We start from the raw sequence: 48,716 nt of genomic DNA on the forward strand, positions 1-48,716 counted from the left end.
GGCTGGAGGCAGCGATCAATTGGCGAAGGTGCCAACGACGGGAAAGACTAGAGGGCATGCACAGGTCCAGGGATTACAAATCAGGCACAGACCTTATCATGCCAGAGGGGCGCTTGCCTTCAGGCAGCCAGAAAGTAAGAAGCCTCCCAGCTATTAGACTGGAAGGCTTCGCGGCGGTAGCTGCCTTTGCCCTTGCCGGCGCGTTCCTGACGGCTTCGGAACAGTGGCTGGGCGATGATGGATTTGGCCTTGTTGGGGCCATGCTTGGATGGCTTTTTGCTCATGATCGGTACTCTCGGTAGGTTGGGATGGAGCGATGCAAATCATCTGCCGAAGTTGTGCGGCTGTAAAGCCCTGCGAAATGTAGGAAAGGTAGACACGGTCAAAACTGTGGGAGCGGACTGTGGTGTTTTTGAGGGAGGGATTATTCGGCAGGCAGTGACAGGCGCTGTCCGGCCATCAACAACGACAAACGGCTCAGGCTCATCCACGGCGAACCAGCGGCCTGGCCCTTGATCTGTGCGTCGATGCGTTGTGCTTCCAACAGAAGCTGCGCCCAGCGTTGCGCTGAGTGCCGTTGCAGGGCTTTGCTCATCAGGGGTTTGCGCTTGTCCCACACAGGCGGCTTGGCTTGGCTGAAGGCTCGGTCCAACGGTGTTCCCTGGCTGTATTGCAGGGCAATATTGGCCAGCACCCGTAATTCCCGGGCCAGGGCCCAGAGAATCACCGGGGGTTCCACCCCTTCGCCGCGTAACCCTTCGAGCATGCGAAGGGCATGAGCGGGTTCGCCATTGAGGATTGCATCCACCAGCCCGAATACGTCGAAGCGCGCGCTGTCAGCCACCGCACCTTGTACGGTTTCGACAGTGATCTGCCCGTCTTCGGCCATCAGCTTGAGCTTTTCGATTTCCTGGGCGGCGGCAAGCAGGTTGCCTTCGACCCTGGCAGCGATCAGCTCAACAGCGTCTTGGGTCGCTGACAGTCCCGATTGGGACAGTCGCTGACGAATCCACTGCGGCAACTGGTTGCTGTCCACTGGCCAGATCTGGATGAACTGGGTCTGCGGACCCTCCACCAACGCCTTGCCCCACTTGGTCTTCTGCGCACTGCCGTCGAGCTTGGGCAGGCTGATCAGCAAGACCGTGTCTTCGGCAGGGCGCGAACAGTATTCCATCAAGGCTGCCGCACCTTTGTCGCCGGGCTTGCCTGAAGGCAGGCGCAGTTCCAACAGGCGCTTTTCGGCAAACAGCGACATGCTCGCACCGGCTTGCAGCAACGTTCCCCAGTCGAAACTGGCGTCGGCGCTGAACACCTGGCGTTCATCGAAACCCTGCTGGCGCGCCGCTGCACGGATAGCATCGGCGGCTTCCTGGCACAGCAGCGGGTCATCCCCACTGACGATATAGACGGGTGCGAGACCACTTTGCAGGTGTTTGGCGAGTTGAGCGGGGGCGAGTTTCATAGGCAGGTCAAACGGGGCGCCAGTGGCGCCCCGTATGCTTTACTCGACAGGGACTTCAACAGGCGATTGTTTCGGCGTGTTGTCTTCATACTCTTGTGCCGCTTTCAGGGCGTCAGCGTCAGCCTTGGCCTTGTTGTCGGCGATTTGCTGCAGACCTTCCAGTTTCTCCGGGGTCAGCAACTGCAGGCGAACCATCATGCGCTGCACCAGCTCACGACGCATTTCTTTGCGGGCCTGGATGATTTCCGAGTCTGAACCTACCAGGTTGTTACCGTCGTGGCTCACGACCTTTTGTACTTGAACTTTATCACCCATCAGTGGCAGGTGATCGCGACCTTGCACTTCAAAGTTCAACTGAGTGTTCAGCTCAATATCCGATGCACGGCCCGCGCTGGCATAGCTGACATTACGCTGGGTTTCTTTCTCGTCCACCAACACCAGTTTGTAGGTCGCACCGGTGTAGACGTGCACGCCGCTGTTTTCCAGGGTCTGACGCAGCTGTGTCACGGTTTCGCCGTAGGCGTTGCGGGCGCTGACATCGAGTTCCTTGAGAACCAGTTCGTTGGTGCCGGTGCCGCGCAGCTGGAAGCCGCAGGCGCTCAGCAGAACGGCAAGGCCCATTACCAGCAGGTTGCGTTTGATCATTTTGTTGCTCCCCTTGAAACCATGTGGGCCTTATCGAGGCCCTGAAGGCTTTGTTCGACGCAGGGCTCAAGCCCCGCGCCCGATCCGATTAGCTAGCGACGATATTGACCAGTTTGCCAGGCACCACGATCACTTTGCGGATCGTCAGGCCTTCGGTGAAACGCAGCACGTTTTCGTTGACCCGTGCAGCCGCTTCGATCTCTTCGCGGCTGGCGCTGGCCGGCATGTCGATCTGGCCGCGCAATTTGCCGTTGACCTGGATCACCAGTTGCAGGGTGTCTTGTACCAGAGCGCTGTCATCCTGTTTCGGCCAGCTGGCGTCAATGACAGCGCCGCTGTGGCCCAGACGGCTCCACAGTTCGTGGCTGATGTGCGGCGTGATTGGCGCCAGCAGCAGGGTGACGATTTCCAGGCCTTCCTGGATCAACGCACGGTCCTGCTCGGTGGCTTGCGGGGCTTTTTCCAGCACGTTCATCAGGGTCATCACCTGGGCGATGGCAGTGTTGAACTTGTGGTTCTGGCCCACATCCTGGCTGGCTTGGCGGATAGCCAGGTGAGTGCTGCGGCGAATGGCTTTCTGCTCATCGCTCAAGGTTGCCACGTCCAGCTTGCCCGGCAGGCCTTGGCTGACATGGGCGTGCGCCAGGCGCCAGACACGCTTGAGGAAGCGGTGCGAGCCTTCGACGCCGGAGTCGGACCATTCGGCGCTCATGTCGGGCGGCGAGGCGAACATCATGAACAGGCGGCAGGTGTCGGCACCGAACTGGTCGATCATCGACTGTGGGTCGACGCCGTTGTTCTTCGACTTGGCCATCTTCTCGGTGCCGCCGATTTCTACCGGTAGGCCGTCGGATTTCAACTTGGCGCTGATCACCTTGGCTTTGCTGTCGCGCTCGAGCTCGACGTCCGCCGGGTTGAACCAGGTGTAGGCGCCATTGGCTTCGCGGCGATAGTAAGTCTCGGCGATCACCATGCCTTGGGTCAGCAGGTTCTTGAACGGTTCATCCGAACTCACCAGGCCTTCGTCGCGCATCAGCTTGTGGAAGAAGCGCGCATACAGCAGGTGAAGAATGGCGTGTTCGATACCGCCGATGTACTGATCCACCGGCAACCAGTGGTCGGCCGCGGCTTTTTCCACCAGGCCACCCTCATAGTGCGGCGAGGCGTAGCGGGCGTAGTACCACGAGGACTCGACGAACGTGTCCATGGTGTCGGTTTCACGTTTGGCAGGCTGGCCGCATTTCGGGCAAGCGCACTCGTAGAACTCGGGCATGCGCGCCAGCGGCGAGCCAGCACCGTCCGGCACGACGTCTTCTGGCAGTACTACTGGCAACTGGTCTTCCGGCACCGGCACGTCACCGCAGCTTTCACAGTGGATGATCGGAATCGGGCAGCCCCAGTAGCGCTGGCGGCTGATGCCCCAGTCGCGCAGACGGAACTGGGTGCGCGATGCACCGAGATTTTTCTTGATCAGGGCGACTTCAATGGCGTCGAACGCGCCTTGGAAATCCAGGCCGTCGAACTCACCGGAGTTGATCAGCGTGCCGTGCTCGCCGTAGGCGTCTTGCCACGGGGCCGGGTTGGTGTCGCCCGAGCTGGTACGCACCACGGACTTGATCGGCAGGTTGTACTTGGTGGCGAACTCGAAATCACGTTCGTCGTGGGCCGGTACAGCCATTACTGCGCCATCACCGTAGTGCATCAATACGTAGTTGGCGACCCATACCGGCAGCTTATCGCCAGTCAGCGGGTGTTCGACGAACAGGCCGGTCGGCAGGCCTTTTTTCTCCTGGGTGGCGACGTCGGCTTCAGCCACGCTGCCGCCTTTGCATTCGGCGATGAAGGCCTGCAGCTCTGGGTTGTTCTGCGCCGCCTGGGTGGCCAGCGGGTGTTCGGCGGCCACGGCAACGTAGGTCGCGCCCATCAGGGTGTCCGGACGGGTAGTGAAGACTTTGAGTGCACCCGCTTCGCCGATCGAATCGACGTTGTACGGGAACTGCACTTCCATGCCCTTGGATTTGCCGATCCAGTTGCGCTGCATGGTCTTGACCTGTTCAGGCCAGCCCGGCAGGTCGTCGAGGCTCGACAACAGTTCATCCGCGTAAGCGGTGATCTTGAAGTAGTACATCGGGATTTCGCGCTTTTCGATCAGCGCGCCGGAACGCCAGCCACGGCCGTCGATGACCTGCTCGTTGGCCAGTACGGTCTGGTCGATCGGGTCCCAGTTCACGGTGCCGTTCTTGCGGTAGATCACACCTTTTTCGAACAGGCGCGTGAACAGCCATTGTTCCCAGCGGTAGTAGTCCGGCTTGCAGGTGGTCACTTCGCGAGACCAGTCCACCGCCAGGCCGAGGCTGCGCAGCTGGGTTTTCATGTAGGCGATGTTTTCGTAGGTCCACTTGGCGGGAGCCACGTTGTTTTTCATCGCGGCGTTCTCTGCCGGCATGCCGAAGGCGTCCCAACCCATGGGTTGCAGGACATTCTTGCCGAGCATGCGCTGGTAGCGGGAGATTACGTCGCCGATGGTGTAGTTACGCACGTGCCCCATGTGTAGCTTGCCGCTGGGGTAAGGGAACATCGATAGGCAGTAGTAAGTCTCCTTGCCTGGCTGTTCACTGACTTCAAAGGACTTTTGCTCGTCCCAGAAGGTTTGGGCGGCATTTTCTATTTCACGGGGCTGATATTGTTCGTGCATGGCTACTTTTGAACTGAATAGGGGTGGCCTAATCCTCTTCGGTGCAACATTCAGGTTGATCGACACCAAACAGCGGCGCGTCCGTGCCCAAACCCTGCGGGAAGTGGAGTTACAGGAAGCGCCGTAGCATACATGACCCCACTCTATCGAGGGAAACCCTGATTGCGCGGTCGAGGCCGTCTGTCGCGGCGCCGGGCAGGCACAGCCATGGGGACTAGGCTGTTTATTGGGGAGCAAGTATTTCTTCAATGAGGTGAGGGGATGGTTGAATCGCAGCGAACTTTAACGAAACCGCAATTGTATGAAGGACTGATCGACCGTTTGGGTCGGGCATTGGATGCTGCAAAAACCGCAGGCCGATTGCGTGATGAACGGCCTCTGGAGCTGGAGTTGCGAGGCTTGAGCCAGGCAGAGCTTGAACTGATCAAGCGCTACCTGGAATTGAATCACCACCGCGCCTCTCCTGGGCAGGCTTCCCCGCCGTCCCAAGAGCCGTCACGTTCGGCCAAGATCATCTGGTTGAAGGACGTGTCCGCCAGTCGAAGTACTGAAAAACTTCAGGCCGTGCGGTGCAAGTGAAGCACAGCGTCATTTGCTGGTCTTCTCGAAATATGCTGGTAAGGATTGTCGCTAAACCCCGTTGCATCTAGGCTTCGGGCATCTTTGGAGATGCCCGATGCCTTTTCGTTATTTCATCAAACAATTATTGCTGCCGCCCGGCATTTTTTTGCTGCTGCTGGCGTTTGCCTGGTGGATTCGTCGCAGTCGCCCACGCCTGGCCGGGTTCTGCTTTGCCCTGGGGTTGGGGGGCATGTGGCTGATGAGCCTGCCAGTGATGGTGCAGTGGGGCGCACATGTATTAGAAACCGAGCCACCCTTGGCTCGCGAAGAGTGGGCAAACCTGGCTCAACGGGCCGATGCGATTGTGGTACTGGGCTCTGGACGTGAACGTGGTGACCCCGCGTGGGGCACTGATCAGCCCACAGGTATTGGCCTTGAGCGCCAGCGTTACGCCGCACGGTTGGCCAAGGCGTCGGGGTTGCCGGTGTTGACCAGCGGCGGCTTGCACTACGGCACGCCGCCCAGTGAGGCAGAGTTGATGGCCGTGTCGATGCAAGATGACTTTGGCGTTACCGTGCGCTGGAAGGAAGAACACAGCCGCACTACATGGGAAAACGCGCAGATGAGTGCGCAGATGTTATTGCCTGAGGGCATCAAGCGCGTCGTGGTGGTGACCCAGGCCTGGCACATGCCGCGTTCGGTCTGGAGCTTTGAAAAGGCGGGCTTCACCGTGGTGCCGGCGCCCGTGGGTTTCCTGGGCGTGGACAACGCCCGACCGCTGGGCGGTTGGATGCCGGAGTTCGTGTCGGTATGGCGCAGCGGGCAGTTGATCAATGAAGCGGTGGGGCAGATAGGCTACCGGTTGTTCTACCGATAACACCGCAAATCCAAATGTGGGAGCTGGCTTGCCTGCGATAGCGGACTGCCAGCCGGCACCTTTGCTAGCTGACCCACCGCTATCGCAGGCAAGCCAGCTCCCACATTGCTAGGTGTATGTCGGTCAGACGGTTTTGGCCATCCGACCCGCCAGCAGCGCCCAGCCAAGCAACAGCACACACACAATGATCAACGGCCATGAGCGCCATTGCAGGTAAGGCGTCAGGTTGTGCATCGGCACCACGTCACCGTAGAGAATGCCGCGCTCGAACTGCGGGATCTGCGCGGTGATCTGCCCGAATGGGTTGATCAGGCCGGTCACGCCGTTATTGGTGGCACGGATCATCCAGCGACCGGCCTCCAGGGCACGCATCTGCGCCATTTGCAGGTGTTGCAGTGGGCCAATGGAGCGGCCGAACCAGGTGTCGTTGCTGATGGTCAGCAGCAGGTCGCTCTGGGCCGAGAGGCCGGCGGCGAATTCCGGGTACACCACTTCATAGCAGATGAACGGCGCAATCTGGTAGCCCTTGGCCTGAAGCATGGCCTGGTCAGAGGGGCCGCGGGCGAAGTCCGACATGGGCAGGTCGAAGAAGGCAATCAGTCCGCGCAGCATGTCTTGCAGTGGCACGTACTCGCCGAACGGCACCAGCTTTTGCTTGAGGTAAGTGCCGTCGCCTTCACCCACGACGGTGATGCCGTTGAAGTAGCGCTTCTCGTGGTGCACTTCCTGGCGAATCGGCACGCCGGTGATCAGCGCGGAATTACGGTCTGCGGCGAACTTGCCCATCATCCCCAGGTAGCCCTCGACAGACTCCTTGAGCACCGGTACAGCGGTTTCCGGCCATACCAGCAGGTCGGCTCGCTTGGAGCTGAAGCTCATATCGCGGTACAGCGCCAACTGCGCATTGAGCTGTTCAGGGTCCCACTTCATGCTTTGTTCGACGTTGCCCTGGATCGCGGCCACGCTCAGTGGCGCTCCGGATGGGCTGGTCCAGGCATGGTGCTTGAGGGCCAGGCCGATGGCCCACGGTGCAACCAGCAGTATGAGACCTGCGCCGATAAAGGCATTGCGCTTGCTCGCCAGCAGGCGCGGCAGGTTGCACAGCAGGGCCGCCGTCAGCGCCAGGGCAAAGGAAATCAGCCACATGCCGCCTAGTGGCGCGAGGCCGGTGAGCGGCCCGTCAAGCTGGCTGTAGCCGGAGTACAGCCACGGGAAGCCGGTGAGGAACCAGCCGCGGAAGGCTTCCTGGCCGACCCATAACGCAGCAAAGGTCAGGGCATCCGCCAGCGGTGCCTCATTGCGGCGCAGCCAGCGTGCCCATAGCCAGGCGGGCAGGGCGAAGAACCAGGCAATGGCGGCGGTAAACAGCAGCATCAGGAAACCGGCCAGCAGCACCGAAGCGCCGCCGAAATGATGGATGCTGTAGTAGATCCAGCTAGTGCCGGCGCCAAACAGGCCGAAACCGAAACACCAGCCACGGCCCAGGGCCTGGCGTGGCGTCAGCTCCCTCAACCCGACATAGAACAGTCCGACCGCCACCAATGCGAACGGCCACAGATCGAACGGCGCCAGCGCCAGGGTAGTGATGGCGCCGGCCACCACGGCCAGCAAGTTACCGGGCCAGCCGGGTGCGATCAGACGGCGCATTTCAGTCCTTAACGGGCAATAGGAGTCAGGCGAATCAGGTGAATCCGGCGGCTATCGGCATTCAGGATGCGGAAGCGATAAGCGCCGATTTCGGTGGTTTCGTTACGCTTTGGCAGATGCCCAAACGCATTCATCACCAGGCCACCCACTGTGTCGAACTCATCGTCGGAGAATTCGCTGTCGAAGAACTCGTTGAAGTTCTCGATCGGCGTCAGCGCCTTGATCAGGAAGTCGCCGCTGGGCAGGGGCTTGATGTAGCTGTCTTCTTCGACATCGTGCTCGTCTTCGATATCGCCGACGATCTGTTCCAGCACGTCTTCGATAGTCACCAGACCAGCCACGCCGCCGTATTCGTCGATCACAATGGCCATGTGATTGTGGTTGGCGCGGAACTCGCGCAGCAGCACGTTCAGGCGCTTGGATTCAGGCACGAAGGTGGCTGGACGCAGTAGGTCCTTGATGTTGAAGTTGTCGCCGTTCTCCTTGAGGATCAACGGCAGCAGGTCCTTGGCCAGCAGGACACCCATGACGTCGTCATGGCTTTCACCGATCACCGGGTAGCGCGAGTGCGCCGAGTCGATCACGGCCGGGAGGAATTCCCGCGGGGTCTGGGTCGCCTTGATGCTGATCATCTGCGAGCGCGGGACCATGATGTCCCGTACTTGCAGGTCAGCCACCTGGATGGCGCCTTCGACGATGGCCAGCGCTTCGCTGTCCAGCAACTTGTTCTGATGGGCCTCGCGCAGCAGCTCCAGCAGCTCCTGGCGGTTTTTCGGCTCGTGGGCAAAAGCCTGGGTCAGTTTACCCAGCCATGACTTCTGCCCGTTGCTCGATCGGTCTTCGCTCATAGCGATTACTCTGAATCCTTTGTCGTATGGGTTAAGTGTTGATCAGTTTTCGTCATCTGCATAAGGGTCAGGGTGACCCAATTCTGCAAGCAACGTTTGTTCCAGTGTTTCCATTTCCTCGGCTTCGTCATCGTCTATATGGTCGTAACCCAAGAGATGCAAGCAGCCGTGGATGACTAGATGAGCCCAATGGGCCTCAAGTTCCTTGCCTTGTTCCCGTGCTTCGCGTTCCACCACCGGCACGCAGATGACCAGATCACCCAGCAGGGGAATATCCAGTAACTCATCGGGTACGTCGGCAGGGAAGGACAGCACGTTGGTGGCGTAATCCTTTTGCCGCCAGGTGTGATTCAGTTCACGACCTTCGGGCTCATCCACCAGACGAATGGTCAGCTCCGAGTCGGCGGTACGCTGGCGCAGGGCCAGGGCACACCATTGGCGGAACTGGGCTTCGCTGGGGGCGGGCGCTTCGGTGGCCAGTTGCAGATCAAGTTCAAGCATCGCGGCGGGCGTCCTTGGACAAACCATCGTCGCGGTGTTCGAAACGCTCGTAGGCCTCGACAATGCGCTGCACCAGCGGGTGACGCACCACGTCCTTGGGCGAGAAGTGCGTGAAACTGATGCCCGGCACGTCCTTGAGCACTTCAATCACATGGCTCAAGCCCGACTTGGTGCCCTTGGGCAGGTCAACCTGGGTAATGTCGCCGGTGATAATGGCCGTGGAGCCAAATCCGATGCGGGTCAGGAACATCTTCATCTGCTCGACCGTAGTGTTCTGGCTTTCGTCGAGGATGATGAAACTGTTACTCAAGGTGCGGCCGCGCATGTAGGCCAGCGGGGCGATCTCGATCACCTGGCGCTCGATCAACTTGGCGACGTATTCGAAACCGAGCATCTCGTACAGCGCGTCGTAGAGCGGGCGCAGGTACGGGTCGATTTTCTGTGCGAGGTCGCCGGGCAGGAAACCGAGCTTTTCGCCCGCCTCGACCGCCGGGCGCACCAGCAGGATGCGGCGCACTTGCTCGCGCTCAAGGGCATCCACTGCACAGGCCACGGCCAGGTAGGTCTTGCCGGTACCGGCGGGGCCGATGCCGAAATTGATATCGTTACCCAGGATTGCCTTGACGTACTTCTGCTGATTCAAGCCCTTTGGGCGAATCATGCCTTTTTTGGTACGCAGGGCCACGCTGGCTTCAGCGACTGGGTTGTTGGCCAAGTCTTCCACAGCCGATTCCTGCAAATACAGGTGCACGGTTTCTGGCGACAGCTCACTACCCTTGGTTTCGCGGTAGAGACGGCGCAGCAGGTTTTCTGCAGATTTGGTGTGCGGGGCTTCACCAATGAGCTCGAACTGATTGCCGCGGTTGCGGATCTCGATGCTCAGGCGTTGTTCGATCAGGCGCAGGTGCTCGTCGAACTGTCCGCACAGGTTGGCGAAACGGCGAGCCTCAAAGGGCTCGAGGAGAAAACGATGGGGTTCTGCTATGGGTGCGTTCAAGGTTGCTTTTAGCCGCCCTTTGGCTGTTTAGGTGAAATAGAGGATAACGCCAGTGGCGCGGGTACGAAAGCACTTACGTCATTGGAATGTTGCACGATTCTCATGTGGGAGCGGGCTTGCTCGCGAAGGCGGTGTGTCAGCAGCAGGTATGTTGACTGATCCACCGCATTCGCGAGCAAGCCCGCTCCCACATTTTGATCTTCATCAGGTCAACAAGATCAGTTGATCAATGACCCGCGCAACGAGTGCGGTTGCGCCGCATCGATGTGCACGTCGGCGAACTGGCCGATCAGGGTTGGATTGTCGCAGCGGAAGTTGACGATTCGGTTGTTCTCGGTACGGCCCTGCAGCTCGCCCGGGTCTTTTTTCGAGTAGTCGGTGACCAGGATGCGCTGGATCGAACCGACCATTTGTCGGCTGATCTCGAAGCCTTGCTGGTTCAGTCGGTGCTGCAGCATGTTCAAACGTTCTTTTTTCAGCGCTTCCGGGGTGTCATCCGCCAAGTCGGCGGCCGGAGTGCCAGGGCGCTGGCTGTAGACGAACGAGTAGGAGAAGTCGAAACCGACGTCTTCGATCAGCTTCATGGTCTGCTCGAAGTCTTTTTCGGTCTCGCCGGGGAAACCGACGATAAAGTCCGAACTGATGCAGATGCCCGGCACCGCCGCACGTAGTTTGCGCAGTTTGGATTTGTATTCCAGGGCGGTGTGGTTGCGCTTCATCGCCGACAGAATACGGTCCGAACCCGATTGCACTGGCAAGTGCAGATGCTTGACCAGTTCCGGCACTTCGGCGTGAGCCTGGATCAGGCTGTCGGAGAACTCCAGCGGATGGGACGTGGTGTAGCGGATGCGCTCAATGCCGTCCACCGCAGCCACCACGCGGATCAGCTCCGCCAGGTCGGCCAGGCGCCCGTCGTGGGTCTGGCCGCGATAGCCGTTGACGTTCTGGCCGAGCAGGGTCACTTCGCGCACGCCGTTTTCGGCCAAGTGGATGATTTCCGACAGTACGTCGTCAAACGGCCGGCTGACTTCTTCGCCACGGGTGTAGGGCACCACGCAGAAGGTGCAGTATTTGCTGCAGCCTTCCATCACCGACACATAGGCACTTGGCCCGTCGATACGTGGCTCTGGCAAGTGGTCGAATTTTTCGATTTCGGGGAACGAGACGTCTACCTGCGGCAGCTTGGTAACGCGGGCAGCGTCGATCATTTCCGGCAGGCGGTGCAGGGTCTGCGGGCCGAACACCACGTCGACATACGGTGCGCGGTCGCGGATCGCGGCACCTTCCTGGCTGGCCACGCAACCGCCGACGGCGATCACCATCTCCGGGTTGGCCAGTTTCAATTCGCGCCAGCGGCCTAGCTGGGAGTACACACGGTCCTGGGCCCGCTCGCGGATCGAGCAGGTATTGAGCAGGATCACGTCGGCATCTTCGGCGCGGGCAGTGACTTCCAGGGCCTGGTGTTCGCCCAGCAGATCGACCATGCGCGAGCTGTCGTACTCGTTCATCTGGCAACCGTGGGTTTCGATGTAAAGCTTCTTGGCCATGGGAATCGTCAACTGGTGGTAAAGAACCGCGCATTATAGGGGGCATGCCCATTGGTTCCTAGCGTTGTGCATCGGGTGCCATGCTATAGTTCGCGCCCTCTTTTATATCCCCGATGTGTTGTTCGCCCACCATGACCAAACGTGAAGCTCCAATCTACAAGGTGATTTTCCTCAACCAGGGCCAGGTGTTCGAGATGTACGCCAAGCAGATCTATCAAAGTGATCTGTGGGGCTTCCTGGAAGTGGAAGAGTTCGTCTTTGGCGAGCGCACCCAGTTGGTCGTCGACCCGGGCGAAGAAAAGCTCAAGGCGCAGTTTGAGGGCGTAGTGCGCAGCTTTGTGCCGATGCATTCGATCGTGCGCATCGACGAAGTGGAACGCCTGGGCACGCCGAAGATCAGCGAGGCGCGGGGCGTGAGCAATGTCATGCCGTTTCCGATGCCGATGCCTGAGAAGTAAGGCTTCAGACCGCGTCGACCCTATCGCAGGCAAGCCAGCTCCCACATTCGACGGCATTCCAAAGTTGGAGTTCGTTCAAGTGTGGGAGCTGGCTTGCCTGCGATAGCGGTAGAAGGGTTTAGCTGAAGTCAGGGCAGGGGTGAGAACGGCGAGCGCCCATCGGCACTCTGCAGTTCCTGCAAGTAATTGCGGAAGATCTGGCCCAGCACTTGGGTGGCCACTTCCAGTTCATCGCGCTGCATGTGCTCGGCGACTTCGTCGGCGGTGTCCAGCGCGTCTTCGGCGCCGTTGACCGCGGCCATTTTCAGCACGATATACGCCTGCACGTTATTGGCCGGTACGCCTTCGCCTTTGAAGAACATATTGCCCAGCTGGAATTGCGCCTGGGCGTGACCCTGCAGCGAGGCTTTTTCGAAATAGCTCAAGGCCAGGTTGAGATCGCGAGCGGGGTTCTTGCTGTCGTGGTAGTACTCGCCCAACTCGTATTGCGCCTGCGCATCACCGCCATCGGCCTGTTTCTGGCACGCGCTCAGGGCTTCGGCCTGGCTGTCTGGCTGTGTATTGAGGGTGCAACGACCCATCGCTGGGATTAACAACGAGTTGCCGCCTGCTTGGGCATGTGCCAGCAGCGGCTGAAGGAGCAACAGGCAGCCCAGTACCAGGGTGCGGCCGGTGCGTTTCATGGGAATCGACTTACCTCTGACGGGGCGCGCGGACCCTCGGGGAGTCCAATGAGCGCGCATTATGAAATAAGCAGGCCTCTGCTTACAAAGTCTTTACTCGATTTTCTGCTGCGTGGGCAAGTTATCTGCCGGATTGCAGGTAGATTCTCGAAAAAACGAGGAAAAGTCTGTAGGTAAAGTAGTAAATCAGACGTCGCCCAGGGCGACGCCTGATCGTGGCCGCTGTTATTTCAGTGCGGCGAAGGCCCGCTCGGCAGCATCCAGCGTCAGTTTCAACTCGGCCTCACCATGGGCGATCGACGTAAAGCCGGCTTCGAACGCGCTCGGCGCCAGGTACACACCGCCTTCCAGCATCAGGTGGAAGAAGCGCTTGAACAGGTCGGCATCGCTGCCCATCACGTCATCAAAGGTGACGATATCGTCGGCACCACTGAAGTACAGGCCGAACATGCCGCCCGCTTGAGTGGTGACAAACGGGATGCCCGCCGCATCGGCGCGCTGTTGCAAGCCGTCCAGCAGGCGGGTGGTGTAGTCGGTCAGCTCGGCATGGAAGCCCGGACGGCTGATCAGGCGCAGGGTGGTCAGGCCGGCAGCCATCGCCAACGGGTTACCCGACAAGGTGCCTGCCTGGTACACCGGGCCCAGCGGTGCGATGTGTTGCATGATTTCGCGTTTGCCACCGAAGCAACCCACCGGCATGCCGCCGCCGATGATCTTGCCGAAAGTGCTCAGGTCCGGCGTAACACCATAGTAAGCCTGGGCGCCGCCGAGGGCGACACGGAAGCCGGTCATCACTTCGTCGAAAATCAGCACCACGCCGTGTTTGTCGCACTGCTCGCGCAAGCCTTCAAGGAAGCCAGGCGCCGGTGGCACGCAGTTCATGTTGCCGGCCACGGGTTCTACGATGATGCACGCCACGTCCTGGCCCACTTCATTGAGCATTTGCTCGACGGCGGCGATGTCGTTGAACGGCAGGGTCAGGGTGTGCTTGGCGAACGCTGCCGGCACACCGGCAGAGCTTGGCACGCCTTGGGTCAACAGGCCGGAGCCGGCTTTCACCAGCAGGCTGTCGGAGTGGCCGTGGTAGCAGCCTTCGAACTTGATGATGCTGTCGCGGCCGGTGAAGCCACGGGCCAGGCGGATCGCACTCATGGTGGCTTCGGTGCCGGAGCTGACCATGCGCACCATTTCCATCGACGGCACAATGCTGCACACCAGATCGGCCATCTCGGTTTCCATGGCGGTCGGCGCGCCATAAGACAGGCCGTGTTCCAGTTGCTTGCGCACCGCGTCGAGCACGTCCGGGTGGCTATGGCCGAGGATCATCGGGCCCCAGGAGCCGACGTAGTCCACATAGCGCTTGTCATCTTCGTCGGTGACGTAGGCGCCTTCGGCGTGCTTGAAGAACAGCGGCGTGCCGCCCACGCTCTTGAACGCACGCACGGGGGAGTTCACACCGCCGGGGATGTGTTTCTGGGCATTGGCAAACAGCGTTTCGGAACGGGACATGATTGGGCTCTCTGAAATCAAATCTTGAAAAGGGCGTTGAAGGCACGGGCGCGGCGTGTGACTTCCTGGGTACTGTCGGCACCAAACAGGCCGTGCACCACGGCGAGCAGGTCGGCGCCGTGGGCCACCAGCGGCTCGGCGTTTTCCAGGGTGACGCCGCCGATCACGCAGATCGGCAACTGCAATCGCGTGCGGGCCTGGGCCAGCATGTCGACGGTAGCCGCGGGTGCGCCGGGCTTGGTGTTGGAATTGAAGAAACGACCAAAAGCGACATAGCTGGCGCCTTCCTTGGCGGCCTGCTCCGCCAGCTCAATCTGGCTGTGGCAGGTGGCGCCGATGATGGCCTTGGAACCGAGCAGCGCACGGGCTGGCGTCAGCGGGCCATCGGTCTGGCCCAGGTGCACGCCGACGCCGAGGCGCGCGGCCAGTTCGGCGTCATCATTGATAATCAGCTGGGTCTTGTAGCGTGAGCACAGCTCTCGCAACTTTTCGGCCTCACGCAGGCGCCGTGCTTCGTCGCTGCTTTTGTCGCGGTATTGCAACAGGGTCACGCCGCCGTCCAACGCCGCTTCGACGTAGGCGAGGAATTTGCCGGCCAACAGTTGGCTGTCGGTAATGGCATACAGGCCACGTAGTTTCATCGGGCAGGCCTCTTGCTTTTAAGAACAGAAAGTTACGAGCAGAAATCCAGCGGCAGCCGGCGCGGCACGAACTGGCCCTGGCCGAGTTGTTCGGCGTCACGCAAGGTGCGCCAAGTGTAGTTGAGTGCCGATTGCACGGCGCTGGCCAAGCCTTCGCCCTGGGCGATCCGACCGGCCAGCGCACTGGCCAACGTGCAACCCGAACCATGATAACTGCCGGGCAAGCGCTGGCAGGTAAAGGTCTGGCGTGTACCGTCGCGGCTGTACAGGCGATTGTGTACCTCGTGCTCGTCGCCATGGCCGCCCGTGATCAGCAGGTGCTTGATATAGGGCAAAAGCTTCTCTGCGCATTCGTCCGCCGTACCATCAGGCAGCTCGGCGAGGATGCGTGCTTCAGGCAGGTTCGGCGTGGCGATCAGCGACAGCGGCAACAACCGCTCGCGCATCGCGTAGCCGACTTCGTCCTTGCCCAGGCTGCCGCCGCCGCCCGCGCGTAGCACCGGATCGCACACCACCGGTAGGTGCGGGTGCGCCTGCAGCAGTTCGACCACCGTGTCGACCATCGCGGTGGAACCGAGCATGCCCAGCTTGACCGCCGCCACCTCGGAGTCGCTGAGCACGGCATTGGCCTGGGCCAATACCCACTCACGATCGAGCACGCGGAAATCGCTGACGTTGACGGTGTTCTGCACGGTCAGGGCGGTGACGGCCGGGGCCGCATGACAGCCTTGGGCGAGCAGGGCTTCGATATCTGCCTGCAAGCCGGCGCCACCACTGGGGTCGTGGCCGGAGAGACAGAGGACAACGGGGCGAGAGCTGTAGATATTCATGGTGCGCGAGCTTACCACCAAACGCTTTTTGCGTGGCTGTTGGGCGAGGGGGGAATTTCATGCGCGAAAAGCCCTCGGAGGCGACCCAGTTGATGGCTAAAAAATCGCCGAAAGCCGCGTTCTAGAGCCTTTCAAAAAATTATTTCAATAGTGTCTAATGGCCTTTACCGGCTATGCTAGAGTGGATCGAAACAACTTACGGTATCGCCGGTATACGTCTACTCAAAAGGAATGGGGGGCTTTTGACATAACCGGACAGGCCACGCTGGGGCTCTATGCGCTATTTGCTGATCTTATTGTTGTGCGGGCTGCCGATGCTCGCCAACGCCGTCGACTTCGATCAGGAGACTCGAAGCCTGCCGCTGGGCCGGGTCATGCAAGTGCTCGAAGACCCCACTAATGCCCTCACCATTGCTGAAGTCAGCTCCCCCGCTTACGCCGCCCAATTCAAGACCCATGACAAAGCCACCCTCAATGCCGGCTATTCGCGCTCGGTGTTCTGGCTCAAAGTCGACCTGCATTACGTCGCCAAAGAACCCCGTACCTGGTTCCTGGAACTGGCCTACCCGCCGCTGAATCATCTGGATCTGTACCAGAACGACGGCACTGGCAACTACCGGCTGACCACCCGCACCGGCAGTGCATTGCCGTTTTCCAGCCGTGAGGTGCGCCAGAGCAACTACCTGTTCAAGCTCAACTTCGTGCCCGGCCAAAAGGAAACCGTGTACCTGAGGCTACAAAGCGAGGGCTCGATCCAGGCGCCGCTGACGCTCTGGTCCGGCACCGCTTATTTGGAACAGCAGCCACTGCGCCTGTATGTGCTCGGGGCCATCTATGGTGTATTGCTGGGCATGCTGGTCTACAACCTGTTCATCTACCTGAGCGTGCGTGACACCAGCTACCTCTATTACATCCTCTACATAGCTTCGTTCGGCCTGTACCAATTGTCGGTCAATGGCGTGGCCGTGGAGTATTTCTGGCCGAACGACCCGTGGTGGGCGAATGCGGTGGTGCCGTTTCTGATCGGCTCGGCGGCGCTGTTCGGCAGCCTGTTTGCGCGCAGTTTCCTGCACACCGCACAGCACAGCCGTTGGATCAACCGGATGTTGCTGGCGCTGGCTGCCTGCGGTGGGGTGGTGATGGTGCTGGCGCTGCTGACCAGCTATGCGGTGGCCTTGCGCCTGGCGACCGCTCTGGCGCTGGTGTTTACCGTGACCATCTTTGTTGCGGCCATCAAGGCCTGGTTCTGCGGCCAGCGCATGGCGCGTTATTTCATCATTGCCTGGTCGGCGTTCCTGCTGGGCGGGGTGGTCAACACCATGATGGTGCTGGGCTATCTGCCCAATATGTTCCTGACGATGTACGCCAGCCAGTTGGGCTCGGCTATCGAGGTGGCGTTGCTGTCCCTGGCGCTGGCGGACCGTATCAATGGCATGCGCGAGCAGCAGGCGAAAATCCTCTTTGACGCCAGTCAGAAGCTTGAGGTGCTCAACCAGCAACTGGCCCGCAGCAACCGTCTCAAGGATGAATTCCTCGCTACCTTGACCCACGAATTGCGCACACCGATGAATGGTGTGATCGGCTCCCTGGAACTGATGCAAACCGTGCCGCTGGACCACGACTTGGCGCAGTACCAGCAAACGGCGGCCGGTTCGGCGCGAGACATGATGCGCATGGTCAACGGCATTCTCACCCTGACCGAATTGCAAGCCGGGCGTCTTACCGCCCAACCCCAGACATTCAGCCTGCGTGGCACCCTTGATACCTTGCGCCAGCAATTCAGCGCCAGCGCCCAGAGCAAGCGCCTGGAATTCTCCATTGATGTGGCGGATGAGCTGCCGGACCGCGTGATCGGCGACGCCGGCAAACTCACTCAGTGCCTGGATTGCCTGCTGGACAATGCCTTCAAGTTCACCCACGAAGGCAGCGTGCGCCTGCGCGTGGTAGGTGTGCCTCACACGGATGGCAGCCTACGCTTGAGCTTTATCGTGACTGACACGGGAATCGGCTTTGCCTTCCTTGATGAGGCCACGCTGTACCAACGCTTCTTCCAGCTCGATGGCTCGACGACCCGAGAATATGGCGGCCTGGGTATCGGTTTGGCGATTTGCCGACAACTGATTGAACTGCTGGGTGGGCGCCTCACCCATCATTCCGAACCGCGTAAAGGCAGCCGATTCCAGTTGGAGATGGAAGTCGACGGCGTGCCACCCGAGGTAAAAACCGCACCTGAACGTCAGCGTGCCCCCCAGGATTGCGCGGTGTTATTGGTGGACGACAACAGTGTGGGCCAATTGGCGGTGCGCGGTATGTTGCTCAAGCTCGGTTACCGGGTGAAAAGCGTGGACTCCGGCCCGTCAGCCCTGGCGATCCTGCAAGACGAAACCTTCGATGCCGTGCTGCTGGATGTGCCTGAAGGTGGTTTCTCGTTGTGCTGTCAGATTCGTGCATTGCCGGGATGCGGTGAGCTGCCGGTGATCGCTCTGAGTACCTCGTTGCAGGCACCGGAGCGTGAGCGTTGTCACGGTGTTGGTGTCAGCGACCGTCTAACAAAACCGGTGCGTTTTGACGCGTTGCAGGCGGTGTTGGAGCGTCGCGTGTTGTGCGTGGTAGAGGGCGAAAGCGCCGGACATTCGGCGCGTATGCCACTTTTTTAAGCAGGTTGACGGTGCTTAACTGAAATTCAGGGCCCAACTTCACGTGGCCTTTATTCCAGGAGGCCCGTCATGAACCTGCATCAGTTCGCCGAAACCCACGACGTCACCAACCAGCCGCCTTCCCTGGACGGCACCAACCTGTACCGCATCGACTTGCCCCTGCAAGACTGGTCGCGCCGCTTTGGTGCGGGTTGGGCGCAGGCGCGGATCGATGCCTACGGTGCGCTGGCGGGTGGGCCGTTGATGGATGCCGGGTTCTTGGCGAACCAGAACAAGCCGGTGTTCAGCAGTCATGACCGTTACGGCCATCGCATCGACCTCGTGGAGTTTCACCCGGCTTATCATGAACTGATGCGCACCGCCGTCGAGCATGGCCTGCCGTCGTTGCCGTGGGCTCATCCGCAGCCCGGCGCCCATGTGGCCCGCGCCGCGATGACCTACTTGCACAGCCAGGCCGAAGCCGGCACCGGTTGCCCGCTGACCATGACCTTCGCCTGTGTGCCGGCGCTGCGCCTGCAACCGGACCTGGCGCAGACCTGGTTGCCGAAAATCCTCAGTACCCAATACGACCCGCGCAACATCGGCATCGCTCACAAGGCCGGTGCCACTATCGGCATGGCCATGACCGAGAAACAAGGCGGCACCGATGTTCGCGCCAACACCACCCGTGCCTATCCGGTGGGCGCGGGCGGCCCCGGGCAAGCCTATGAGCTGGTTGGGCACAAGTGGTTCTGCTCGGCGCCGATGTGCGATGCATTCCTGACCCTGGCCCAGACCGACAAGGGTCTCACGTGTTTCCTGCTGCCAAGGCATCGCCCGGATGACACGCGCAACGAGTTCTATATCCAACGCCTGAAAAACAAGCTCGGTAACTGCTCCAATGCCTCCAGCGAAGTGGAGTTTCGTGGCGCCCTGGCCTGGATGATCGGTGAGGAAGGTCGGGGCGTGCCGACGATCATTGAGATGGTTGCCATGACCCGATTCGATTGCATGGTCGGCTCCAGTGCCTTGATGCGCCAGGCATTGACCCAGGCCAGCCATCATTGCGCCCATCGCACGGTCGGCGGCCGCGTGCTCAGTGAACAGCCGCTGATGCAAAACGTACTGGCCGACCTGGCCCTGGAGAGCGAGGCCTCCCTGGCGCTGAGCCTACGCATGGGGCGGGCATTGGACCATCTCGATGATGAGCAGGAGGCCAAGTTCGCCCGGCTGGTGACGGCGGTGGGCAAGTATTGGATCTGCAAGCGCGCGCCGGCGATGATCAACGAAGCCGCCGAGTGCATGGGCGGTGCCGGGTATGTCGAGGACAGTATCCTGCCGCGCCTTTACCGTGAGGCACCGGTGAATTCGACGTGGGAAGGTTCCGGCAATGTGCAATGCCTGGACGTGCTGCGGGCGCTGTCCAAAGAGCCGGGCGTGCTGGAGGCGTTGTTTGTCGAACTGGGCGATGGTCATGGCGATAAGCAACTGGCGCGGCATATCGAACAGTTGAAGTCCGCGTTCATGGACACCCAGGATATCCAATACCGCGCGCGGCAACTGACCGAAGATATTGCCGTGGGCTTGCAGGCAAAGCTGCTGTTGGAGGCGGGGAGTGCGGCGGTCAGTGATGGGTTTATTGCCAGCCGCTTGGGTGAGTCATCCGGTCGAGTGTATGGCACCTTGCCGCGCGGGTTGGATGTGGAGGCGATAGTCGCAAGGTCTACACCCAATACCTCTGAATAAGTACAGTCAAATGTGGGAGGGGGCTTGCCCCCGATGGCGGCGGGTCAGCGAATAGATATGTTGACTGACCCCCTGCTATCGGGGGCAAGCCCCCTCCCACATTATTGATCTGATTCCAATCAGGTTGTTTCAGTGAGGCTGGGATACAGGCAAGATGAAGGTCTGCAAGTCAGAACACAGGATGCTTACCGTGACCGAAGCTTTTGTTGTCGTTCAAACCGCTGAAGAAGCCGTGGATCGGCTGGCGGCTCTTCATGAGCGTGCTACCGGCGCGCTCAATCAGGCCCTCAAGCAATACCTCAAGGACCGCGTCGAACCCGACGCCGAACAACGCGCGCTGTTTCGTTACCCTGAATTGCGCCTGACCTACCATTGCCACGGTGAAGTGCCACAGACCACCCGGGCTTATGCCAAGGTCCAGTTGCCGGGAACCTACAGCGTTACCGTCACCCATCCTGCGGCGTTCCGTAAGTATCTGCTGGAGCAACTGGTGCCGCTGATGCACGACTTCACCGTGACGGTGGAAGTGGGCGTCAGCCAGCAGAACATTCCATACCCCTATGTGGTGGAGCAGGGCGACGAACTGGCCGGCTCCGGCGTTACCGCTGCGACCCTTGCCCGTGTGTTCCCCAGCACCGACCTGTCCGCGGCCACCGACGGTATCGCCGATGGCCTCTACGATTGGGAAAACACTGATCCGCTCCCCCTGGCGCTGTTCGATGCGGCCCGCGTGGACTTTTCCCTGCGCCGCCTGGTGCATTACACCGGCAGCGACTGGCGCCATGTGCAGCCGTGGATCCTGCTGACCAACTACCATCGCTATGTCGACCAGTTCATCCTGCATGGCCTGGAACAACTGCGCAGCGACCCACGCTTTATCCGCATGGTGCTGCCGGGCAACGTGGTGATCGACAAAAGCATGGACCACGGCGAAGCCTCGGCCATTGCGGCGGGCGTGGTCTGGCACCGCTACCAGATGCCGGCCTATCACCTGCAGGCCGCTGACGGCCACGGCGTGACCCTGGTGAACATCGGCGTCGGCCCGTCCAACGCCAAGAACATCACCGATCACTTGGCCGTGCTGCGCCCGCATTGCTGGTTGATGATCGGCCACTGCGGCGGCCTGCGCCAATCCCAGACTATCGGCGACTACGTACTGGCCCACGCCTATATGCGTCGCGACGGGATTCTCGACCGCGTGGTACCGCCGAACATTCCGATCCCGGCCTTGGCCGAAGTGCAGTTGGCGCTTCAGCAGGCGGCGGCGAATGTCACCGGCGAGAAGGGCGAAGAGCTGAAAAAACGCCTGCGTACTGGCACCGTGCTGACCTACGACGACCGCAACTGGGAACTGCGCTGGGCCCAGGAACGGCCGCTGATCAATCTGTCCCGCGCCGTGGCCGTGGACATGGAAAGCGGCACCATCGCTGCCCAAGGCTACCGCTTGCGCGTGCCTTACGGCACCTTGCTGTGTGTATCGGATAAGCCACTGCACAGTGAGATCAAGCTGCCCGGTTCGGCCAACGCATTTTATGAGCGTGCGGTCAGCCAGCACTTGAAGATCGGCATCGAGGCCGTGGATTTGCTACGCACCGAACTCAACTCGCTGCACTCGCGCAAACTGCGCAGTTTCGACGAGCCGCCGTTCCGCTAAGCGGTTGGGATGGTCATTTAGCGGTCAGGCCACTAGCATTGTCGGTCCTGACCGTTAGATGTTCCTTTGCCATGTCCCGTCCCACCCGTCCTGATTCGCGCCGCCCTGGCGTGAAACCTCCGTATTCCGCAGCGCGGCGTGTCGCCAAGGCGCCACCGGCCGAACCGAAGTTGGTCCTGTTCAATAAACCGTTCGACGTGTTGACCCAGTTCAGCGACGAAGGCGGGCGCGCGACCCTCAAGGATTTTATCGACATCCCCGGCATCTACCCGGCGGGCCGCCTGGACCGTGACAGCGAAGGCTTATTGCTGCTGACCAACGATGGTCAGCTACAGGCGCGGATTGCCGACCCCAAGCACAAGCTGGCAAAAACCTACTGGGTGCAAGTCGAAGGCGAACCCACCGAACAACTGCTGCAACGCCTGCGCGACGGCGTGGAGCTTAACGACGGCATGACCTTGCCCGCCGAAGCGCGGTTGCTGGATGAGCCCGAATTGTGGCCACGTAACCCACCGGTGCGCTTTCGTAAAAGCGTACCGACGTACTGGTTGGAGTTGGTGATTCGTGAAGGGCGCAACCGCCAAGTGCGACGGATGACGGCGGCGGTTGGGTTACCGACCTTGCGTCTGGTGCGGGTACGCATTGGCGACTGGTCGATCGACGGCCTGGATCAAGGTCAGTGGAAGGAAGTACCGGCGCGCTTATAAGGCGCCGGATTCGATCAGGCCGATCACCACGCTCTTGATGATGAACGCTGCCACGCCCAACCCGAGTACGAAAAACAGGATGAACGAGCCAAAGCGGCCGGCTTTGGACTTTTTCGCCAGGTCCCAGACGATAAAGCCCATGAAAATAATCAGGATGGTGACCAGGCCAGTCATCATCCATTCTTCAAACAGGGCGGGGTCGATATTGTTCATGGGGGGCTTCCGACAGGGCAGGCGGGCAGTATAAGGCAGCGTTACTGGCACAACATTGATCTGTATCGCGACGCGGTCAATGTGGGAGCTGGCTTGCCTGCGATGCAGGCAACTCGGTCTTTCAGTTGCCCCGAGGTGAGGCTATCGCAGGCAAGCCAGCTCCCACATTCGATCTTCAGTGATTTCAGGTACGCAGGTGAGTCAGGGGCAGTTCGGTGCTGTTGAGCACCTGGTTGAGCACGAAGCTCGAACGCACACTGGTCACGCCTTCAATGCGGGTAAGGTGGCCCAGCAGCAGCTTCTGATAGTGATCCATATCCGGCACTACCACTTTCAACTGATAGTCAGCGTCCATCCCGGTGACCAAACTGCATTCCAGCACCTGGGGCAGGGTGCGGATGGCTGCTTCGAAGTTCTCGAAACGCTCTGGTGTGTGGCGGTCCATGCCGATCAGCACGTAGGCCGTGAGGCTCAGGCCCAGCATCTTGCGGTCGAGCAGGGCGACTTGGCGGGCGATGTAGCCGTCATCCTCCAGTTGCTTGACCCGGCGTGAGCAGGGCGACGGCGACAGGCCGATACGTTCGGCCAACTCCTGGTTGGAGATCCGCGCGTCGCGCTGCAATTCCGCCAAAATACTCAGGTCGTATCGGTCAAGCTTGCTCATTGGGTTGGCCTTTGTCGTAACTATTGCGGTGAATTATCTATGAAGGGTTAAAAATTGCGCAAGCACTGTTTATTGACGCAATCTTCGCAATCATCTGCCGGGCACTCGCGGGTATCGTTATCAACAGAATCACCGCCTGGACAACAGTCCACTGCAGTTGGCCCAATCAGGCCCGCTGCGGCCGCCGCCCCAGCAGGGTTGAGCCGGCCTCCAGGCTGCACACTGTCCACAAGACGGCGTGAGGTGAGCCAACGTCAAAAGCGTTGAGCCAGGACGAAATTCTCAAGGGGTGGCCGACGGGTCACCCCTTTTTCTTTGCCTGCGCGTTTTACCTGCAAAAATAGATCTTGTGACTGATAACCTGTCTCAGAACCGGGTGAGGCTTTTCCAGTCTCATGTTATGAGGCCGGGTACTCCAGGCCCTAATCCGTAGTGAGGAATAGCATGAAGCGCATCTGGCGTTTGGCAGGTGTAGGTTTGCTGATGGTCACCGTCAGCGCACAAGTGATGGCAGATGATCCGCGCTCTGAAGGCGGTGGTCAGCGTGAAAGAGGATCGGAGGGCGGACGACAAGGCAACGAACAGTCGCGACCGCAGAATAACCAACCGCGTCCGGAAAACAATCAGCCCCGACCACAGAATCAACATTTCGAGAACAACCCCTCTCGTCCGCAAAACGAGCATTTCGAGCGGCCCGAGCAACAGGGGCGTGGGCAATGGCAAGGCCGGCCGCAAGGCGTCGAAGCGCCTCGGCCCGTGCCGCAGCCGGCGAACAACCTGCCGATCCAGGGCCGCCCGGACACGGTCCGGCAAACCCAGGAGCCGCGCCAGGGCTACTATCAGGACATCCCGCGCCGTAACGATGGCAATCAGCATTGGCAATCGGGCAATGGCCCACGTCCCGGTGGCGGTTTCAATAATGGTCGTCCTGATGACCACCGCTGGCCGGGTCGCCCCGATGGGCATGGCAACGGCTGGGGCCCAGGCCCGCAATACCGCCCGGGCTATGTCGTCGACCGTTTTCCCGACCGTAATTACCGTGTGCCCTACCGTGGCCAGGACTACTTCTTTTCCGGTGGCTACTGGTATCGCCCGCAAGGCCCGCGTTATGTGGTGGTGACGCCGCCGTACGGCATCCGCGTGCAATACCTGCCGGACTATGCACGGGAAGTGTGGGTGGGCAGTGCGTTGTTCTTCCTCGCGGCGGGCGCCTACTACACCTACGAAAGTACCACTCAGCAGTACGTGGTGGTGCAACCGCCGACGCAAGTGCCGACACCGCAGCCAGCGCCGCAAGGCAATGGTTATGACGTGGTTGCCTACCCAGCCAACGGCCAATCACCGGCCCAGGTGCAACAAGACGGCTACGACTGTTATCGCTGGGCAGTGCAACAAAGCGGGTTCGACCCGAGGACCGTCACCTACGCCCCCGACCCGGCAGTGGTGCAAACCTACCGTCAGGCCCAGGGCAACTGCCTCACCAGTCGCGGCTACCAGGTGCAGTATTAGGTTTTATTGCCCGTGACCACTTCCCGCGGGTCGGCGTGCACCAGCACTTCGGCACGCGGGTAGGCTTGGTGAATGGCATCGGCAGCCTGGTCGCTGATGCCGTGAGCCACAGACAGCGTCAACTCCCCCGGCAACTCCAGGTGCAGTTGCACAAACCAGTGGCTGCCGGAGATCCGCGTGCGCAAGTCATGGGCACCCAGCACGCCGGGTACACCACGGGCCAGCTCCAGCATGTGTTGGCTCACGTTCGGTGGCAGTTCCTCGTCCATCAATACCGCAAAACTTTCCCGGGCGATCTGGATGGCGCTCCACAAGATGTAGGCGGCAATCCCCAGGCCGAACCAGGCGTCGACTTGATGGTAGCCAAAACCCGCCAGCACCAGCGCCACCAGGATGCTGCCGTTGAGCATCAAGTCCGAGCGGTAGTGCAGTGAATCGGCGCGCACGGCGTTGGAGCCGGTTTCGCGGATCACCCGGTGTTGCAGCATCAGCAGCGCTACGGTCATCACCAATGAAAAGATGATCACGCCAATGCTCAACCACGGCGCGCCGACGGGCTCCGGGTGCTGCAAACGCTGATACGCCTGGAATGCGATCAACACCGCACTGCCGGCGATAAACAGCGCCTGGGCCATGCCCGACAGGGATTCCGCCTTGCCGTGCCCATAACGGTGGTCGTCATCGGCCGGGCGCAGTGCGTAATGCACGGCGAGCAAATTCAGCAGCGAGGTCACGCCATCCAGCAGCGAATCGGTCAACCCGGCGAGCATGCTCACCGAGCCACTGAGCCACCAGGCGATGGCCTTGGTGATAATCAGCGCACAGGCCACGCCCACCGAGGCACGGGTGGCCAGGCGCAAGAGCCTGGCGTGTTCGGGACTGCTGGTCATAGACGGGTCGAATCCTTAGGCGGCGGGTTGCAGGCCGAGGGACGCGAGTTGCTGCACGCTGCCCTTGAACTGGATCATGCGCGGGTCATCCAGCGGCAGGCTGCGGCCGGTTTCTTTCTGGATGATGGTTTGCAGCTTGGCGTTGTCGACCTTGCCGTCGGCGCCGATAGCTTCGTGGAGTTTCGCCGGATCAACCTGGGCAGTCTTGCCCGGCTCGAAATAGATGGCGCCGGTGGCGAAGTCCACGCCGAATGCGATCAGGCCCGGGATCACATAAAACAGCAGGCCGACGGCGTCGAGCACGGCAATCGCCGGGTCGATCTTGCCGTCGATCTGGCCACGGCGGTCCGGGTAGAAGATCGAACCGCAGGCCGTCAGTTGACTCAACAAGGTGACGGCGAGGACACCGCCAATGACACGGGAAGCGATACGCATGAAACTCTCCTGAACACAGTTGAAAAGTGACTATATGCCAAACCTGCTGAACGAAGCCGATCCAATGTGGGAGCTGGCTTGCCTGCGATGGCGGCGTGCCAGCCAATACACTACTAACTGAACCACCGCTTTCGCAGGCAAGCCAGCTCCCACCTTTGATTGCATTCACAATTGAAGTGGGTGGCGTTTCTGAGACCACCACCGACCTCCGGCAGTTCGCCGTTATACTCGCCGCTCTGCTTTGGAGCCAGTATGAATTCGTTGCCGATTGATGAAGTTTTACCCGCCCTGCGTGACGCCTTGGCGATTCGCCATGAAGCCGTGCTGGAAGCGCCGCCCGGCGCCGGTAAAACCACCCGCGTGCCCTTGGCGCTGTTGAACGAGCCGTGGCTGGTCGGGCAAACCATCCTGATGCTCGAACCCCGTCGTCTCGCCGCCCGCGCGGCGGCCGAACGCCTGGCCAGTGAATTGGGGGAAAAGGTCGGTGACACCGTCGGTTATCGCATTCGCCTGGACAGCAAGGTCGGCCCCAATACGCGCATCGAAGTGGTCACCGAAGGCATCCTCACCCGGCGCTTGCAGGACGACCCGGCGCTGGATGGGGTGGGCTTGCTGATTTTCGACGAGTTCCACGAGCGCAGCCTCGACGCCGACCTGGCGCTGGCCCTGAGCCTCAACGGTCGCGAGCTGTTTCGCGATGAGCAACCGCTGAAAATCCTGCTGATGTCCGCCACCCTCGAGGGTGAACGTCTTGCCGACCTGCTGGATGACGCGCCAATCCTGCGCAGTGAAGGTCGTATGTTTCCAGTGCAGACGCGTTGGGGGCGGCCCTACCAGCCCGGTGAGTTTATCGAGCCGCGTGTGGTTCAAACGATCCTCGAAGCCCTGCATGACGAAGCCGGCAGCGTGCTGGTGTTCCTGCCGGGGCAGGCGGAGATTCGTCGGGTCCACCAGCAACTGGCGGACGCCCTGGGTGATCGCGGTGACGTCCTGTTGTGCCCGCTGCACGGCGAACTTGACCTCAACGCCCAACGCGCCGCCATCGACCCGGCCCCCGTCGGCAAACGCAAAGTGGTGCTGGCCACCAACATCGCCGAGACCAGCCTGACCATTGACGGCGTGCGCGTGGTGATCGACGCCGGATTGGCGCGTGTGCCGCGTTTTGATCCCGGCAGCGGCATGACCCGCCTCGACACCCAGCGTATTTCCCGCGCCAGTGCCACCCAGCGTGCCGGTCGGGCAGGGCGTTTGGAGCCGGGCGTGTGTTATCGGTTGTGGTCCGAGGATCAGCATGAAGGCTTGGCCGCGTACGGTAGCGCCGAAATCCTCGCTGCGGACCTGGCAGGTTTGGCCTTGCAACTGGCTCGCTGGGGCGTCACGCCTGCGCAACTGGTGTGGCTGGATGTGCCGCCGACCGCCGCGTATGCCCAGGCTCAGGATTTGTTGGTGCGTCTGGGCGCCTTGGACGAGGACAAGTTGACCGCCCACGGCCAGAAGATGGCCGAGCTGCCAGCGCATCCGCGCATCGCCCATTTATTGCTGCGGGGGCAGGACCTGGGGTTGGCGACCACGGCCTGCGATGTGGCAGCCCTGCTGGGCGAGCGCGATATCTTGCGCGGTGGTGGAGCTGATTTGCACAGTCGCTTGGCCTTGTTGTCCGGTGAGGAGCGCGCGCGTGGCTCTCAAGGTGGCGTGCAGCGGGCCAAGCAACTGGCGCGGCAATATCGCAGCTATTTAAAAGGCAAGGCGACTCAGCCGGTGGCTGATCCCGACCACCCACGCTGGCTTGGCGCCTTGCTGGCCCTGGCTTACCCGGACCGCGTCGCCCAGCAACGGCGTCCGGGGGGCGCTGAATACCGTCTGGCTAACGGCCGCGCCGCGCTGTTCGCCGAGGCCGACAGCTTGATGAAACAGCCTTGGCTGGTGATCGCCGACCTGGGCAGCCGTCAGGGCCAGCGGGAGGAGCGTATCTATCTCTCGACGGACTTCGATGCAGCCTTGTTCGATAACGTACTCGCCGAACAAGTGCGCAACGTCGACCAACTGGATTGGGATGAACGCGAAGGCGTGCTGCGCGCCGAACGCCAGCGCAAAGTCGGCGAACTGGTGCTCAGCCGCGAACCCCTGACCGGCCTGGATGAATCCGCCCGTAGCCAGGCGCTGGTCAACCTCGTGCGCCGCAAGGGGTTGGAGCTGTTGCCCTGGACCCCGGAACTGCGCCAATGGCAGGCCCGCGTCATGCTGCTGCGTCAACTGGACGCCGGAAAAACCAGCGAGTGGCCCGACCTCAGCGACAGCGCCTTGCTCGCCAGCCTGGAACATTGGCTGATGCCGTACTTGGGCAAGGTCTCGCGGCTCAGTCATTTTTCCAATCTGGATATCTCCAGTTTCCTGCACAACCTGCTGCCCTGGCCGTTGCCCCAGCGCCTGGATGAACTGGCACCGCAGCATGTGAAGGTACCGTCGGGTTCTTCGGTGCGTTTGGACTACAGCGAACAGCCGCCGATTCTGGCGGTGCGCCTGCAGGAGTTGTTCGGGCTGGCGGATACGCCGCGCATTGCCGGTGGGCGCCAAGTGGTGAAGTTGCACCTGCTGTCCCCGGCGCGGCGGCCGGTGCAGGTGACACAAGACTTGGCGAACTTCTGGCGCAGTACCTATGCCGAGGTGAAGAAGGATCTGAAGGGGCGTTATCCGAAGCATTATTGGCCGGATGATCCGTTGGTGGCCGAGGCGACGGCGCGGATCAAACCGCGCAAATAACCACGACAGAGAGATCCACTGTGGGAGCTGGCTTGCCTGCGATACAGACGAGTCGGTCTATCTCGTTCACTGAGGCGATGCTATCGCAGGCAAGCCAGCTCCCACACAAGCCAGTTCCCACAGGGAGTGGTAGTGCAGGTTATTGCGCGGCGGGCAGCAGGAATCGTGCGATCACGGGCAAGTGATTGGAGATGCGCAGTGTGTCGTCCTGCCGCACTTTGGCCTCCACCCGCTTGATCCGTGGGCTGTAGAACAAATAATCCAGGGTGCGATCCGGACCCTCCACACTCGGGTCATTAGGGAAGTGCGTCAGCCATTTCTCACGGTCGATGCCGCTGGATTCACTGTTGCTCGGGATCATCGGGTACTTGTCCCACAGCAGATGCAGTTCGCTGTCCGGTGAGTATTGCCCGCGCTTGTTCGCATCCAGGCGCAGGAACTGCCCCAGCGGCAGCAGGTTGAAATCCCCACCGATCAGCCACGGTGTGCCACGGCCTTCGAACTTATCCAGCAGCTTGACCGTTGCCTTTACCTGTTCATTGACCGCCGAACGCCCGGGCGCATCGCCATCCAGGCGGGTATTGAGCACCGCCAACTGGCCGCCATCGCTCAGTGGCAGGTAGGTCAGCAGCAGCGCCGGCTTGGGTTGGAATTGGCGGCTGATGAAGTTGCCCGGGGACACCGGCAGTTGCAGGCGCTCGGCGTGTTCAATCTGATAGCGGCTCAGGGTTGCCAGCTTGCGGCCGACACTGCCGAAGATATGCAGGTTGGGAATGAAGTCGGCTTTCCAGTCGAAAGCCTGGGTGCTGCAGGGGTAGAGGTCGACCAGGCGTTCCTGCAACAGGGCAAGTTGGTCTTGGTAGTGGGACGGTTTGGCATTTTCGTCGAGTTCCTGCAACAGCAGGATGTCGGGTTGTTCGTCGCGGATGACACGCGCCACTTCATCGAGGCTGTAAGCCATGTCTTCCACGGTGGGACGGTCGTCCGGGCCGCTGCCGTCGGGAGTGTCGTACCAGAACACGTAGTTCTTGCCGGCCAGGTATTGCACGTTCCAGGTCATGACCTTGAGCGCCTGACCCGGCAGCAGGGTCGGCGCGCGGGGCGCACCACAGCTGACGGGCAGGATTTCCTTGTCGGCAGGGCGCCAGGTCAGGCTATAGATCAGGGCGGTGAGCAGGCCCGCGATGGTCAGCAGGCCCAACAGGGTGATGCGCAATAAACGGGTCATCGGCTCGGCTTATCAGCGTGTCAGGACAGGCACGGAGCATATCACCGCGCGTCGGCGTCGCCACCGATCAACATGAACAAACGGAACAGCACCACACTGGTAAACAGTTGCAGGAAGCTGTGGGCGCTGTCCATCAACAATCCCAGCAGTGGCGCCGGGTGTGGATAAGCGGCGACGCTGGCGCCCTTGAGCAACCACAGCGGCGTCATCACGCACAGCAGGCACACCAGGATGCGCCAGAAATGCCCACGGCTCAGGCGGAAACTTTCCTTCATCGCCTCCAGCGCCGGCATGCCGCGTAGCACCAGCAGGTACTCGGCGAATGCCAGCACCACCATCAGCCATAGGCCTGGCAGGAAGTACAGTGATAAGCCGAGCAGGATCAACAGCGTGCTCATGGCCGTCAGCAGGGCGAAGCGTGGCCACAAAGTCAGGGCCATGGCCCATACATCTCTAGTGCGCGGTGACTCGCCACGAGTGCGAGCATCCAGGAACAGGATCAAGGCGCCGGTGTACAGCGGATACACCAGCAGCCCGACGACCACGCTGTAACCGGGGAATGCATCCGGGCCCAGCGTGTGGTCCAGCACCTGTTGCAGCAGGGCTTCGAGGATCACCAACGGCAAGCACAGCTGGACGATGGCGCCCAGGTTGCGTTGGGTGAAACGGAAGGAGTCGCGCAATACGTCTAACGGATTCATCAGGTTCATCGCAGGCCAAAAAGCAAGGCCCACACTTTAACCGATCATGACTGGACGTAAGCAAACGTAAACCTTGCGTAAAGACTATTGAAACGTCTGGTAACAGCCCCATAACTAGCACGTAGCCCGCTTGATGACAGGCGGGCCCATGATTTCTACCGGCAATCTAACGAGGTCGCCATGAACAGCGAAGAGCAAACCCTGATCGATGGACTGTTTTCACGGTTGCAACAAGCCGAAACGGACTCAGCCCCCCGCGACGCCCTGGCCGAAGCGCGGATCAAGGAGCACATGACTCGCCAACCGGCCGCTGGGTACTACATGACCCAGTCGATCCTGGTGCAAGAACACGCGATCAAGAGCCTCGACGCGCAGAACAAGCAGCAGGCGCAGCAGATCCAGCAATTGCAGGACGAGTTGCAACAAGCCCGTTCCCAGACGGCGCAACCTGCCCCGAGCAGCGGCGGCTTCCTGTCGAGCATCTTTGGCGGCGGTTCCCGTGACCCGCAACCGGCCCAGAGCGCCCCTGCGTCATCGGGCGGTGGCTGGCGTGAACCGGCGCGGCCATCTTTCGGGCAGCCCGCACCGCAACAAAATTACGCTGCGCCACAGCAGAATTATCAACAACCGCCACCCGCACCCGCCGCGCCGATTGGCAGTGGTTTCCTCGGCGGTGCTCTGAAAACCGCCGCCGGTGTGGCCGGTGGTGTGATGTTGGCCGAAGGCATCAGCAGCCTGTTCAACCACAACTCGCAACAGCCGCAGGTGGTGGAAGAAATCATCCGCGAAGAGCCAGCGCCGGCCAGTGACAACGGCAACTGGGGCAACGATGAGCGGCGCTTCGCCGGGAATGACAGCTGGGGCAGCAACAACTCCGACAGTTTCGCGGATAGCGATTATTCCGACGATTCTTCCTCTTTCGGCGACGACGATTCCTTCGTCTGACCCGCATTCAACCGGGGCGCGTCGTCGCCCCGGGCTGATTTTTCTCGGAAACTTTCCTGTGGCTGGCATACTGGCGGCTTTGCGGACCATCGTGTCCGGCATCCAAGCGGCAACCATGGGGAAGTGCGGTGAAGAAAATTGCAGTGTTCGCCGATGTACAAAACCTCTATTACACCGTGCGCCAGGCGTATGGTTGCCACTTCAACTACGCCGCCCTGTGGGCTGACATCAGCGCTCGCGGGCAAATCGTCGAGGCGTATGCCTATGCCATCGACCGCGGCGACAGCAAGCAGCAGCAGTTCCAGCAGATCCTGCGCAACCTGGGCTTCACGGTAAAACTCAAGCCCTACATCCAGCGCAGCGACGGTTCGGCCAAGGGCGACTGGGACGTGGGCATCACCCTCGACATCATGGATGCCGCCGACCACGTCGACGAAATCGTGCTGGCCTCCGGTGACGGTGATTTCGACATGCTGCTCGAGCGCGTTATCCACAAGCATGGCGTCGAAGCCGTAGCCTATGGCGTGCCCGGGCTGACGGCCAACTCATTGATACGCGCCGCCAGCCGTTATGTGCCGATCGAAGGCGCGTTGTTGCTTAAATAGATCTTTAGACGGAGTTGGAACAGGTTTGGAACGTATAGCGGTCATCGACTTTGAAACCACCGGCATCACCCCGAGCAGCCACTGCCGGGCCACGGAAATCGCGGTGGTCATCCTCGAACGAGGCCAGATCGTGGACCGCTACCAGAGCCTGATGAATGCCGGCGTGCGTGTGCCGGGTTTTATCGAACAACTCACCGGCATCAGCAATGCCATGCTGCGCAGCGCGCCACCGGCCGAGCGGGTGATGAATGAAGTCAACGAATTCGTCGGCACCACGCCGCTGCTGGCGCACAACGCGGCGTTTGACCAGAAGTTCTGGGACTTCGAACTGGGCCTGATCCGTCGCACCCGCTTGCAGAAGTTCGCCTGCTCACTGCTGCTGGCACGCCGCCTGATGCCTTCGGCGCCCAACCACAAGCTCGGCACGTTGAATGCCTTCGCTCAACTGCCCCACACCGGCAAGGCTCACCGGGCGATGGCGGATGCGGAAATGGCGGCCAACCTCACGGCGCATCTGGCCCAGGAGCTGCGCGGTACTCATGGTTTGCGTGAGCTGTCACATGATTTGTTGTGCAGCTTGCAGAAAGTGCCGGCAGCCAAGATCGCCGAACACCTCAAGAAACACCGCGGCGTCTAAGCCGCCGCAACCTCAAGAACACCAAAGCTCAAAATGTGGGAGGGGGCTTGCCCCCGATGGCGATGGGTCAGATACAAATTATCCGACTGACACACTGCAATCGGGGGCAAGCCCCCTCCCACATTTGAATGTGTTCACACATCAAGGATTGGCGAGGGCTCAGCCACCACTTTTCCCATTGGCCTCCAACTGCCCCAACGGCACCCGCCGCGCTATCGCACTCGACAAGATAATCGAGGTCTTGCTGAACCCGAACTTCGCCACCCGGTTGATCAAGTTCTCCAGCTCCGGCATCGAGCCCACCGCTGCTTGCATGATCACGCACGGGTCACCGGTCACCCGGTGGCATTCGGTCAGTTCGGGGATTTCCGCCAAGGCGTCGTACACCTTCTGGCTACCGTGATTGGTCAGCCGCAGTTCAATCACGCACTGAATCGGCAACCCCACCTTGGACAGATCCACCTTGGCCTGATACCCGGTGATCACACCGCTGGCCTCCAGCTTGGCCACGCGCTCGGCCACGGCGGGGGCAGAGAGGTTCACCGTGCGGGCCAGTTGCGCAAAGGAGGCGCGGCCGTCTTCGAGCAGGGCGCTGAGGAGCATTCTGTCGTATTTGTCCATGATAAGGCTCTGTGAATCCGTGGCTTTCGAATGCACGGTTTATAGCCTTCATAACCATGCTTTGAAAAGTGTATTGGCGTTTTAAACAGGTTTTGTAACTTATGTTTATCGACCTGCCTTTTTAGAATAAGCCTCCCATCTCCTGCCATAGAGCCGCCCAATGCCTGGCCCACGTCGCTTTCCCTTACCGTTGATCGCCGCCTTTTTTGCGTTGTATGTGATTTGGGGTTCCACCTACCTGGTGATTCGAATTGGCGTGGAGTACTGGCCGCCGTTGATGTTGGGCGGGATTCGCTTTTTGGTGGCCGGGTTGGCGATGTATGGTTTCTTGCGCTGGCGCGGGGCGCCTGCGCCGACCTGGGTGCAGTGGAAGGCGGCGGCCAAGATCGGCATTTTGCTGCTGACCTTTGGCAATGGCGCGGTGACGGTGGCCGAGCACACGGGGGTAGCGTCCGGCGTGGCGGCATTGGCGGTGGCGACGGTGCCGTTGTTCACCTTGTTGTGCGGCTATTTCTGGGGCGCGCGTAATACGCGTCTGGAATGGGCTGGGGTGGTGTTGGGGATTATCGGCATTGCCATGCTCAATATGGGCTCCAACCTGCAATCGAGCCCGACCGGTGCGATGTTGCTGCTGTTTGCCGCCGCTTCCTGGGCGTTCGGCTCGGTGTGGAGCAAGCACCTTCCATTGCCGGCGGGCGCCATGGCCAGTGCGGCGGAAATGATCATCGCCGGTGTCTTGCTATTGGTGGGCAGCGCGCTGACCGGCGAGCGTCTGCAAGCGGTGCCACCGATCGAGGGCTGGTTGGCCCTGGCTTACCTGGCTGTGTTCGGCTCGATCATCGCCTTCAATGCCTATATGTATCTGCTCAAGCACGTGCGCCCGGCAGCGGCGACCAGCTATGCCTATGTGAACCCGGCAGTGGCGGTATTGCTCGGGATCGTGTTCGTCGGCGAGACCATTGGCATGGAAGAAGCCCTGGCGATGCTGGTGATTATCAGCGCCGTGCTGCTGATCAGCTTGCCCCAGTGGCGCAAGCCGAAGCCGGAAATAAGGTAAACTGCCGCGCATTACGCCCTTGCGCTGAATTTTTCCTACGGTAAACACATGACTTTCGCCACCCTTGGCCTGATCGAACCCTTGCTGCGCGCCCTTGAGACGCTTGGCTACCAGACCCCGACGCCGGTGCAGGCGCAAGCCATTCCGGCGGTGCTGGCGGGTCGCGACCTGATGGCCGCAGCCCAGACCGGCACCGGCAAGACCGCCGGTTTCGCCGTGCCGCTTCTGCAACTGCTGACCATGGAAGGGCCGAAAGTCGCTGCCAACTCGGCCCGTGCGCTGATCCTGTGCCCGACTCGCGAGCTGGCCGAGCAGGTTCACGCCAGCGTCGCCGAGTACGCCCAGCACCTGCCGCTGACCACTTACGCGGTGTACGGCGGTGTCAGCATCAACCCGCAGATGATGAAGTTGCGCAAGGGTGTCGACATCCTGGTCGCCACCCCTGGCCGCCTGATCGACCTGTTCCGCCAGAACGCGCTGAAACTCAATCAGCTGCAAACCCTGGTGCTGGATGAAGCCGACCGCATGCTCGACCTGGGCTTCTCCGAAGAACTGGCAAACATCTACCGCATGCTGCCGAAAAAGCGCCAGACCCTGCTGTTCTCCGCGACCTTCTCCGATGACATCCGCCTGCTGGCCGGGCAGATGCTCAACGACCCGTTGAGCATCGAAGTCAGCCCGCGCAACGTTGCCGCCAACACCGTCAAGCAATGGGTGGTGCCGGTGGACAAGAAGCGCAAGCCGGAGCTGTTTGTACACCTGATGCGCAAAGGCCGTTGGAAGCAGGTGCTGGTATTCGCCAAGACACGTAACGGCGTGGATGCGTTGGTGGATAAGTTGCAAGGCCTGGGCGTGAATGCCGATGGCATCCATGGCGACAAGCCGCAAGCCACCCGCCAACGTGCGCTGGATCGCTTCAAGGCCAGCGACGTGCAGATCCTGGTGGCGACCGATGTAGCGGCCCGTGGTTTGGATATCGAAGACTTGCCGCTGGTGGTCAACTTTGACCTGCCGATAGTGGCCGAGGATTACATCCACCGTATCGGCCGTACCGGCCGTGCGGGCAACACCGGTGAAGCGATTTCCCTGGTGTGTGCCGATGAAGTGAACATGCTGTCGGCCATCGAGATGCTGACGCGTCAGACCTTGACCCGCAAGGTGGAGCCGGACTTCGAACCTGAGCACCGCGTGCCGGACACCGATGCCAGCGGGCAAGTGGTGAAGAAACCGAAAAAGCCGAAGAAGCCTAAAGCGTCCGGTGGTGGCGGTAAGCGCAACCTGGGCAAGTGGGTCGACAGTGGTGAGGTGGCGCCGGCGGAGCCGTCGATCAAGCCGGTGCGTAAAGTGCCTGTTTTCAACACCGGGCCGCGTAAGAAGAAGTAACTTTGCGGTGTGGCTGAGGGCCTCATCGGGGGCAAGCCCCCTCCCACATTTTTGACCGTGTGAACCCAGTCAAGTGTGGGAGAGGGCTTGCCCCCGATGGCGGCTTTGAAATCACTACAAAACTCAGCGGTTAAGCCACTCCAACATTCCCCGCCCAGCGGCTCTGCCGCTGGCAAAACACCCCGTCAGCAAATACCCCCCGGTTGGCGCTTCCCAATCCAGCATCTCCCCCGCACAAAATACCCCGGGCAATGGCTTGAGCATCAAGCGCTCATCCAACGCCTCAAACGGCACGCCGCCTGCGGTGCTGATCGCTTCATCCATCGGCCGTGCCTTCACCAACGTCAGCGGCAGCGCCTTGATATCCACTGCCAATTGCAGCGGATCATTGAAGTGCTCAGCCGGCGTCAGCTCACGCAATAGCGCCGCTTTCACCCCGTCCAACCCCAACTGACTGTGCAAATGCTTGCTCATCGAGCGTGAACCACGCGGCTTGGCCAAGGCCGCCTGCACTTTGTCCAGCGGCTTGCTTGGCAGCAGGTCGATATGCACGGTAGCCGAGCCATCGCGATTGATCGCTTCCCGAATGGGTGCCGACAGCGCGTAGATCAAACTGCCCTCGATCCCCACGGCAGTGACGACACATTCCCCCAGCCGGGGTTTGTCGTCGGCCAGCCCGATGGCGACGTTTTTCAACGGTGCCCCCGCGAATTTGCTGACCAGCAATTCACTCCAGGCCGACACTTCGAAACCACAATTACTCGGCTGCAGCGGGACGCAAGGTACGCCTTTGCCTTCCAGCGACTTGAGCCAAGTACCGTCCGAGCCCAGGCGCGACCAACTGCCGCCGCCGAGCGCCAGCAGCACCGCATCGCTGTGGACAGTTTTTTCACCTTCCGGGCTGTGGATAAGTAATCCACCGTCGGTAGCCCACCCCACCCACCGATGCCGGGTGTGGATAACCACGCCTTGGTCCCGCAGGCGCTTGAGCCAGGCACGCAGCAGCGGGGCGGCTTTCATGTCCGTAGGAAAGACGCGGCCTGAGGTGCCGACAAACGTCTCGATGCCCAGGCCATGAATCCACTCGCACAGTGCCTCCGCACCAAACGCCCGCAGCAATGGCGCCATCTGCGGCGCCCGTTCGGCATAACGCGACAGGAACGCCGGGTACGCTTCCGAATGGGTGATGTTCATACCGCCGACACCTGCCAGCAGGAACTTGCGCCCCACCGACGGCATGCCGTCATACAGGTCGACCCGTACGCCCGCCTGGCTCAAGACTTCGGCGGCCATCAGCCCGGCAGGGCCGCCGCCGATAATGATGACGTGTTGGGAAGAGGTATCGGGCATGGACAAGGCTACGGTCGCGTGAATAGGCCGAGCATTCTACCCGACGACAGCGCAAACGCCTGATCAAAAAACGTACAGTCTCCTACAAGCCTTGCGGATGCTAGCTCTCAGACGCTTACGCTCAACTTATCCACAGGTGGTTCCACAGGCATTGTGGGTAACGCCCATAACTCAATGACAACCTGATGACGCCCACACCCGTTGGGCGCTGTGATGCAAGATGCCGTGGCGACGAGCCAGGGCGGGGCGGTCTTTGCTGTAGCCGCCGCCGATGACGCCCATCACTGGAATGTCACGGCTCAGGCAGTGGCGCATCACGCTTTCGTCACGGGCGGCCACGCCTTCGTCTGTCAGTTTGAGGTAACCGAGGGCGTCGTCCTTGTGCACATCAACGCCGGCGTCGTACAGCACCAGGTCCGGTTGGTAGAGGGGCAACAGGTAGTTGAGCGTGTCGTCCACCACCTTGAGGTAATCGGCATCACCCATGCCCATGGGCAGCGGGATGTCCCAGTCGCTTTGGGCCTTGCGCGCCGGGAAGTTCTTTTCGCAGTGCAGCGATACCGTGATTGCCTCCGGTGTGTCGTGGAGGATGCGCGCGGTGCCGTCGCCCTGATGCACATCACAGTCGAAGATCAGCACGCGGCTGACCCGACCGCTGGCCAGCAGGTAATGGCTGATCACCGCCAGGTCATTGAAGATGCAAAAGCCCGCCGGGTAATCGTAGTGGGCGTGATGGGTGCCGCCAGCCAAGTGGCAGGCCAGCCCGTGTTCCAGCGCCTGCTCCGCCGCGAGGATCGAACCGCCGACCGCGCGCACGGTTCGGCGGGCCAGGGCTTCGTTCCAGGGCAGGCCGAGGCGCCGTTGGTCTTCACGGGACAACTCGCCGCCCATGTAGCGCTCGATATACCCACGGTCATGGGCCAGGGCCAGAATCTCTGGTGGGCACAGTGATGGGCGCAGCAGTTGGCTGTCCTCGGTCAGGCCACTGTCCACCAGGTGATCACGCAGCAGGCGGAACTTGTCCATGGGGAACCGGTGGTCCGCCGGGAACTCGGGGCTGTAGTCATCGTGATAGATCAATGGCAGGGGCATGGGATTTTCTGACGGGAACCTGCGACGCATCTTACCTGCGTTGTACACTCACGCACATGGCAAGGGAGGGGGACCCATGGAGCCGATACTGGAATTGGAAAGTGCACGCTTGGTGCTGCGCCAATGGCGCGACAGCGATCTGCCGGAATTTGCGCGCATGTGCGCCGACCCGCAGGTGATGCGCTATTTCCCGGCCAAATTGAGCCACCTGGAGAGCGCTGCGTTGATCGGGCGGATTCGTGGGCACTTTGCCGAATATGGCTTTGGCTTTTGGGCTTTGCAGCGCAAAGACACTCGCGAATTTATCGGCCTGACCGGGCTGCAGAATGTCAATTTCGAGGCGGGCTTTACCCCGGCCGTGGAAATCGGCTGGCGCCTGGCCCGCGAGCATTGGGGCTTGGGTTATGCCAGCGAAGCAGCGTGGACCGCCTTGCGTTGTGGCTTCGACCGCTTGCAGCTGGATGAGATCCTGGCCTTCACCACTGAGTCGAATCTGCCCTCACAAAAAGTCATGCAGGCCATCGGTATGCATTACGATCCCCAGGCAGATTTTGAACACCCCAAGGTCGCAGCCGATGACCCGCTGCGCCATCATGTTTTGTACCGCATCACCCGCGCCCAATGGTTGGACACGCTGCACGGATAAGCAGACCGGAATGCCCTATTGATTGTAGGAGTTGCTCTATGAGCCAAGTATTGGAAGATCTGGTGGACCTGCTGACCCTGGAGCCGATCGAGGAAAACCTCTTTCGTGGCCGCAGCCAGGACCTGGGCTTTCGTCAACTGTTCGGCGGCCAGGTACTCGGCCAATCGCTGTCGGCGGCCAGCCAGACCGTAGAAGAAGCGCGGCATGTGCATTCCTTGCACGGTTACTTCCTGCGCCCGGGCGACGCGGCATTGCCCGTGGTGTACTCGGTGGACCGTGTGCGTGATGGTGGCAGTTTTAGTACGCGCCGCGTCACCGCGATTCAGAAGGGCAATCCGATCTTCACCTGCAGCGCCTCGTTCCAATACGACGAAGAGGGTTTTGCGCACCAGAGCACCATGCCTGTCGTGGTCGGCCCGGAAAACCTGCCGTCCGAACTGGAGCTGACCCAGCAGCGCGCGCACCTGATTCCCGAGCACATGCGCGACAAGCTGCTGTGCCCCAAGCCGATCGAAGTGCGCCCGGTCACCGAAAAAGATCCGTTCAACCCGCAGCCGTCCGACCCGGTCAAGTACGTGTGGTTTCGCGCCGATGGCGCACTGGCCGACTCGCCGGCGCTGCACAAATACCTGCTGGCCTACGCCTCGGACTTCGGTTTGCTGACCACCTCGCTGCTGCCCCATGGCAAAACCGTGTGGCAGAAAGACATGCAGGTCGCCAGCCTTGACCACGCGCTGTGGTTCCACGCCGACCTGCGTGCCGATGACTGGCTGCTTTACGCCATGGACAGCCCATGGGCCGGTAACTCCCGTGGCTTCTCTCGTGGCAGCGTGTACAACCGTGCCGGGCAACTGGTGGCCTCGGTGACCCAGGAAGGCTTGATTCGCCATCGCAAGGATTGGGCATGAGCCTGGCCCAGATCAAACATTGGGTATTCGACATGGACGGCACCCTCACGGTGGCCGTGCATGATTTTGCGGCGATTCGCGTGGCCCTGGAAATTCCGCCGGAGGACGACATCCTCACCCACCTGGCGGCCTTGCCCAAGGAGATTGCAGCAGCCAAGCACGCCTGGTTGCTGGAGCATGAACGCGAACTGGCGGTGGGCTCCATTGCCGCCGATGGTGCAGTGGAACTGGTACGGGAGCTGGCCGGGCGCGGTTATCGCCTGGGCATCCTGACCCGCAATGCGCGGGAGTTGGCGCATATCACTCTGGAAGCGATTGGCTTGGCGGACTGCTTTGCCATTGAGGATGTGCTGGGACGGGATGATGCGCTGCCTAAGCCTAATCCGGATGGCCTGTTGAAATTGGCCGCAGCCTGGGACGTTTCGCCGAGCGAGATGGTGATGGTGGGGGATTACCGCTTTGACCTGGATTGCGGCCGGGCCGCGGGGACCCGGACGGTGTTGGTTAACTTGCCAGAGAATCCGTGGCCGGAATTGGCGGATTGGCATGCCGAGGATTGCGCGGCGTTGCGCCGGATGATCTAGCCCAAACAAGGAATATCCAATGTGGGAGCTGGCTTGCCTGCGATATCGGGCTGTCAGTTGATCCGTTTGTAGCTGACCCGCCGCAATCGCAGGCAAGCCAGCTCCCACATGTTTGATTGGGTTTTTCTTCGGGGATTACTCTGAGAACAACACTTTCTGCCCCTCAGACGACGTAAACATCTTATCCCCGTCATGCCCAACCCCTGGCACTTCCACCAGCTTGTGGCTCAGTTGCGGATGACGTTGCTTGAGGTAATCAAAGTAGTTATGCCCACGAATCAATCGGTACGCGCCCTGGGTCTCGGCTTCGCAGCTTTTATCCAGCGCGGGGTGGTTCGGGTCGGTGTCCTGCTGGCCTAGCAGGTAGGTGATGTGACGTGACACGTAGGCCTGCTCAAGCTGCTCGGCGTCCTGGCCCTTGGCGTAGGCCGGCAGGTTCTGCATGCCGTACTTCCAATCATTGAAACCAGGGCAACTGGCCACATCGAACTTCACCGGACGCTGCGGGCTGAAATAAGCGTAGGACGATGGGTTGGCCACCACGTAATGCAGGCTGATGCCTTCGGTTTGCAACAGCGGGTGATCGTGGCCAGTCAGGGCGAAACGCTGCACCACCTGGCCGCCGCCGGAATGGCCGGCCACCACGATTTCTTTCAAGGCCGGGAACAGCTGGCGGTTGCCCAGGTGCTTGATGATCTGGTCCAGCGCGCCGTAGGAGCTGAGTTGGCCCGGGCCGGTGGAGGGCTCACCGGCCATCCAGTCGTTACCCTTCCAACGCAGTACCTGATTGCCCAGGTGGTTGCGCTTCACGTCCAGCTCGTTGAGGAATTGCGGCGCGATCACCAGGGTATCGGCGGCAACGCCGGCCTGCGCGGCGGCATCTTCGCCGCTTTGCAGGTAGGTCTGTGCGTTGCGCAGACGACCGTGGACGATGATCAGCGCACGAGTGACGTTGGGCAGTGGCTGGCGCCAGTCCTGGCTCAGCCCCAGGCTGAGGTCGCCGGCATCCAAGTGAAAACGATCAGGACTGACCACTTTGACGCCATGCTCTTTCTCGGCAGCCCAAGCAGTCGCGGAACAGGTAAGCATCAAGCCCAGCAGTAGACCCAATCGTTTATTCATTTAGAGGCTCTTGGCGGTGAAGGTATCGCATTGAGTGATTTGGCCTTCGGCGAAGCCAGTCTTGAACCAGCGAACCCGCTGTGCCGAGGTGCCGTGGGTAAACGAGTCCGGCACGACGCGCCCTTGACCCTGTTGCTGCAAACGGTCATCGCCAATGGCGTTGGCCGCATTCAGTGCGGCTTCAATGTCGCCGGGCTCCAGCCAGTTCAGGCGCTTCTGCGCACGGTTGGCCCACACGCCCGCGAAGCAGTCGGCTTGCAGTTCCTGGCGTACCAGCAGGCCGCCGTCGCCTTGCATCTGCCGGCCTTGCTGACGCGCAGCATCGATCTTGGCCGAAATGCCCAGCAGTGTTTGCACGTGGTGCCCGACTTCGTGGGCAATCACATACGCCTGGGCGAACTCGCCGGCGGCCTGGAAGCGTTGTGACATTTCGCGGAAGAAATCCAGGTCCAGATACACTTGCTGGTCGGCCGGGCAATAGAACGGGCCGCTGGCCGAGGTGGCGCTACCGCAGGCGGAGTTGACCCGGCCACGGAACAGAATCAGCTTGGGGTTCTTGTAGACCAGGCCATTTTCCTTGAACACCTGGCCCCAGGTGTCTTCCGTGTCCCCCAGGACAGCGCGCACGAAATCAGCCTGTTGGTCGTTGGCCGGTGGCGTCTGGCGAGTTTGCGTACTCACCGAGGGCGCTTGTTCCATCTGGCCGGTCAATTGGCCGAGAATCTGCAGCGGGTCCTGGCCGGTCAGCCAGCCAATGCCGACGATCAACACAATGGCTGTGAGGCTCAGGCCCTTGCCGCCACCAAAGCGCATGCCTCCACCACCACCGCCGCCACTGTCATCGCGGGCATCTACCACGTTGTCGCTGCGTCGGCCTTTTTTCCATAGCATGGGGCAATCCTCTCGATGAACGGTCCTACATTAATTGGGAAATAGTATGGCCGTTAATCGCGGCAATAACCTTCGCCGGTATCGACAATCAGGCAGTCCTTTTTATCCGCCAACCATTTCAGGCCGGTGGCTTCACCGTTGCCGGCGCTCAACTGCTGCGGGCCGTCCGGGCGGGTAAAGGCGATGCCGTCTTCGTTGGCTTCACCTTGGAAGGTGCCCGCGTCGTCGGCATCCAGGCCGTACTTCATGGTCAGGAGGTAGTGACCGCGGCCGATGCTGTCGTCCTTGGCGATGGTGAGGTTAAGGCCTTCGACGCCGATCCACTTGCCGACCCATTTGTCGGTGGGGGGCGTTGCTGGCACCAGCGTGGCCTGTACCGATGGTGGTGCGGGCTTGGGCGCTGGTTTTTCCTCTTTATTGCAGGCGGTGAGCAGGGCAAGGGCAGACAGGACAAAGAGTGTTTTTTTCATAACGACAAGGCCTTGGTTAAAAAGTGTGCAACACGTAGGCGAACGTGCAGCGTTGGACTCGAATGCGGTGATTTAGTGCGCTGTTCGCACGGTGTTTGGTTATGCTCTTGGGGCAGACGCAGGACCGGCTGCTAGATTACCGGGTTGAGTGCATTCGCGTTCAGCCCGCCATGCAAGAGAATTCAATGACTGTCAGCACCCCCCTCTCCGGCGTCAACCATCCCTTCAAAGGCATTTTGCTGATTGTGGTGGCGACGTTTCTGTTTTCCAGCCATGACGCCTTGTCCAAATACCTGGCCGGGTTCTATCCGATCGTGATGGTGGTATGGGCGCGTTACCTGGTGCACACCCTGTTGATGGCCGGGATCTTCCTGCCGCAATCGGGCTTGCGGGTGCTGCGCAGCAAGCGGCCGGGAATGCAGGTGGTACGCGCTTTGTGCCTATTGGGCACCAGCCTGTTTTTCACCGCGGCATTGCATTACATCCCGTTGGCGGAGGCCACGGCGGTGAACTTCCTCGCGCCGATCCTGGTGACGGCGTTGTCGGTGCCCTTGCTTGGCGAACATGTCACGCGGGGCCAATGGCTGGCGGTGATCTGCGGGTTTGTCGGCGTGCTGATCATCATCCATCCGGGTGGCGAACTGTTTACACCTGCAGTGCTGCTGCCGCTGTGTTCGGCGCTGTTCTTCTGCTTCTACCAACTGCTTACGCGCATCCTTAGCCAATACGACACACCGACCACCAGTAATTTCTTCGCCGGTCTGTGCAATACCTTGGTGATGAGTGCGATGGTGCCGTTCTTCTGGCAAATCCCCACGCTGTGGCACGCCGTGCTGATGCTGGCGCTGGGCACCTGCGGGATGACGGCACACCTGCTGTTGACCCAGGCCTTCCGCTTCGCGGCACCGGCCTTGCTGGCGCCGTTCGGCTATTGCCAGATCGTGTTTGCAGGGTTGTTGGGCTGGCTGGTGTTCCATCACACCCCGGACCTGACCACGGTGGTCGGTATCGGGGTGATCTGCATGAGCGGGTTGGCCGCTGCCTGGCAGCAGCGGCGCAGATAGCTCAGGGGGTAGCTCAGACGTTTACGGTAGGGATCTTGCGCGGCGCCATGAAGTACATCCAGATCAGGGCAATGAAGTACATCGCCGGGATCAGGGTGAACAACACGGTGTAGTTGTTATGGGTGACCGTGAGGATGTGCCCGACGATCTGGGTCATGAACATGCCACCGATGGCCGCGCACATGCCGCCGAAACCGAACACCGTGCTCATCATGTGCTTGGGTGTGTAGTCCATCACCAGGCTCCAGATGTTGGCCGTCCAGGCCTGGTGCGCGCCGATAGCCAGGGAGATGGCAAACACCGCGACCCACAACTGGCTGGAACCGGCCGCCATGATCACGCCGACGATGCAGCAGGCAAACAGCAGCATCGACAGCAGCCGCGCCTTGATCGAGTTCATGCCGCGACCGATCAGGAACGACGACAAAATGCCCCCGCCAACACTGCCGAAGTCGGCGGTGAGGTAAATGATGATCAGCGGGATGCCCATCTGGGTCACGTTGATGCCCAGGTTGTATTGCTGATTCAGGAACGGTGGCAGCCAGTACAGGTAGAACCAGAACACCGGCGCGGTCATCGAGTAGGCGAGGGCGAAGGCCCAGGTGCCGCGCATGCGCAGGATACGGCTGAAGGGCACGCGGGGTTGTTCCGGTTCGACTTCCTGTTGCACGTAGTCCAGTTCGGATTGTTTAACGGTGGGGTGGTCTTCCGGGTTGTAGTACTTCAAACCCCAGAGCACCAGCCAGATCCCGCCGAGTGCCGACATGCACAAAAACGCCGCCTGCCAGCCCCACACATGCAGGGTCAGTGGCAGCAACATCGGCGTCACCATCGCTCCTACGTTGGTGCCGGCGTTGAAGATACCGGTGGCCACTGCACGCTCACCCGCCGGGAACCACAAACGTGTGGTCTTGACGCAGGCCGGATAGTTGGCGGCTTCGGTCAACCCGAGGATAAAGCGGCACACCATAAAGCCGACCGCCGAGGTGGCGAGGCCATGGGCGCCGGTAGCCACGCTCCATAGCAAGACCGCGCAGAAGAACACGCGCTTGACGCCGATGCGGTCGATCAGTCGGCCTTGCAGTACAAAACCAATCGCATAGCCCACCTGGAACCAGAAGTTGATGTTGGCGTAGTCCATCGCCGTCCAGCTCATCTCTTTAGCCAGGATCGGTTGCATCACGCCCAGGGCGGCGCGGTCGATGTAGTTGAGGGTGGTGGCGAAGAACACCAGGGCCAGCATGCCCCAGCGGGTTTTACCCACGGCCAGGGCGCCGCGGATCTTGTCGCCGATGCCGGCGTGCGGGTTGCCCGGGCTCGCGGCCAGGGCGGAATTTTGCAAAGGCATGAGGTCGTACCCGTTTTTGAAATTTTTATGGTGTGTTCTGGGCTTCTTTTCGGGTGTAGCTGCGTGATCGATGGTGCGCAGCGGCTAAAAAATCGTCAATTCGCCAAAGGGGCTTAGTGTTCGATAATCGCACCAAAAACTAACTGGTTCGTACATTTTAATTGCTGCGTGTCGGCAGGGGGCGAATAATTTGCCACAAACAACAATTGCCGGGAGTCGCCCATGCAACGTTCCATTGCCACCGTTTCCTTGAGCGGCACCCTGCCGGAAAAGCTCGAAGCCATCGCCGCCGCCGGGTTTGACGGGGTCGAGATCTTCGAGAATGACTTGTTGTATTACGATGGCAGCCCCCGGGAAGTTAGGCAGATGTGTGCCGACCTCGGCATTGCCATCACCTTGTTCCAGCCCTTTCGCGACTTCGAAGGCTGCCGCCGCGACCGCCTGGCGCGCAACCTGGAGAGGGCCGAACGCAAGTTCGATTTGATGCAGGAACTGGGCACTGACTTGGTATTGGTGTGCAGTAACGCTTCGGCCGATTCCGTGGGCGATGAACGCATTTTGCTCGATGACCTCAGCCTGCTGGCGGAACACGCCGGTCGCCGTGGTCTGCGCATCGGCTATGAAGCATTGGCCTGGGGCAAGCATGTGAACACCTGGCAGCAGGTGTGGAACCTGGTGCGCCAAGTCGACCACCCGAGCCTGGGCGTGTTGCTCGACAGCTTCCACACGCTGTCGCTCAAGGGCGATCCGAGCGCCATCGCCCAGATCCCCGGCGACAAGATCTTCTTTGTGCAAATGGCTGACGCGCCGATCCTGGCCATGGACGTCTTGGAGTGGAGCCGACATTTCCGTTGCTTCCCCGGGCAGGGCGAATTCGACTTGGCGGGTTTCCTGGCGCCGATCATCCAGAGTGGTTACACCGGGCCGTTGTCCCTGGAGATTTTCAACGATGGCTTCCGCGCCGCTCCCACCCGGGCCAATGCGGCGGACGGTTTGCGCTCGCTGCTGTACCTGGAAGAGAAAACCCGCGAGCGATTGAAGCAGCAAGCGCCTGCCCAACCGGTCGACATCCTGTTTGATACACCCGCCGCCAGTGAATACGACGGTATCGAGTTCCTGGAGTTTGCCGTGGATGAAAACCTCGGTGCCCGGCTCACCCAATGGCTGGAGCGCCTGGGGTTCGTCAAGGCCGGGCAGCACCGCTCCAAGAGCGTGAGCCTGCTGCGCCAGGGGGATATCAACCTGATCCTCAATTGCGAACCTTATTCCTTCGCCCATAACTTTTTCGAGTCCCATGGGCCGTCGTTGTGCGCCACGGCGGTTCGGGTCAAGGACAGTGCGAAGGCGCTGGAGCGGGCGGTGGCCTACAAGGGCCAGCCTTATCGCGGCCTGGTCGGCCCGAACGAACTGGAGCTGGCGGCGGTACGCGCCCCGGACGGCAGCCTGATTTATCTGGTGGACCCTTCCGAACGTGCGCTGTACGACACCGATTTCAATCTGCAACCGGCCCCCACCGCCAGCGGCGGCCTGCTGCGCATCGACCACATGGCCATGGCCTTGCCGGCCGACAGCCTCGACAGTTGGGTGCTGTTCTATAAGAGCCTGCTGGATTTCGAAGCCGATGACGAGGTGGTGCTACCCGACCCTTACGGGCTGGTGAAAAGCCGCGCGTTGCGTAGCCGTTGCAGCTCGATCCGCCTGCCGCTGAATATTTCCGAGAACCGCAATACGGCGATTTCCCACGCGCTATCGAGCTATCGCGGCTCGGGTGTGCACCACATCGCCTTCGACTGTGCGGATATTTTCGCCGAGGTGAGCCGGGCCAAGGCTGCCGGTGTGCCGCTGCTGGATATTCCACTCAACTATTACGACGACCTGGCGGCGCGGTTTGATTTCGACGACGAGTTCCTCAGCGAACTGGCGTACTACAACGTGCTGTACGATCGCGACGCCCAGGGGGGTGAGCTGTTTCACGTGTACACCGAGCCATTCGAAGGGCGGTTTTTCTTCGAGATCATCCAGCGCAAGAACGGCTATGCCGGTTACGGTGCGGCCAACGTGGCGGTGCGTCTGGCGGCCATGGCCAAATCCCGCAGCGGTGCAGCGCGCCAGGCGCGTTTATAACGGCGGGTGCGGGTGCTTCCTTCGGCGGGCGGCGCAGCCCATAATCACTGCCTGCATAACACTGGCCGTGAGCGCACCATGACCTCCGAAGCACCGCGCAAGAGTCGCAAGAACAATCCGGAAAAGACCCGCGAAAACATCCTTCAGGAAGCCATCGTCGAGTTTGTTCAGCAGGGCCTTTCCGGCGCTCGCGTGGATGCGATTGCCGAGCGCATCCACACCTCCAAACGAATGATTTATTACTACTTCGGCAGTAAGGAGCAGTTATACGTCGAGGTGCTGGAGAAGCTCTACGGCGACATTCGCAACACTGAAACCCGCATGAACCTCACTGAGCTTGAGCCGCGTGAAGCGATCCGGCGGCTGGTGGAGTTCACCTTCGATCACCATGACCAGAACGTGGATTTCGTGCGCATCGTCAGTATCGAGAATATCCACAACGCCGAGTACGTGAAGCGTTCGGATTCGATCAAGGCGATGAACAGCAACATCCTCGAAGCGCTCGGCGCCACTCTGCGCCGGGGTGCCGAAATGGGGCTGTTTCGCGAGGGGCTGGAGCCGTTGGACGTGCACCTGCTGATCAACTCGTTCAGCTTTTACCGGGTGTCCAACCGCCATACCTTCAGTGAGATTTTTCAGATAGAGCTGTCGGATGAGGCAGTTAAACAGCGGCACCGCGAGATGATTTGTGATTCGGTGATGCGTTACCTGCAGGCTTGAGTACCCAAGACGCTCAAGTTGAAATGCCATCTATTGTGGGAGCGGGCTTGCTCGCGAATGCGGTGTGTCAGCCAAAGATGTTGTGACTGATCCACCGCATTCGCG

At 60.8% G+C, this 48,716-nt stretch carries 47 protein-coding genes (1 of these 47 only partly in view); 20 read left to right on the forward strand and 27 right to left on the reverse strand.

The window, feature by feature from the left end; genetic code table 11:
• The 5 genes from AC07V4_RS23300 to leuS all read right to left on the reverse strand — a co-directional run.
• On the reverse strand, window positions 1-58 hold the start of the coding sequence (locus tag AC07V4_RS23300) for a lytic murein transglycosylase (protein WP_492638235.1). The gene continues 1,268 nt to the left of window position 1, outside the view; the window shows 58 of its 1,326 coding nt (coding positions 1-58); its start codon is at window positions 56-58; its stop codon lies off the left edge, out of view.
• A 61-nt stretch (window positions 59-119) separates the two neighbouring features.
• The gene (arfA, locus tag AC07V4_RS23305) at window positions 120-284 is read right to left on the reverse strand and encodes an alternative ribosome rescue factor ArfA (protein WP_003176285.1); all 165 of its coding nucleotides are present in this window, start codon (window positions 282-284) and stop codon (window positions 120-122) included.
• 140 nt (window positions 285-424) lie between these two features.
• The gene (holA, locus tag AC07V4_RS23310) at window positions 425-1,462 is read right to left on the reverse strand and encodes a DNA polymerase III subunit delta (protein ID WP_492638234.1); all 1,038 of its coding nucleotides are present in this window, start codon (window positions 1,460-1,462) and stop codon (window positions 425-427) included.
• A 39-nt stretch (window positions 1,463-1,501) separates the two neighbouring features.
• Entirely contained in the window at window positions 1,502-2,107 is a 606-nt protein-coding gene (locus AC07V4_RS23315; protein WP_492638233.1) for an LPS-assembly lipoprotein LptE, read from the reverse strand.
• Between the two features lie 88 nt (window positions 2,108-2,195).
• A complete protein-coding gene (leuS, locus tag AC07V4_RS23320) occupies window positions 2,196-4,802 on the reverse strand; it encodes a leucine--tRNA ligase (protein ID WP_492638232.1) in 2,607 nt (868 codons plus the stop codon).
• Window positions 4,803-5,063: 261 nt separating this feature from the next.
• On the opposite strand from leuS, the gene AC07V4_RS23325 reads away from it, so the two are divergent.
• The gene (locus AC07V4_RS23325) at window positions 5,064-5,381 is read left to right on the forward strand and encodes a hypothetical protein (RefSeq protein WP_492638231.1); all 318 of its coding nucleotides are present in this window, start codon (window positions 5,064-5,066) and stop codon (window positions 5,379-5,381) included.
• A 97-nt stretch (window positions 5,382-5,478) separates the two neighbouring features.
• Entirely contained in the window at window positions 5,479-6,240 is a 762-nt protein-coding gene (locus AC07V4_RS23330) for a YdcF family protein (RefSeq protein WP_492638230.1), read from the forward strand.
• 123 nt (window positions 6,241-6,363) lie between these two features.
• Here the strand turns inward: AC07V4_RS23330 and lnt are convergent, their stop codons facing one another.
• From lnt to miaB, 5 genes are all read right to left on the reverse strand, one after another.
• The gene (gene lnt, locus AC07V4_RS23335; RefSeq protein WP_492638229.1) at window positions 6,364-7,887 is read right to left on the reverse strand and encodes an apolipoprotein N-acyltransferase; all 1,524 of its coding nucleotides are present in this window, start codon (window positions 7,885-7,887) and stop codon (window positions 6,364-6,366) included.
• A gap of 8 nt (window positions 7,888-7,895) precedes the next feature.
• A complete protein-coding gene (locus tag AC07V4_RS23340; RefSeq protein ID WP_017735641.1) occupies window positions 7,896-8,735 on the reverse strand; it encodes a CorC family transporter in 840 nt (279 codons plus the stop codon).
• Between the two features lie 42 nt (window positions 8,736-8,777).
• Window positions 8,778-9,236, reverse strand: coding sequence for an rRNA maturation RNase YbeY (ybeY, locus tag AC07V4_RS23345; protein WP_492638228.1), 459 nt, complete (start codon window positions 9,234-9,236; stop codon window positions 8,778-8,780).
• Complete coding sequence (locus AC07V4_RS23350; protein WP_492638227.1) at window positions 9,229-10,233, reverse strand: PhoH family protein; 1,005 nt, start codon at window positions 10,231-10,233, stop codon at window positions 9,229-9,231. The genes ybeY and AC07V4_RS23350 overlap by 8 nt, the downstream gene beginning before the upstream one ends.
• A 218-nt stretch (window positions 10,234-10,451) precedes the next feature.
• A complete protein-coding gene (miaB, locus tag AC07V4_RS23355) occupies window positions 10,452-11,780 on the reverse strand; it encodes a tRNA (N6-isopentenyl adenosine(37)-C2)-methylthiotransferase MiaB (RefSeq protein WP_492638226.1) in 1,329 nt (442 codons plus the stop codon).
• 131 nt (window positions 11,781-11,911) lie between these two features.
• On the opposite strand from miaB, the gene AC07V4_RS23360 reads away from it, so the two are divergent.
• On the forward strand, window positions 11,912-12,238 hold the full coding sequence (locus AC07V4_RS23360; protein WP_003236992.1) for a DUF1820 family protein: 327 nt from the start codon (window positions 11,912-11,914) through the stop codon (window positions 12,236-12,238).
• 128 nt (window positions 12,239-12,366) lie between these two features.
• Here the strand turns inward: AC07V4_RS23360 and AC07V4_RS23365 are convergent, their stop codons facing one another.
• From AC07V4_RS23365 to AC07V4_RS23380, 4 genes are all read right to left on the reverse strand, one after another.
• Window positions 12,367-12,921 (reverse strand): tetratricopeptide repeat protein, encoded by a 555-nt coding sequence (locus tag AC07V4_RS23365; protein ID WP_123717431.1) that lies wholly within the window; start codon window positions 12,919-12,921, stop codon window positions 12,367-12,369.
• Between the two features lie 225 nt (window positions 12,922-13,146).
• On the reverse strand, window positions 13,147-14,430 hold the full coding sequence (hemL, locus tag AC07V4_RS23370; RefSeq protein WP_492638225.1) for a glutamate-1-semialdehyde 2,1-aminomutase: 1,284 nt from the start codon (window positions 14,428-14,430) through the stop codon (window positions 13,147-13,149).
• A gap of 17 nt (window positions 14,431-14,447) precedes the next feature.
• The gene (thiE, locus tag AC07V4_RS23375) at window positions 14,448-15,071 is read right to left on the reverse strand and encodes a thiamine phosphate synthase (RefSeq protein ID WP_431753563.1); all 624 of its coding nucleotides are present in this window, start codon (window positions 15,069-15,071) and stop codon (window positions 14,448-14,450) included.
• 32 nt (window positions 15,072-15,103) lie between these two features.
• Entirely contained in the window at window positions 15,104-15,901 is a 798-nt protein-coding gene (locus AC07V4_RS23380) for a hydroxymethylpyrimidine/phosphomethylpyrimidine kinase (RefSeq protein ID WP_492638224.1), read from the reverse strand.
• A 275-nt stretch (window positions 15,902-16,176) separates the two neighbouring features.
• Here AC07V4_RS23380 and AC07V4_RS23385 point away from each other — a divergent pair, with 275 nt between their 5' ends.
• The 4 genes from AC07V4_RS23385 to AC07V4_RS23400 all read left to right on the forward strand — a co-directional run bounded on the left by AC07V4_RS23385 (window position 16,177) and on the right by AC07V4_RS23400 (window position 22,644).
• Window positions 16,177-18,558: a hybrid sensor histidine kinase/response regulator gene (locus AC07V4_RS23385; RefSeq protein WP_492638223.1), complete on the forward strand. Its 2,382-nt coding sequence runs from the start codon at window positions 16,177-16,179 to the stop codon at window positions 18,556-18,558.
• Between the two features lie 69 nt (window positions 18,559-18,627).
• Complete coding sequence (locus AC07V4_RS23390) at window positions 18,628-20,283, forward strand: acyl-CoA dehydrogenase family protein (protein ID WP_492638222.1); 1,656 nt, start codon at window positions 18,628-18,630, stop codon at window positions 20,281-20,283.
• 154 nt (window positions 20,284-20,437) lie between these two features.
• Window positions 20,438-21,937 carry an AMP nucleosidase gene (amn, locus tag AC07V4_RS23395; protein WP_492638221.1) on the forward strand — a complete coding sequence of 500 codons (1,500 nt, stop codon included), beginning with the start codon at window positions 20,438-20,440 and terminating at the stop codon, window positions 21,935-21,937.
• Between the two features lie 71 nt (window positions 21,938-22,008).
• On the forward strand, window positions 22,009-22,644 hold the full coding sequence (locus AC07V4_RS23400; RefSeq protein ID WP_431753558.1) for a pseudouridine synthase: 636 nt from the start codon (window positions 22,009-22,011) through the stop codon (window positions 22,642-22,644).
• Here the strand turns inward: AC07V4_RS23400 and AC07V4_RS23405 are convergent.
• Both AC07V4_RS23405 and AC07V4_RS23410 read right to left on the reverse strand, forming a co-directional pair.
• Entirely contained in the window at window positions 22,639-22,848 is a 210-nt protein-coding gene (locus AC07V4_RS23405) for a DUF2788 domain-containing protein (protein ID WP_025999909.1), read from the reverse strand. The genes AC07V4_RS23400 and AC07V4_RS23405 overlap by 6 nt on opposite strands.
• A 193-nt stretch (window positions 22,849-23,041) precedes the next feature.
• Window positions 23,042-23,521, reverse strand: coding sequence for an Lrp/AsnC family transcriptional regulator (locus AC07V4_RS23410; RefSeq protein ID WP_003194418.1), 480 nt, complete (start codon window positions 23,519-23,521; stop codon window positions 23,042-23,044).
• Window positions 23,522-23,965: 444 nt separating this feature from the next.
• Here AC07V4_RS23410 and AC07V4_RS23415 point away from each other — a divergent pair, with 444 nt between their 5' ends.
• Complete coding sequence (locus AC07V4_RS23415; RefSeq protein ID WP_492638220.1) at window positions 23,966-25,030, forward strand: DUF6515 family protein; 1,065 nt, start codon at window positions 23,966-23,968, stop codon at window positions 25,028-25,030.
• Here the strand turns inward: AC07V4_RS23415 and AC07V4_RS23420 are convergent.
• Both AC07V4_RS23420 and pmcY read right to left on the reverse strand, forming a co-directional pair.
• A complete protein-coding gene (locus AC07V4_RS23420) occupies window positions 25,027-25,920 on the reverse strand; it encodes a cation diffusion facilitator family transporter (RefSeq protein ID WP_492638219.1) in 894 nt (297 codons plus the stop codon). The two genes, AC07V4_RS23415 and AC07V4_RS23420, sit on opposite strands and share 4 nt — an antisense overlap.
• Window positions 25,921-25,935: 15 nt before the next feature.
• Window positions 25,936-26,355 carry a periplasmic Zn2+ metallochaperone PmcY gene (pmcY, locus tag AC07V4_RS23425; protein WP_431753555.1) on the reverse strand — a complete coding sequence of 140 codons (420 nt, stop codon included), beginning with the start codon at window positions 26,353-26,355 and terminating at the stop codon, window positions 25,936-25,938.
• 252 nt (window positions 26,356-26,607) lie between these two features.
• Between pmcY and hrpB the strand changes: the two genes are divergently transcribed.
• On the forward strand, window positions 26,608-29,115 hold the full coding sequence (gene hrpB / locus AC07V4_RS23430; RefSeq protein ID WP_492638218.1) for an ATP-dependent helicase HrpB: 2,508 nt from the start codon (window positions 26,608-26,610) through the stop codon (window positions 29,113-29,115).
• Window positions 29,116-29,254: 139 nt separating this feature from the next.
• Here the strand turns inward: hrpB and AC07V4_RS23435 are convergent, their stop codons facing one another.
• Together AC07V4_RS23435 and AC07V4_RS23440 are read right to left on the reverse strand one after the other, a co-directional pair.
• Window positions 29,255-30,343: an endonuclease/exonuclease/phosphatase family protein gene (locus tag AC07V4_RS23435; RefSeq protein ID WP_492638217.1), complete on the reverse strand. Its 1,089-nt coding sequence runs from the start codon at window positions 30,341-30,343 to the stop codon at window positions 29,255-29,257.
• A 41-nt stretch (window positions 30,344-30,384) separates the two neighbouring features.
• Window positions 30,385-31,044 carry a DUF7847 domain-containing protein gene (locus tag AC07V4_RS23440; protein WP_492638216.1) on the reverse strand — a complete coding sequence of 220 codons (660 nt, stop codon included), beginning with the start codon at window positions 31,042-31,044 and terminating at the stop codon, window positions 30,385-30,387.
• A 180-nt stretch (window positions 31,045-31,224) separates the two neighbouring features.
• On the opposite strand from AC07V4_RS23440, the gene AC07V4_RS23445 reads away from it, so the two are divergent.
• From AC07V4_RS23445 to AC07V4_RS23455, 3 genes are all read left to right on the forward strand, one after another.
• Window positions 31,225-31,989: a DUF2076 domain-containing protein gene (locus AC07V4_RS23445; protein WP_492638215.1), complete on the forward strand. Its 765-nt coding sequence runs from the start codon at window positions 31,225-31,227 to the stop codon at window positions 31,987-31,989.
• A gap of 128 nt (window positions 31,990-32,117) precedes the next feature.
• Window positions 32,118-32,594 (forward strand): LabA-like NYN domain-containing protein, encoded by a 477-nt coding sequence (locus AC07V4_RS23450; protein WP_431749116.1) that lies wholly within the window; start codon window positions 32,118-32,120, stop codon window positions 32,592-32,594.
• Between the two features lie 25 nt (window positions 32,595-32,619).
• The gene (locus AC07V4_RS23455; protein WP_492638214.1) at window positions 32,620-33,231 is read left to right on the forward strand and encodes a 3'-5' exonuclease; all 612 of its coding nucleotides are present in this window, start codon (window positions 32,620-32,622) and stop codon (window positions 33,229-33,231) included.
• Window positions 33,232-33,390: 159 nt separating this feature from the next.
• On the opposite strand, the gene AC07V4_RS23460 is transcribed toward AC07V4_RS23455, so the two are convergent.
• The gene (locus tag AC07V4_RS23460) at window positions 33,391-33,852 is read right to left on the reverse strand and encodes an Lrp/AsnC family transcriptional regulator (protein WP_492638213.1); all 462 of its coding nucleotides are present in this window, start codon (window positions 33,850-33,852) and stop codon (window positions 33,391-33,393) included.
• Window positions 33,853-34,012: 160 nt separating this feature from the next.
• Between AC07V4_RS23460 and yedA the strand changes: the two genes are divergently transcribed.
• Window positions 34,013-34,909, forward strand: coding sequence for a drug/metabolite exporter YedA (yedA, locus tag AC07V4_RS23465; protein ID WP_492638212.1), 897 nt, complete (start codon window positions 34,013-34,015; stop codon window positions 34,907-34,909).
• A 48-nt stretch (window positions 34,910-34,957) separates the two neighbouring features.
• Window positions 34,958-36,292: an RNA helicase RhlE1 gene (rhlE1, locus tag AC07V4_RS23470; protein WP_492638211.1), complete on the forward strand. Its 1,335-nt coding sequence runs from the start codon at window positions 34,958-34,960 to the stop codon at window positions 36,290-36,292.
• 123 nt (window positions 36,293-36,415) lie between these two features.
• On the opposite strand, the gene AC07V4_RS23475 is transcribed toward rhlE1, so the two are convergent.
• Window positions 36,416-37,642: a TIGR03862 family flavoprotein gene (locus AC07V4_RS23475; RefSeq protein WP_492638210.1), complete on the reverse strand. Its 1,227-nt coding sequence runs from the start codon at window positions 37,640-37,642 to the stop codon at window positions 36,416-36,418.
• 171 nt (window positions 37,643-37,813) lie between these two features.
• A complete protein-coding gene (locus AC07V4_RS23480; protein ID WP_492638209.1) occupies window positions 37,814-38,734 on the reverse strand; it encodes a histone deacetylase family protein in 921 nt (306 codons plus the stop codon).
• A 76-nt stretch (window positions 38,735-38,810) separates the two neighbouring features.
• Between AC07V4_RS23480 and AC07V4_RS23485 the strand changes: the two genes are divergently transcribed.
• Genes AC07V4_RS23485 through AC07V4_RS23495 form a run of 3 tightly spaced genes read left to right on the forward strand, consistent with a single transcriptional unit; the run spans window position 38,811 to window position 40,872 of the window.
• Window positions 38,811-39,380 carry a GNAT family N-acetyltransferase gene (locus AC07V4_RS23485; protein WP_431750409.1) on the forward strand — a complete coding sequence of 190 codons (570 nt, stop codon included), beginning with the start codon at window positions 38,811-38,813 and terminating at the stop codon, window positions 39,378-39,380.
• A gap of 38 nt (window positions 39,381-39,418) precedes the next feature.
• Window positions 39,419-40,288, forward strand: a complete 870-nt coding sequence (tesB, locus tag AC07V4_RS23490) for an acyl-CoA thioesterase II (RefSeq protein ID WP_431750410.1) — start codon at window positions 39,419-39,421, stop codon at window positions 40,286-40,288.
• Window positions 40,285-40,872: an HAD family hydrolase gene (locus tag AC07V4_RS23495; protein ID WP_492638208.1), complete on the forward strand. Its 588-nt coding sequence runs from the start codon at window positions 40,285-40,287 to the stop codon at window positions 40,870-40,872. The genes tesB and AC07V4_RS23495 overlap by 4 nt, the downstream gene beginning before the upstream one ends.
• A 135-nt stretch (window positions 40,873-41,007) precedes the next feature.
• Here the strand turns inward: AC07V4_RS23495 and AC07V4_RS23500 are convergent, their stop codons facing one another.
• From AC07V4_RS23500 to AC07V4_RS23510, 3 genes are read right to left on the reverse strand one after another with little or no spacing between them, the layout of a single operon-like run.
• A complete protein-coding gene (locus AC07V4_RS23500; RefSeq protein WP_492638207.1) occupies window positions 41,008-41,994 on the reverse strand; it encodes an alpha/beta hydrolase in 987 nt (328 codons plus the stop codon).
• Window positions 41,995-42,885 (reverse strand): KPN_02809 family neutral zinc metallopeptidase, encoded by an 891-nt coding sequence (gene ypfJ, locus AC07V4_RS23505; RefSeq protein WP_492638206.1) that lies wholly within the window; start codon window positions 42,883-42,885, stop codon window positions 41,995-41,997.
• A 53-nt stretch (window positions 42,886-42,938) separates the two neighbouring features.
• Window positions 42,939-43,355: a membrane lipoprotein lipid attachment site-containing protein gene (locus AC07V4_RS23510; protein WP_431752804.1), complete on the reverse strand. Its 417-nt coding sequence runs from the start codon at window positions 43,353-43,355 to the stop codon at window positions 42,939-42,941.
• A gap of 185 nt (window positions 43,356-43,540) precedes the next feature.
• On the opposite strand from AC07V4_RS23510, the gene AC07V4_RS23515 reads away from it, so the two are divergent.
• Window positions 43,541-44,419: a DMT family transporter gene (locus AC07V4_RS23515; RefSeq protein ID WP_492638205.1), complete on the forward strand. Its 879-nt coding sequence runs from the start codon at window positions 43,541-43,543 to the stop codon at window positions 44,417-44,419.
• Between the two features lie 13 nt (window positions 44,420-44,432).
• Here AC07V4_RS23515 and AC07V4_RS23520 read toward each other — a convergent pair whose 3' ends face one another.
• Window positions 44,433-45,767: an MFS transporter gene (locus AC07V4_RS23520; protein WP_492638204.1), complete on the reverse strand. Its 1,335-nt coding sequence runs from the start codon at window positions 45,765-45,767 to the stop codon at window positions 44,433-44,435.
• 222 nt (window positions 45,768-45,989) lie between these two features.
• Here AC07V4_RS23520 and quiC point away from each other — a divergent pair, with 222 nt between their 5' ends.
• Window positions 45,990-47,891, forward strand: coding sequence for a 3-dehydroshikimate dehydratase QuiC (gene quiC / locus AC07V4_RS23525; protein WP_492638203.1), 1,902 nt, complete (start codon window positions 45,990-45,992; stop codon window positions 47,889-47,891).
• Window positions 47,892-47,969: 78 nt separating this feature from the next.
• The gene (locus AC07V4_RS23530; protein WP_431752800.1) at window positions 47,970-48,611 is read left to right on the forward strand and encodes a TetR/AcrR family transcriptional regulator; all 642 of its coding nucleotides are present in this window, start codon (window positions 47,970-47,972) and stop codon (window positions 48,609-48,611) included.
• Window positions 48,612-48,716: the final 105 nt, after the last annotated feature.

The sequence above is a fragment of the Pseudomonas sp. GW821-FHT03A09 genome (genome assembly GCF_059421065.1).

Bases quoted from the DNA above. Each gene is read 5' to 3' on its own strand.
- arfA (WP_003176285.1), bottom strand. From the start codon at position 284: ATGAGCAAAAAGCCATCCAAGCATGGCCCCAACAAGGCCAAATCCATC.
- holA (WP_492638234.1), bottom strand. From the start codon at position 1,462: ATGAAACTCGCCCCCGCTCAACTCGCCAAACACCTGCAAAGTGGTCTC.
- AC07V4_RS23315 (WP_492638233.1), bottom strand. From the start codon at position 2,107: ATGATCAAACGCAACCTGCTGGTAATGGGCCTTGCCGTTCTGCTGAGC.
- leuS (WP_492638232.1), bottom strand. From the start codon at position 4,802: ATGCACGAACAATATCAGCCCCGTGAAATAGAAAATGCCGCCCAAACC.
- AC07V4_RS23325 (WP_492638231.1), top strand. From the start codon at position 5,064: ATGGTTGAATCGCAGCGAACTTTAACGAAACCGCAATTGTATGAAGGA.
- AC07V4_RS23330 (WP_492638230.1), top strand. From the start codon at position 5,479: ATGCCTTTTCGTTATTTCATCAAACAATTATTGCTGCCGCCCGGCATT.
- lnt (WP_492638229.1), bottom strand. From the start codon at position 7,887: ATGCGCCGTCTGATCGCACCCGGCTGGCCCGGTAACTTGCTGGCCGTG.
- AC07V4_RS23340 (WP_017735641.1), bottom strand. From the start codon at position 8,735: ATGAGCGAAGACCGATCGAGCAACGGGCAGAAGTCATGGCTGGGTAAA.
- ybeY (WP_492638228.1), bottom strand. From the start codon at position 9,236: ATGCTTGAACTTGATCTGCAACTGGCCACCGAAGCGCCCGCCCCCAGC.
- miaB (WP_492638226.1), bottom strand. From the start codon at position 11,780: ATGGCCAAGAAGCTTTACATCGAAACCCACGGTTGCCAGATGAACGAG.
- AC07V4_RS23360 (WP_003236992.1), top strand. From the start codon at position 11,912: ATGACCAAACGTGAAGCTCCAATCTACAAGGTGATTTTCCTCAACCAG.
- AC07V4_RS23365 (WP_123717431.1), bottom strand. From the start codon at position 12,921: ATGAAACGCACCGGCCGCACCCTGGTACTGGGCTGCCTGTTGCTCCTT.
- hemL (WP_492638225.1), bottom strand. From the start codon at position 14,430: ATGTCCCGTTCCGAAACGCTGTTTGCCAATGCCCAGAAACACATCCCC.
- thiE (WP_431753563.1), bottom strand. From the start codon at position 15,071: ATGAAACTACGTGGCCTGTATGCCATTACCGACAGCCAACTGTTGGCC.
- AC07V4_RS23380 (WP_492638224.1), bottom strand. From the start codon at position 15,901: ATGAATATCTACAGCTCTCGCCCCGTTGTCCTCTGTCTCTCCGGCCAC.
- AC07V4_RS23385 (WP_492638223.1), top strand. From the start codon at position 16,177: ATGCGCTATTTGCTGATCTTATTGTTGTGCGGGCTGCCGATGCTCGCC.
- AC07V4_RS23390 (WP_492638222.1), top strand. From the start codon at position 18,628: ATGAACCTGCATCAGTTCGCCGAAACCCACGACGTCACCAACCAGCCG.
- amn (WP_492638221.1), top strand. From the start codon at position 20,438: ATGAAGGTCTGCAAGTCAGAACACAGGATGCTTACCGTGACCGAAGCT.
- AC07V4_RS23400 (WP_431753558.1), top strand. From the start codon at position 22,009: ATGTCCCGTCCCACCCGTCCTGATTCGCGCCGCCCTGGCGTGAAACCT.
- AC07V4_RS23410 (WP_003194418.1), bottom strand. From the start codon at position 23,521: ATGAGCAAGCTTGACCGATACGACCTGAGTATTTTGGCGGAATTGCAG.
- AC07V4_RS23415 (WP_492638220.1), top strand. From the start codon at position 23,966: ATGAAGCGCATCTGGCGTTTGGCAGGTGTAGGTTTGCTGATGGTCACC.
- AC07V4_RS23420 (WP_492638219.1), bottom strand. From the start codon at position 25,920: ATGACCAGCAGTCCCGAACACGCCAGGCTCTTGCGCCTGGCCACCCGT.
- pmcY (WP_431753555.1), bottom strand. From the start codon at position 26,355: ATGCGTATCGCTTCCCGTGTCATTGGCGGTGTCCTCGCCGTCACCTTG.
- hrpB (WP_492638218.1), top strand. From the start codon at position 26,608: ATGAATTCGTTGCCGATTGATGAAGTTTTACCCGCCCTGCGTGACGCC.
- AC07V4_RS23435 (WP_492638217.1), bottom strand. From the start codon at position 30,343: ATGACCCGTTTATTGCGCATCACCCTGTTGGGCCTGCTGACCATCGCG.
- AC07V4_RS23440 (WP_492638216.1), bottom strand. From the start codon at position 31,044: ATGAATCCGTTAGACGTATTGCGCGACTCCTTCCGTTTCACCCAACGC.
- AC07V4_RS23445 (WP_492638215.1), top strand. From the start codon at position 31,225: ATGAACAGCGAAGAGCAAACCCTGATCGATGGACTGTTTTCACGGTTG.
- AC07V4_RS23460 (WP_492638213.1), bottom strand. From the start codon at position 33,852: ATGGACAAATACGACAGAATGCTCCTCAGCGCCCTGCTCGAAGACGGC.
- yedA (WP_492638212.1), top strand. From the start codon at position 34,013: ATGCCTGGCCCACGTCGCTTTCCCTTACCGTTGATCGCCGCCTTTTTT.
- rhlE1 (WP_492638211.1), top strand. From the start codon at position 34,958: ATGACTTTCGCCACCCTTGGCCTGATCGAACCCTTGCTGCGCGCCCTT.
- AC07V4_RS23475 (WP_492638210.1), bottom strand. From the start codon at position 37,642: ATGCCCGATACCTCTTCCCAACACGTCATCATTATCGGCGGCGGCCCT.
- AC07V4_RS23480 (WP_492638209.1), bottom strand. From the start codon at position 38,734: ATGCCCCTGCCATTGATCTATCACGATGACTACAGCCCCGAGTTCCCG.
- AC07V4_RS23485 (WP_431750409.1), top strand. From the start codon at position 38,811: ATGGAGCCGATACTGGAATTGGAAAGTGCACGCTTGGTGCTGCGCCAA.
- tesB (WP_431750410.1), top strand. From the start codon at position 39,419: ATGAGCCAAGTATTGGAAGATCTGGTGGACCTGCTGACCCTGGAGCCG.
- AC07V4_RS23495 (WP_492638208.1), top strand. From the start codon at position 40,285: ATGAGCCTGGCCCAGATCAAACATTGGGTATTCGACATGGACGGCACC.
- AC07V4_RS23500 (WP_492638207.1), bottom strand. From the start codon at position 41,994: ATGAATAAACGATTGGGTCTACTGCTGGGCTTGATGCTTACCTGTTCC.
- ypfJ (WP_492638206.1), bottom strand. From the start codon at position 42,885: ATGCTATGGAAAAAAGGCCGACGCAGCGACAACGTGGTAGATGCCCGC.
- AC07V4_RS23510 (WP_431752804.1), bottom strand. From the start codon at position 43,355: ATGAAAAAAACACTCTTTGTCCTGTCTGCCCTTGCCCTGCTCACCGCC.
- AC07V4_RS23515 (WP_492638205.1), top strand. From the start codon at position 43,541: ATGACTGTCAGCACCCCCCTCTCCGGCGTCAACCATCCCTTCAAAGGC.
- AC07V4_RS23520 (WP_492638204.1), bottom strand. From the start codon at position 45,767: ATGCCTTTGCAAAATTCCGCCCTGGCCGCGAGCCCGGGCAACCCGCAC.
- quiC (WP_492638203.1), top strand. From the start codon at position 45,990: ATGCAACGTTCCATTGCCACCGTTTCCTTGAGCGGCACCCTGCCGGAA.
- AC07V4_RS23530 (WP_431752800.1), top strand. From the start codon at position 47,970: ATGACCTCCGAAGCACCGCGCAAGAGTCGCAAGAACAATCCGGAAAAG.